This window comes from Halorussus sp. AFM4, assembly GCF_051194995.1.
GTDB lineage: Archaea > Halobacteriota > Halobacteria > Halobacteriales > Haladaptataceae > Halorussus.
In genome coordinates this window covers 1-56,941 of sequence record NZ_JBNTJT010000004.1, presented here as the reverse complement: position 1 = coordinate 56,941, position 56,941 = coordinate 1, and the positions used below count along the sequence as shown (strand labels likewise).

Below are 56,941 nucleotides of genomic sequence, written 5' to 3'. Positions count from 1 at the left end.
ATGCTGGATCTGATGGACGAACTTGATAACGAGAAGGTGCTTGGTGTCTGCCAGCAGCAGTTCCACAGTTTCCTCGAGTTGCACCCCCAGTTCACAACCGCAATAAGCCGACTCTCAGACCTAATCGAGGACAACAATCGGGTCAACGATGCGTTCGTTGGCGATGCGGACACCGACGCTCGCGACTTGGACTTCTGGGAGGACGCGTTCGACCTCCTCTACATCCATCCAGCGATCATTCTCGAACTTGACTACAAGAGCGTCGAGCCAGTAATTCGATCGCATAACCAGTTCGTGAATCGCCTCAAAAAGACACTAGAATCGTCTGCCCCGGCCCTTTGGAGGTATCTCTTCGATTTCTCGTATCTTGAAGATGCAATTGATACTCACACACAGAATCTCCTCGTCCGGTATGCAGATGAAGATCCGTCGGTCGAGATAACGGGGGAGGCGGTTCGAGCAATACTACTGTACATCCTTGTGCAGCGAAGCCGATCCAATTCAGACTTCCTTGAAGAGCTCGCCAACCATCCGCGGTATGGAGACGAGGCTGTCCGTGACCTCGCTCAGTTCGCACTTACTGCCGAGCAGGCCTTGTTCGACTACGAGATCGTAAACAAGCAGCTATGGGGCATTGTTCTCAAGCAAGGACGAGAGTCAGTTGAGGCGTTTGCTAAGGCTGAAAGGTAACCTTCGTAGCTATCAAACAGAGGCTTTGACACACCGCTCCGTAAGGGTGTAGAACGCGTCGTTCGCACAAAATGTGTCTTACTTCACTCCATATTCGTTATCATCACAGGTGGAGTAGAAACGGTGACCATGCCGACGATGGATTACGAAGGCCAAGCAGTTCGTACTCTAACATATATTACGGAGTCAGATTCTGTTCACCCAGCCAATAAGGAACTCATCCAGTCATACTATCGACACATGCTTCTGTCGGGGATTAGTCCGGCACAACGACAGAAGCTAATGGCCCATCTCAAGATTATTGTCGACCATGTCGGTGAGATACCTTTCCACGATTTTGACAGAGATAGTATCGAAGATCTCGTAGCGTGGTTATACACACGTGGTACGAGCGAGTCAACGGTGACAGATTACAAACAAGCGATTAAGCAGTTCTGGAAATGGATGCACGATGGGGAAGAGCCGCCGGAGACGAAATGGATCAAACGTGGCCCTCAGTCGTCCCGACAGTTGCTACCACAGAGCCTACTCACTCCGGCCGACGTAGAAGCGATGATAGATAGTTGTTCCAACGACCGTGATCGAGCATTCATAGCTATACTTTGGGAAACTGGCGCTCGAATCGGCGAACTGATCGATTTACGAGTTGGTGACATCGAAGTGGGTGTACACGGCAAGCATCTTATCGTTACCGGGAAAACCGGGGCACGACGGCTTCTTCTGCTCGAATCAGCCCCGTTTGTCGATGCATGGATTGCTGTCCACCCAACACCGACTTCCACCGCATTCTTGTGGTGTAAAATGGACACAGAACCGGGGAATCTACCCGATCAAATTGGTTATCAGACAATTCGACTCAAAATCTTGGACAAGGCTCGTGAAAGGGCGGGGATCCAGAAGCCGGTGAATCCACACCACTTCAGACACAGCCGTGCGACGTACCTTGCGAACTATCTTACCGAGGCACAGATGTGTGAATGGTTTGGCTGGGTGCGAGGATCACGTGTTCCGGGGCGGTATGTACATCTCTCCGGGCGAGACATTGACTTCGCCTACACAGCGATGCTGAACGATTCCGGCTACCAACAGCTGACACCGCCAGCTGGCGTTTGATTAGTGATCAAGTAGGTTGCTCAAAGGCGTGGTAAAAGACGACGCGTCGAACAGGAAGACAGAGGGGTTCTCCATTCCTGTTTGCCCTTTGGGGTAGCCCCATCCTTAAAGGAATTCGAATCGGTTGTGACGATTGCCGACGATTCCAGAGATACCGGGTCTTCCCTCAACTATATTTTTCCTTATCCGCGTTCGGCGACCGACAGATAGAGCGCGTAGTTCCCGGTTTGTTCGCCAGTCTCCTTGTCCTCCGTCTCTTTAAGATTGATTTCAACACGCCGGCTGTAGTCTTCCATTCCGACGATCCAAGTAAACAGTCCTGCGACGGTTTCGATGAATTGCGGGTCACCGGTTAGTCGAACCGTCGAAATGTCCGTCGGAAACGTACTGCCAGTGAAGTCATTTGGCTTTTCGAGTACTGCTTGACGGAGTTCAGCACTTGATGGTCGCTCGCGGTTCTCCAACCACTCCATCGCGTCTTCTTTCTTGACACTTCCACTACTGGTCGTCGGTAACTCCTCTAACTTTGTTGACGGTGTCGGAGTGGTTGCTCCACCATCTGTCTGTGGCGGCTTTTTATCGGTCAAATCAAGTTCCGCTCCACACTGCTCACACTCACCTATTTCCCTACCAGCGGGCACGAGCGTCCCGCAATTGTCACAGAACTCCATCGTTCGAGATTGGTAAACAGAGGACTACCGTTAATCTTTGGTAACTCTCGGCATCAAGACGGTCAAGAATTATACTACTCATAGACCCGGGAGTTGAATGAGGTAATGGGAGCGGCCAAGTAGCTACCCGGTCTGGCAGTACAGAACATATGTGCATATAAGAGATGAATCCAAACGTCGACAAGGAGTGACGATGGACTGGGATGAGATTTCCGATGGCGATGCGGTCGTGGTTAAGATCGGTGACATCGAAGCACAGGGCAATGTGACCGTCGAAGAGGAAGTCGGAAGCTTCAGGTACGAGATCCCCATATCGCACGAAGAGTTGCCGGACGTGGATGCAATTCGCGTATCGCAGGATGATGGGGATGCTAGTTTGGTTGCGTTCATCGAAGATGACTCAATGAAGTACACGACTCCGGAAGATTTCGAGTTCCGGCGACTGGGTTAGCAGGCGGAGTCGCGGTGGCCCGTGACCGTCATCAAGTCTCCTCTATGAATGGTGATGCTGTATCCCCCGATAGCGGAGCAACGCGTCCGCCTCCTGCAAGGGTCGGGGACTTCCATCCCGCTCATGCTCGATCACCGGGCTGGTAACCCTCCCATTGTACCATCCGCCGGCGGCGCATCTTCCTAGTCTGCACGAATCGACGCTCTTTCTCCGAGACGAACGTTTCGGGCTCGAAGAACGGATTGATCCACACCTCCCGGCGCACGCCATCCGGACAGTCATCGTGATGACGCGTCCAGTCCTGCCGAACAGACTGGTGCGCATGGATCCGGCGGCGTTCGGGCGCACGTTCCCGCCGCCGCTGTCGTCGCTGCTTGGCGGCCCATTCTGAATGATAGGTGACGTCGCGTCTACTCACGTTGCACGTCGGAATCGGCGGGTAGACGGTATAAACCCCCTGACTGCGGGGGCATCACCGTAATGGATCAGGAGGGGCCGTACCGCCGCCGGCGCAAGTCAATCCACCGAAGCAGCGGTGGACGCCACCTCAATCTCGCCGCCCGCGTCAGAAGGGCGGTCGCTGTCGTACTCGCTGAGCGTCGTCTGCGCCGGCGTAAGATGCTTCCGCACGACGCGCATGTCCAGATGCTCCTCCACGTACGACAGTACGTGTCCGGAGTACCACGCCCTCTCGCTGTCAAGCACCCAGACGTCACCGAATCGACGGAACTCGTACTCGAACACGCGCTCGGACTGGCGCGGGCTCGTAACCACCGTGGCTTCTCCCTCGTTAACGGAGAGATGAGTACGTTCTCCTGTCATCACCGGTCATCCGCCTCGTCGGCGGCGAGCGCGTGACTGTACCAGTCGTTCACCGGTGCGATGTAGATCTCGTGGAGCGCCTGAGTGGCGTCGCGGATGTCGTCGGGCTCGGCGGTCGTCCAGTTTACTTCGAACGTGTCCACCGTATTGCCGCCACGACGGCGAATCTCGACGCGGTGGCCCTTGTCCTCATCGTCGCTATAGACGGTGCGGGAGCGAAGGTAATACGTCGCGTACGGCCCACCGAGCCGCATCAGTAGACTCATCTCGAACCGGTCGTCGCTGACCGTCTTCGGGCGGATACGGTAGTCCTCGACGTACGCATCGCCGTTGAGACTGTAGATGCTTCGGATGCTGTTCTCGAACTGTAGCTCGTTCTCGCTCATAGTTTCTGGTTCGTCGTATGTGGCTGTCTCGCGTGCGTTCGTAGCGTCAATCACCTCCATCGCAGCATCCTGTTCGTCTGAGGCCCGCTCCCGGCTACGACGCCGAGTAGGAACGTCCAGCGAGCGAGGGCTGGTTGGCTGGCGGCCGCTGCTCTACTCGTCAGTAAGGACGAGGAGTGGGTATCCGACAGGGTACCGGCTGTCACCCTTGTTGAGCGCATCCATCGCGCTGATGACCGCGTAGCGGAGGTACTCCGTGTAATGCCCGATGAGTTCATCTTCGCCCGGGAGTTCCTCGTCATCTACAGGCGCTAGTTCGCGTTCCGCTCGAATCGCGTGTTCGTCGGTAATCTCGTGGTTGATCTGCTCCTGTACAACGTCGAGGTTGCTCTCGGCGGCGGTGACGGCGTAGCCATCGCCGCGATAGCGCACATCGACATCGCTTTGGATGCCGTGGCTGAGAGTAGCGCCGGTAGTGTAGATGATGCGTCGCACGTCCTCCGCCCGGACATCCTCGCTATCCGCGATGGCCTCGATGTTGGTGGCGTCTTCAACGAGTTCGAGATACTCTTCCCCCGTCTCGTGATCGTAGACGTGTTCGGGGCGCTGGAGTTCGAACTCGATGTCGTTGGCGCGGTTTTCTTCGGCGTTCTGTGCTTCCGTGGTGTTGGACTCGTTCTCGTTCATTTTGGGTCACGTGGTTTGGTTGGCGCCATCGCCTCCGACGGGCGTCCGAGTTCGTCTCATCCTACCGTAGGGATGGGGGATACATAACCGAAACAGTTGAAACGGCTGTTATCGGAGGGTATAGAACTTGCACCGCAATAATTGGTGTTCTAACCCCGCCCAGACGGACACGTGAAACACGTGAAACGGGGTGTGGCGAAAACGGACATATGAAACGAGGTGTCCAGCCTAATCGCCAGACGGCAGAACACGTGAAACACGGTGGGGTATGAGCTTTAAATCAAACAGGACACGTGAAGCGAGGTGTTACTCCAATATCTACGAGACAGTGCCCTTATCCCCGCGCAAACGACAAACCTGAGTGCAGAGGTACTGGACGTGCCCCAACCGGCACCTGAACGAGACCTGCATCGAACTCGACGCTATCAACGACGTGACGCTGGAGTGCGGGACGTGCAACGCCGGAATCCGCGTCCAAGTCGAGGACGTGGTGTGATCCGATTAGAGGCCACCGCGCAGCCCGCCGCGCCGGCATTCAAGTCCAATCCCGTTCGACGAATGAAGTGGGTGGTTATAGACCCGCCCGGTCGGTGGGACGATGACCCCTCCCGCGCTGCGCGGATGGGATACCGCGCGGACTCCCCCAGATTACCTCTCCATCATTCCTCCCGCCAACGCGGATCCGAATAGGGCTGCCACTCCCGCTCGACAGCGGCGAGCGCGTCGCGTGCCCGTCGAAGGTACTCTTCTGCATTCGACTCCGCCGGTGGCTTTACGCCGTTCGGGTAGTCTGGCGAGCTGTCGCGGAGGGCGTCGGCCCGCCGCTGGAACACGGTGTCAACACGGTCGGGATTCCGCGCCGCCCAACACAACGCCGTCCGCACATTGCCCTCACCGACGCCGTACTCCTCGGCGAAGGACTCGACACTATGTGACGAACTTCCGATTTGGGCGACGATGAGCGAGACCGCAATCCGCCGGTCGCGGAGTCGCGGGATGCCGTCCTCGTCAATCACGATGTCGGTCATACGTAGCGAAAGCGAGGATAGCCGCCCCTGCTGTGGGCGGCCAAACTCCACCGTAACCCACCGCCGACTGACCGGCGGCACACGCGTATTGTACGGCCACCGCCAAAACGCTATCTCCGGGGGCATTAACGCCGGTTCCACGCCAGCATTTATACGACAGCACGCGCGTCGAAGCAGGTATGGACGAGCTCGAAGAAGTCCGAGCGAAACTGGCGATGGCATCGAGCGGCCTCGAAAATACCCGACAGAAAGCCGAAGACCTCGAAGAAGTCGACGACGACACCATTGACGACATCAAAACCGCCCGCGACGTCGCCCGCCGCGCCCTCGAACGCGTCAGCGGCGAGGAGTAGCCTACCCGGTCAGTCGTCCATCGACTCCTGACGCTCGGCGGTAACTATGTACTCGTTGTCGCTGTCAGCGGGGCTGACGACGATCCCACCATCAACGCCCTCAACGCCCGCGAGGGCAACAGGCGGGTGATGGTCTCCAGTAGCCTCGTAGATGATCTGGTAGAGTGTGTCCTTGCCACGCGAAATTGTACGCCCTGTGACATAATAAGAGATAGTGAGGGTCAGCCGTCGGCGGCGGTTGGGGGCTCTTCCTCGTCCGGCCAGACGACTTCGAGTTCTTGCCCGAGCTTCGCGCCCTCGGCGACAGCCCGATACTTCTCCTGACGCTCCAAAATCTTCGAGATGGTACTCCGGCTGAATCGGACGGCGTTCTCCATCTCGTCGTACGTCGCGTCGTCTTCGCGCATCTCGATGACCTCCATGGCCTCGTCGAATCCCTCACCACGCGTCAGGTAGTGCTTCTCCCGGTCGTACGCCAGTCCGGCGGGCGGTTCCTTCGAGTAGTACCCCAGCTCGCGACGGCGCTCCTTCTCGGCCTCCAGTCGCTCAACCTCACCGCGTTTGCCGTGGTCATCGCTGAATGCCTTGAACACCTCCATGAGGAAGTCAGAGGGTTTCTCGGGATCGACTTCGCCGCGCTCGACGGTGTGGAACTCGACACCCCAATCGTCGAGATCGAAGAACCGACGGATGCGCTCACGATGGTCACGACCGAGACGGGAACCGTCGCGGACGACGAGGACGTCGAACCCGCCGTCCTCCGCGTCGTCAAGCATCTGCTGGTACTCGTCGCGGGAGTCGTCCCAACCGCTGGCGTTGTAACCCTCGTTGTAGACGTGCGCGAGTTCGAGTCCGTTGCGCTCGCAATAGGCTTCGCAGTCTTCAATCTGCCCTTCGATGCTTCGGTTGGAGTAGTCGGAGAGCCGGACGTAGGCGCGTGCGGTCTTGTCGTCAGTCATCGTTCTCGGTGAAGGAGGGTCGGACGGGATGCTCGTTTTTCAGGTCAAAGTGCCAGATCACTTCGTCGACGCCATCCTCGGCGTCGTGGCGGAGGATGTCGGCGGGGATGGTGGTGGCTCGGGAACCATCCGAACGCTTCTGCATCGTGGTTCGGTAGGCGTACTGCTCGTGTGCGTCGGCGTCACTCGCGCGCCCGAACTCAACGTAGATGTTGCGGTCGGAGTCGTACTTCCAGCGCACCTCAGCGTCGTCTCCATCGGGAGCCTGCGTGATCGTCAGGATTCGGGGTGGGATGGTGGTGGCTCGACTGGAGCCGAGGGGCCAGATGGCCGTTCGATACCGCTCTTCTGACGATTCCATTAGCGTGTCTAATTTCGTGCCTTATCTTTATATACTCATTCCCGTGTTCGGACTCGCCCGTAAGTCCGAACAAAACCACCCCGAATTGCGCACCGATTTGCACTCAATCCAGAGCTAGATCCCTCCTCGCCGAACCCGGTCGGGGACTCCCGACTGCTGGAACAGTCTCGGTGTCCGCGCTCTCGACAGTTCGGCCACCCTCGTTGCAGAACTACAAACTGATTCAAGTTCACTCGTAATCTTGCAACGACTCCGCACCGAACATATCCCGGTTCGCTGGAATCGCGGACACCCCTCGTCCGGACGGTGCATGCCCGACCAGATACGGCGGTCGCTACTCTACATACTTGTTAGGGGCCTTCTCAACCTTCGACTATACGTATATCGTGCGGTACGCCTTCTGCAGGTTCTTTCGAAGTGATGTTGCTTCGTCTTCTGCCTATGTCTGTAGATTTAGCAAATACAGGCGCCCTTAGGGGGCTTCTGAGTTACTTTCTCGCCGGCCATCCAGAGCCATGGACGCATCCTTGGCACACGGACAATGTGGCGAGTCCATAAATTGATGGAGACTGTGAACCCGACCGCAGTCCCCACATCGGAGTTTGACCGAAACGATGATGTCGACTTCACCGATGCTAGCGACATCGTGCCGGCGGAAGCGATTGATAGTCCGCGCAGTCACGCTCTTAACACGCTGAAGAAGAGCTTCAATTGTGTCGAATCCCTCATCGAGGTCAGGAGTGTACTCCTCGCTGGTATCTTTGTCCAGACATTCGTTGAGATGCTTGCGGACGGTTTGATACGACACGAAGTCGCCTAGGACTTCATCGACATCGATTCCAGCGGACTCCAGTTCACGGCGAGCCGCAGCGGTGTTAGCCTTCAACACCTCGTCATCCGAGAGCAGACGATGGTAGTTCGCGGCCTCGCCATCGAGGACGTTCATTCCCTGTTCGACCATCTCTCGTCGGAGAACCCACCGATTAAGATACGTCTCGAGCGCCCGGAGGCTGGCATCCTCCCTTTCTCGTTTCCGGATGATTCGGTCATCAGCGTTCTGGAGATCGTACTTCTCGGTGATGTAATCCACCTTGCAACCTGCGGTCATAGATAGACGGCCGTCGCTGAACCTATTTGAAAGCCGGCTCAGCAGCAGCCAACTATACGGGTAGACAAAGAGACAAGTCTGTCCGGTGTGGGCCAGAGCAATCAAAAACACACGGTGTGAGTTAGAAGCCATAATCGACAACCGCGTATAAATAGTGGTGAGTTCGCCAATTCCGAGGTCAAAAAGCGTCTCGGATTGCGACTGCGCCGGCGAGTAGGAGTCCAACAACTAATGCAGGAATGGCGAGAGTGCTGACGAAATCGTCTATCCAGCTAACATCACCACCGTTGCCACCAAGCCAAACACCGGCGACGATAGCAATTCCTACGACGATGACGAGTGGAAGGGCGATCAATTCCTTCGGTACGGCAGACATACACTACAAGATATTATTCTAGCCTGAATATTTTCCCCCCACTCTTGGGAGAGTTGCGGTGATTTGTCTGTGCGAGCCCCGGTAAGTTCGGATCTCCAACGGCTGTCTTCAGATCGGAATCGAAGGGGTGTACATGGGATAGAAGATGAACAATAGGCCGAGGCCGTACACGATTAGCGACTTCCAATCAAAGTAGTTGAAATCGGGGACGGAGTAATTGAAAGTCGCCATCGTCAGCACGAGAATGCTCCCGAGACGCGTGGCTGACGGGATAGCGTAGACTGCCGACTCGATAGGAGCGCCGAGGAACTGCTCGGCATGCTGGATGAACCAGCCGAAGCAAATGATAGCGAAGAAGAAAGGAAGGGCAGCCAGTTTTCCAGCAAATTCGTTGTTTCCTCCGACCTTTACATACCGCTTTCCGCTCTCGAAGACGATGCCACCGAAAACCACCCCTATCACTCCGAAAATGAGTGCCTTGAGCAGCGTCGCGATTACATCTCCGAACATATCGTCAGCCAATCATTCTGTCGACATAACCGCTACGGTGAGTTCCGACCCTACTCTCCTTTTGACAGCGTTACAGTCGCGTACAGTTGTTATCGAAGGTCACTAAGCCTTCGTTCGGCTCGGTGTTCAAGTACACGTCGGGCGTAGAACGCGTCCTCTCGGTCGCTTTCAGCAACTTGCTCAAATGACTGGCGCGAGATCTGCTTGGTCAGTAGCTCACCGTCTTCAATCTTCCACGCAAACGGTTCGTCCGGATCTAGTCCCTCCGCTCGGAGTATCTCGCCATTCACCCGTAACGACATCACGAGTTCATCTCCATACTCAACAGCTTGCTCGCGAGTCAAAACCAGATTGTCGAGGTAGCCGTCACTGCTTGGCTTCCGTGTAGCCCATTCGACTTTCCATTCTGTACCGACTGTGTTATCCTCCATACTCGCAAATAGGAGGGGACAGAGAAAAATCGGAAGGATGGTGTTTCCTCTATGAGAAGGACGAGTACCGTCGGTGAGTCCGCGTGACGTTCTGATTCCGATAGCCAACAATCGACATTTCGCGTACTGTAGAGGGGTGATCTGTCTATCCCAGAAGTCGGCTTATGAAGCCGCCGCTCGAACCTTCTCCGTCACTCTTCAGGTTATCTATATCCAACCACTCTTCGAAGTCGTCGGGATTCTTGACGACGATGTTGCGTCCACTCTTCTCCGGGCGCATCTTTGTTGGAAGCGTCTTACGGTAACTGTATAGTTCGTGAGGCTCCAGATCGAAATCAGCGATTAGATGATCTTCTCGTCGCTCAAACTCCACATCGCCGCGCTCGCAGGCCTGTCGCCACTTGCGTTTCCCGATGTTATATTGACGGTTCGCAGGCTCTTCGGGGAAGTAGCTAGGGGGCTCCCGATTCACCCGATCGTAGAAGTCAAGGAATATCTGCCGAACGTCGTCGACTGTCCCGCCGGCATCGAGATACATCTCGTTTTCCAGAATCCGTTTCGACACGTAGGAGAAGATTGGGTTCCGAGCATCTAGAATCTCGTTCAAGTCTTCCTGTGCCTTGTAGAATCCCTCATCTTCAGGGTTCGAGGGGAATGCGACATCGAAGTGAAGCATCTTCGCTCGGTTACGGAACCAGTCATTTGGCCGGGAATCGTTGCTGGTGAAGATAACCGTCGGATAGGCGATGTCGTTCGAGGGATGCCACGAGTCTTGCCAGAAGTTTCGTAGCGTGTCGATGCGTTCGATCTTCTGCTTCGAGATGTCCGAGACGACGTAGGGAAAGACGGTATCGAGGCTTCGGAGCGCACGAATCTGGTTCTTGCCGACGTCGTCCGCGTCAGCACCGCCCCTAACTAGATCGTCGGAGATCAGGCGCAGCACGAATTCCGAGAACTTGTCCTTGCCGGCGTCGGATTCGCCGAAGATGTAGAGGTACTGGAGGGCGTTGTCGAGCGTAACGTTTCCATAGAATTGGCGGGCGTAGAGATTCACGAACGGCGCCCACAATCCGTAGAGGATACCCTCGTACATGTGGGCCTTCACAGCACGAGGATTGTTCGTCTCGCCCCATCGATCAATGGTCTCCACGTAGTTCTCGATATTCTCAAGCGCGGCATCGAGAATTTCCGGCGAGGGCTCGTGGTCAGCAGTCAAGATCCGATGGTGTTCACCGTGTTGGAGGTGGACACGTTGGTTCTCCTCGTCGATCCACATCTTCGGAACGTCATAGCGGGTCTGTAGGTAGTTGGTGTATCCTTCCACGGGTGTTGTGATGGCATCTGCTCCCACATCGGCACCACGACGCTTCAGATCGTTCTTCACCTGATCCAGATACCCGTCATCCTCGAATCCCTGTGTCGGAAGTGTAATTGTGTACTCTGGTGTCTTGGCTGCCGTTACTCCCGCCGGCGAACTTTCGCCGTTCTCAGTCTCGCCATCTCCGTTCTCTTCCCCCTCGACCGGTTCCACCTTATCGTGTTGAATTGTAACCACTTCATCGGCCTCGTCAGGGTCGTCACTAACGCTGACAACTTGGTCGACTTCCTCACCGAGTTCTTGCAACTCCTCGCCAACGTTCGAGTGAATCTCGCCTCGTTCCGATAGTTGTGTGTCGCGGTTGTCGATCCAAAGCTCGATACGTCGCTCCTTTTCCTCCTCGTCGTCAAGTTGCTCCAGCTCCTCTGCCAGATCCTCCATGAACACCGTGTCCGCATATTGTTCGCGGTGGTCGTCGATCCACTGTTGAAACTGTTGATCCAGCTGAGAGCCGACCTCCGTCTGGAACACGACGACGCTGTTCGTCTGGTTCTTCCAACTGTTATACGAGAGGTTGGCGCTTCCCGAAATTAGCGTCACCTCGTCATCTTCCTTGACGATCCGGTACAGTTTGGAGTGAACGACCTTCCGATTCTTCAGGCGGACGATTAGCTTGTCCTCACGATAATACCGTTCCAACTGCCGGGCGACGGTCGCGTCGTCGACAGAGGACTGGTACTCTTCGCGATTCCCGACGAGGACGTCCATCGTCTCCAATTTAGCGTTGTCTTGCTCAAACAGATCGAGTAGCAGCTCGGGCGACTCACAGTACGTGACGGCGTCGATATGAACGGCGTTCTCGAAAAAGTCCGTGAACGAGTCCCAGCTCTTGACCGTCACCCACTCCATCTTGGCCGAGTTTCCGAATCCACCTAGATTAATCGTCGTCGCCCAGTTCATACACTAGCGACTGTAATGACATCTAATAATAACTAGTGGAGTGTAGCCAGTAGACTTCAGGCTGAATTCTTCCTACAACGGATCGAACCAGAATTCCCTACGAATCTCGTTTATCGTCTCAATGTTGACGTCGTCCGCGTGCTGTTGGGCGAGAACTTCGCTCAGATGGTACACGTCATTCTCGGCTTTGTGGTCGCCGCAATCAAGCGATTCTAGGTAATCCACTACCTCGTCCGGCGAGAAGAACACCATCTGTTTATCCCCCGGGTTTTGAATCATCAAGTCGTCTATCACCTGTTCGACGTACTCGTCGCGCTTGTAGTCTGAATCCAGATTACCGATGACAGATTCCGCTGCTGCAGCCACGTCATCACGCCGTACGACCGACTCGTGTCGTCGATCCTCGTCGTCCCAGACGCTCCGCTGACGATGCCGCAGTACGCCAAGGATCACGTGGCGCTTCAGTTCACGGTCTTGAGGTAATTCCTCGTCGGTGATGTCGTCGGGGTCAACCTCAACCTCGCCGGCGTAGGTCGGGAGCGCCTCAATAGCTTCCCTCGCCAACGGTCGGCTGTCGTTCGGATCGTATTCGCCCAGAGCCCTAACCGGCGTGCCATCGTCGGCGAAAAGTTCGTTGATAGTGCTGTCTTGACGAATGTACTCCAGCATCAGACGCTCGAGAGCGTCATCGGGGTCGTCTCCACGGGCTTCCGCCGCCTCCTCGAACTCACTCGCGATTATGGGTTGGACGTCGACCATTCGGTCGCATACGCTGGTTAGAGGGAGCCAATATACAGCTTTCCTCCGAGGGGCCGTTCTTCAAGTAGGTCGCGGGGAAGTTTTCGAAGAATATTCTCCGCCGGGTAGTAGCACCGACGGCGACCTCCGCATCACGTGCCACCGAAGCCAGCCGCCTCGCTTGGGGTGTTTCCGGTTTATACGTCGCATCACGAAATATTCGAGAGATCTCCTCCGCTCCTACTCGGGAGGGGGCTCGGCGACCATACCTCGCATCACCGGCACGACCGGGCGAAGGCTGTTTTAGGACACGACGTACTCTAGCGATTGCTTCGGCCATATCACCCACTCCACCAGTTGAAGTGTGATTTGTCCGACCCTCTGACGAGGAAGATTTAAATTCCCTACATTATTATACACTTCCGAGGGCTATCCACCTACCGAGGGAAGGTAACTTCCCGAGGGAGGACGGCGACGCCGAGGAGACCCAACCGATGGCACAACGTCTCGCCGGCGGCACTTTCGACGTTACCCGGACGCCCGGCTTCTTCTGAAATCTCGCGTTGCCATTGAGGAATCTGGCTTGTCCCGCGATTAAACTGATTCGTGGTCACCGTGAAGTCTCACCGCGTCTGTCGCTCGTACAGACCCGGCGTACATTAACGGTACTGGAGATTCTCGGAAAATCCGGCTAGATACTACTTAAGCAATCATTCGATTCTCCGACGCCGCCGGAGCGACAACTCCCCCAGCGGAAACTGTTGAGGGACACCTCCGGCACAGGAAGTTTTCCGAATATCCTCTCGAATACCATTTGAACGATTGGCGGAATTCACACCCAACCATAACTTCCTGTTCACATGAACAGGAGGCGAACAGGGGATAGTGACCCGAATAGACTGGATTCAACACACTCGAACGATTCTTCGGATAAACTTTCCACGATGTGCGAGCCAGAGCCGGCGACCCTTCCGCGCGGTCACTACTACCGCCGACACGCCGTTTCCTTCAGTTATGAGGCGTCGAGGGCCGAGAGGATTCGCTCGACCTCGTCGAGGGCGGTCGTAGCGTCCAGTTCACCACTCGAAACCAACCGTCGGAGCAATTTGACCTGTGCCCGAATACTGTCCATTTCGAGGCCGCCGTCCGGCGCAACCGATTCTTCGGACGGGGTATCCTCACCCATCTCGAGGTCGTCACGCGAGTTGCCGGTGGTGGGCCGTTCGCTGATGTGCTGCATCGTCGCGTCGATTCCCTCTTCAGAGCCGATGTACGTTCCCGTTCCATTTTCTCGCCTGATCGTGGTGCTCTCACCGCCGGCAGAAGTCTGCTCGTTCTCGATCTCGCGTGCGCGTTGTTGGACGATCTCTTCGTGGTTGTTGTAGTACCTGCTCACGTAAGCCGCGCGCTCACCAATCGCTTCGGCGGCTTCTGCTTGGGTATCATACTCACCGAGTTCGTAGCGCGCAGCGGCATCGATTGCTGCCTGCTGGCGGTCGTCGAACTCGTCGTAGGAACGGTGACCGCGTGCGATGGCCGTCGTACCGAAGTAATCTCGAAGCGTGGTGCGGACTTTCTCCACGTGGGGAGCGTCTCCCTTCTCATCGAGGAACTCTGTGATCTCCTGCGCCGTGTAGTCGAGGTTCATCATCTTTGTCGCGATGATCCGGCGCTCAGTGTCGCTCAAGTCATCATCGGGATCACAAGTCTCGTCGAATTCGTCCGGGTTTCGTTTCACCGCCTCGCTGTCCGTGTTCTCGACGAGGTTTCCCTCGTCGTCGACCGCTTCGACAGTAGTAACCGGAGAGAATCCCTCCCGGCCTTTGTGTCCACTGTCCGAGGCCAGTTCGATGTGAACCCGAACTTCCCGTTCTTTCGCACTCGTGTACGGCTCTGCGGGACAGTAAGGACACCTGTAGTGGTCGATTTCGTCGTCAGTCACGAGTCCCCACCTCCGTTTGGCGGTCAGACGCGTCACGCATATCCTGTTCCACCTCGTCGATGATGTCGGCGAGATAGCCGAACCCCGGACGCTGGAAGTAGAAGTCCAGATTAATGCGTTTCCTCTCGAGGTCGGCGAGGTACTGCACATCTTGTGCGCGGATGGCCCCTCCGGTAATGATGATCGTCCAGTCTCCGGGAAGGGCCGTGGTGACGATGGCGCCGGCCTTGACCAACTTCTCTGTGGGACTAGTAGGCGATTCGATGACCCACTCGTCACGAATATAGACGCGTTCATCCGGCGTTTCGATCCAATCGGTGGGGGTTTCGTTGGCGAGCCAGTGCTCAGATTCGTCGTCGGTTTCGCTTGCGGGCATTGCACCCCAGACGTATTCGAGGGTATAGCTTGTGGGTTCGGCCGGGAACCTGCTAAGGCCGCTACCTCGAGTATTCGGCCCTTTGGTGGCTCCCGATGCTACTGCGCCTCAGAAAATTTGGACAAGACGGAAACGTTCCGCTCTCGTCCGGTCAAGGATCAGGGCGGGCGACGCGACCAGCGAGGACTACCTCCGAGCCGAGATCAAGTCTTGAACCGAGTCGGCGTCCTTGGCCTGTTCGAGAAGATCACGGCCTTTCTTGAGTCCGTCTTCGACTGAGATCGGTTTGAGCCCCTCGACGTTGTTGCTCACGTAGAGGGCCGTGTAATCCAGCGAGGAACCGTACGGGCCATCGAGCGTCAGCATCGTGTAGAGGGGGTAGATTTCTCCTCCGACTTCGACCGACTCGATTCCTCCGACGATGGGTTGGCCGTCGGCTGGCACCATCGGAATACGAAGGCGCACCGACGGCTCATCGAAGGTCAGCGGCTCGTGCTCCAACTCGACCGAGACTGCGCCTTCCTCTGCCAGCTCCCGTACCAACTCTTCGAGCGGAACGGTCTCGACGGGATGAGGCTCGAGGTCAGGTTGTTTCTCTACGATCTCGCGGGCGTTGGCGACGCCGTCATCGACCCCGACAGGATCAAGCCCGGTAACTCCCTCATCGACGAACACCGGCGTGCGGTGGTAGAGGTGGAGATCGTTGCTAAGGACGTGACTGACGCACGCCGAGATCGGCTGTTCAGCAATCCGAATAGTACCGGCCTCCCGTTCGTGGGGCCGATGGCCGACTTTCCCGTCGAGGTACGCGTGGACGGTTTCCTTCCGTTCATCTGAGACGCCCGCGGGAATGTGGTAGTAGACCTGTACGGGCTCGTCGACGAGCGACTGCGTGTTCACAGCGACGTAGACGGCACCGTTTTCGACGAGTGTCTCTGCGACGTCGTTGAGTTCTGGAATCGTGCCCATATCGGCGCTCTTCGCTTCCCGGTGTTCACATAAATGGCTCTGGGCGGCAGCCCATGATGTATCAAAATTCTTTCTAAATGGCCGATGCGTCCAGTCTGCTACCGTCTCCTGTCTAGCAAACCCTCAGCGAAAAGATTCCCCGGAGCGACCGAGATAGTCCGAACTAATTCGCTCTTCCAGAGCGCCGCCCCTCGGTTCCAGCGGTCTGCGACGCCTCAGAGAGTTCCACGTACACCCTCCGAAGGCCAGCGTAATCAGCGAGGGACGCCATCCTGTGACCATCGAGGAGTTCGTATCCGTTCGCCGTCTGCTCGGCGGGAAGCGGTTGGATGACGTGCTTGGAGCCGTCTTTCTTCAGGTATTCGCGCGGGCGCTCGTGGAAGTACGCAGCGACTTCGTCCGGATCACTTTGCTCGAACTCGACCTCATACAGCGGAGCAGCCTGAACGGTGTTCTTCTTCGAGTGCTGGACATAGATGTTCATATTGCTGAACGGTTTGAGCTGCTCCGTCGGATACCCGATGGCCTCTGCGAGCTTCTGGCGCCGCTCGTACGCGATCTCACGCCGGTTGTCGACCATGGAGGTCAGGGGATTATTCACGATGAACTCCTCGACGCCGTCCCACGTCAGATTGCCGAGAACCACATCCTCGACAGTCGCGACGTTCGACTGAAGAGCCCGGTAATTCCTGACCACCTGCTCCCAGAAGGCGGGCGAGTGGTCGGTATGTTTGATGTGGGCAAGTTCGTGGATGAGGAGACCAACCCGCTCTCCAGCCGACGCGTCCTCGTACCAACTACTGTTAATCGCGAAGTAGGCCCGCCCGTTCTTTCGGGGGCCACAACGCGCCAAGTTCTTGGTAGTGTAACTGAACTCGACCTCGTTTGCCGTGAGCTCTCTGGAAGCGTCTCCGGCGATTTCCCAGTCCGGATAGCACAGGTTGAAGCACGTGACGAACGATTCGAGGGCTTCGGATCGAACCTCTGTCGTGTTCATTCCGCCTTTCTTCTCCCCCGGGCGATCGGATAAATGTGTAACTGCAGGTTACCATCTGAGTTGGCGCGTAATTTTGTCCAGAACTCGATGACAGCGCCCGGGTAAACGTCATCTGAAAGTGACCATTCGACGGTCTTACCTACAGATTTGAAACGCGTTCGGCAGGCCCCAGATACTCAGTCTTCACGTCTTTCCCGTCCCGATAGACGCGATACTTGTAGGGCCCGTGAGGGCACGACGAACAGTTCTCCTTGCCGCAGGGAACCTTTTTCGCGACTATCGTCCCGCTATGGGTGCGCATCACGCCCTCGATAGACTCCTCATCTTCTACGGAGGGTTCGATCTCCTCACCACGGACGAATTCGCGATGGTTCGCTAGTTCGTGTGCATAGTCGCCAATCGCTCGGAGCGTGGTGGGATCCTGTCTATCGAGCGCATCTTGGATATACTGAGCAATCTCGTCGGAGGGAGACGGCGATGTCCGTTCTAACTCGTCAACGTCGCTAGTCGGAATGCCGAGTCGACGTTTCGCCGTGTCGATGTAGAATTCGTTCTGGTCGATACCGATATAATCTCGCCCCGTCTGCTCGGCGGCAACCGCAGTCGTTCCTGTTCCGACGAAAGGATCAAGCACGAGATCGCCAGCAAACGAATACAGGGCGATAAGTCGACGGGGTAGTTCGATCGGAAACACCGCCGGGTGGTCAGTCTCTACACTCAAACTCGGACGAGGAAGTTCCCAAACGCTCTGAGCATATTCCCGCCATTCCTCACGGGTGAATTTCGAGGCCTCGCGTCGTTCGCTGCCAACTGCCGGCGGATCGCGTCGAGCGTGGTACTCCTCGGAGACGTACTTTCGGAAAACGAGGATGTACTCGTGGCGCTGGTTCACGGGGATGTTGGTCGGGTACGGGTACGAGCCGAGGAGAGCACCGTCACCGTGAGTTGCATACTGATTTTTGATCCAGACGAACTCATCGATGAAGTCGAAACCAGCCTCACGGCAGATTTCCATGATATGGCTCCGAAGCGGAACGCGTCGATAGGGGCCATCTTCGTCAGAGTCGAACGATGCCGCCACGTTGATGCAAACTTTCCCGTCAGGAGTCGTCACACGGAATAATTCTCTGATAACATCGTCCAGTAACTCACGCCACTCCGCGATCGGTCGTCGGTCGTCACCACTCTCTTCGTAGTCCTTGCCGAGATTGTAGGGCGGGCTGGTGACCGTCAACTGTACGCTCTCGTCGGGCAACTCCGACAGCCGATTGTCGGCATCGCCCACAAGGAGGGAGTTGCGATGCGACACTGTATCGTCATCTCTCAGTCGGCGCCTATGAATGTGTCTGACTGGCGAAGCGTCTCAACTACTGCCGACTTTAGAACCTCGGGCCGTCGTACGCTTCCTTGTGGTACGCGAGGACATCTCGAATTTCCTCTTGGGACAGCACAAGCGGGAGCGAGTTATGGGAGTGCCAGTTCTCACCCGTGATGTCGCTCATCACCTTCGTTGCGACCCGTGCGATGTATTCCCGCTTCTCCTCATCGTCGATTGCCTGTCTGATGCACTCGAAGAGGGCGTGCCAGTCTGCTCCGTTGAGTCCGAAGGCGATGTAGTAGTCGCCGTGATCGACAATCGGGCGTCGCTCTGCGCCTTCGAATGCATCGTAACTCTCTTGGACGTGTTCGAGGGCACGATAGACTTCGTCGGAATCGAACTCCATCGCCTCTGCCTCGCGGTGAAGGCGACTTCGGGCACGCTGGTTGTTTGCAATTACCTCTCGGATACTTGGGCAGTACTTCTTCACGCGGGTAGCATCGTGAAGTGTTCTGGTCGGAATCTCATCGCACAGCGAGGTCGTCCTCTCTGGCTCGGAGATACTGATGGCTCCGTCTTGGTCGTCCATTCAGTGCATTCACGCGTCGAGGCGGTCACGATGATAAATACGTTGACCGAGGGGATTATCAGGAACTGGGCTAAATCGAGTAGCAATGAGCGCCGGCAACGACCAACTCCGAACGGAACTTGACCGGAAATTCCAACCGCCAATCGACGTACTGCTAGATCCATCCTTGCTCGTCGCCAACCGCGCTCTCAGACGTCTGGCTGACTCCCCCGTCTTTGCGTCGCAGACGCAGGCCACGCTCGGCCGAACGCCAACTGAACCGCGTCTTGGTGGCCTGTACGTGCCTGCCACCTTTCGTGAGCTAATCTCCAACAAGAACCAGTCCACTGTGCAGAAGACGGACATCTGGGACTTCTATCGGGGACAGGCCGAGGCGGCGTTCCCAGACGATGTTGTCGAGCTTCTTGACGAGAACGGCGTGGACGTGTACTCAAGCGAGACGACAGCGACTACCCTACGCCGGTCGAATGTCGTCGACAATCCTGACCGACAAGAGCAACTATTGACGATTCTCGACGAGGAGTTTTCCTTCCTGCAGTCGGGCGGGCTTGTGTTGTCGAGAACGCCGGCAGCTTTCGAGGCGTTCCGCGATGCGGGGGTTCCAACTGTTGATGTCGGGAAAGCAGAGTTGGCACCCGAGTTGTGGGAAACCTTGACCGACATCGGCTATCAGAATCCAGCTGGCGTCTGTGCCTTCGGCGTTTCGACCGCCGAGTCGACCGCCGATGCGCTGGCGGGAGACGTCCTTGCCCACCCCTCAGACTTCCTCCTCTATCGGCTGGGAGACTAACCCTTCAGTCGTCGCAGCAGACTGCTCCGACCGTGCGACGCGCATCTATAGTGAGGGGATTCTCCGCCGTCAGTTGCTTCCCGCACCGCTCGCAGGTTGCCTCTTCCATTATTCCTGTTCCAACGGCGTATCCATAGGATCTCGAGACTGTGGTCTCGCCGACCCGAAGCGTGAGGTCAAGATCGCCGCGCTCGTACGACACTACGGTTGCGGCCACCGGCTGCAGTCGAACAGTGAGCGCATGCCGTTCCCATATCTCCCGGCGTTTCTCGGGGAAATCAGTCTCGATCTGAGTCGTTAGGTCGTCGAACTCAGTACGGAGATCGTCCAGCTCTGCTTGGAGTTCCTTCCGCTTCCGGAGCGCCTCGACACGCTCCTCCTGTTCAGAGGCAGTATCGATGGTTTCGGTTGCTTCTTCGATTCGGCTCGTTAGATTGTCAATCTCGTCCGTCAACTCGTCACGCCGTTGGCGCACGTACTGTCGATACTCGTCGAGTTCGACTTCGGCCGTACGCGTCGCCCGCTCACGCGTTTTGCGTATCGTTGACGACAGATCGTTCTCAAGGGCAGTCTGTGCAACATTGAGCGCATCTGTTAACTCCTGTTGGTCGATGGCCCTCCCCTCGTCAAGTTCCAGTTGCTCGTCGTCGGTCAGCTCCAGATAGGTTTCTGCGAGCCGCGGACGCTCTTCGTGGTCGTTGAGGTCAATCGCCACGGCGTGAAGCTCTTCCCGCTGATATTCGCTGACGGTCTCGATCCCGACGTGGAAAAGCGCACAGACCGCCCGGCGGTCATAGTACGGAGTGAACGACTCCTCCACGATGCCGACTGGGCCTTCAGTCAGCCACGCTGGAACCCGAGTTTCCACTTGGTCGCCCGTGAGCGACAGTGAGCCGACGGGGGTTCGGTCGGCCGCCTCGTCGAGCATGCGCTCCAAAAATGGACTCTCGGGCGCGATGGCGAGTGCATCTTCGCCCACATTGTCCGGGTTGCCTGCGATTTCCAGCACCGCCCCGTCTAGCTCGAGGTCGGTGGGGGCATCCTCGGGGAGGTCGACCGTCCACCGGCGTCCCTCCTTCGTAATATCGGCCTCCAGCGATATGAGGTAGGCCTCGGCGAACCGTTCGACCGCCCGCTCTGTGACCGGGAGCGTGGCGTCAGTCATCGCTTGCCCCCAAGTCGAATCCCTCGAAGACACCGCTGTTAAAGTCCTCGACCTTGTCCGCGAGATCGCGCTGTTCCTGCAGATCCACCGCCATCGCGTCGAAGTCGTTCTCTAGTTCGACCTCGGAATCCGCCTCGACCAGTCGATCGAACACCTCGTCCTCGAAGTTACTGCCGGTTTCCTCCAGCCGGGTGAGAATCTCGCTCAACTCGCCGACGGACTGCTGGAAGAGGTCGATCTTGTGGTAGAGCCGCTCCAGTACGTACTCCTCGATGGTGTCCTCCAGCGCGACGTTGAACACGTAGACCTCGCGATCCTGCCCGATGCGGTGGATACGTCCGATACGTTGCTCGACTTTCATCGGATTCCATGGCAAGTCGTAATTGACCATCACGTTGCAGAACTGGAGGTTTCGTCCCTCGTTCATCGCGTCGGTCGAGACGAGTACACCGCCCTCTTTCTCGAACCGCTCGACGATTTCCTCCTTCTCGTCGCTGGAGTGGCCGCCGTGGAACGGATGTGTAGTGTAGCCCTTGTCGGCGAGCGTTTCTATCAACTCCTGCTGGGTGGCCCGGAACTGCGTGAAGACGATCACGCGGCCCTTGTCGACACGCTCTCGGGCTTCACGAGTGATCCGCTGGACACGTTCAAGCTTGGTTGGCGTCTTGACGGCATCGATCCGATCTAGTATCTGTTTGAGTGGGCCGACGTGTTCGGGTTGCACATCGTCGCCCTCGAGCTGTCGTTCGACATTCTGTTCGAGCGCCGCGGGGCTGCTGACGACTTCCTTCTGGAGGGTCATCAGGACGAGTTTCTGGCCCTGACTCTCGCGGTACGCCGTCCGGACGTAGTCGGTGACCGCCTCGTAGAGGTTACGCTCTGCCGACGACGGCGTGAAGGTGCGCGTGGTGACGTTACGCGGCGTGAAGTCGATGTCCGTCTCCTCACGACGGTTGCGGATCATCACCTCGCGGAGCCGGTTCTGGAGTTCGTTGCGGTTGACCAGTGTCTCCTGTGAGGAGTTGACGAAGTAGTTGTGGAACGCCTCACGCGTGCCGAACAGGCCCGGTCGGAGCAGCGAGATGATGTTGTAGAGGTCGGTGACGTCGTTCTGGATGGGAGTCGCGGTGAGGAAGAACGCGTAGTCGTAGGAGAGCTTGTCGAGGAGGGCGTAGCGGTCTGTGTCCTCGTTCTTAACGTAGTGGGCCTCGTCCAGCACGAGGACATCCCAGTCGCGAGTGAGGACGGTCGAACGATGGCGATCACTCTTGGCGGTATCGATACTGGCGATGATGTGGTCGTGGACGTCGAACCCGGCGAAGTCATCGTCGTAGTTACAGACGAAGTCAAGTCCGAACTTCTCCAGCATCTCGGCCTGCCACTGCTGGGCGAGTTGCGCCGGCGTGAGAATCAGCACCGCGTCGTCGGTACCGCGGTAGTGCATTTCCTTGAGAATCATGCCGACCTCGATGGTCTTGCCGAGGCCGACCTCGTCGGCGAGCAGTGCTTTTCCATCCATCTCGAAGAGAGCGCGGTGAGCGGCGTCTACCTGATGTTCAAGCAGCTTGACGTTCTCCTCGTCGAGGTGAGAGAGCGAACGAAGCTCCGAGTCCGGCTGGCCGGCCTGCAGTCGGTTGGCCTGTATGGTAAGGAGGTGATCCTCAAATAAGGACGCGTCTCCAGACTCAGCCACAAATTCGGTTCCTTCCTCGTGGTGGAAATCCACGTCCACGAGGTCATCTTTCGTCATCTGCCTCCATCATTTTCTCCGAGGTGTTTTTGTCTTTCCCTCTTTAGGAAATAGCGGCGAACGGGATCGCAGTATAACGAGTTAGTATGATTGCTCCAGCTTTTCGGCGACTCGTAACCTGTTGACTGCAACAGAATCCGTCGTATCAATAATCCTCTCAGCTCTCTCTCGTGCATCCTTGGGATGTTCCACGACTACCGGGATCTGTTCTTCGTCGAAAGTCTCGATGAACCACTTAGCAAGTTCTGATGCAGACATTTCGTCTGGTGATGGCCGTATTTGCTCATCCAAAATCTTGGAAATCGCCGCTCTGAGTGCGACGTTCTTGGTCGTCGGAGTCCCTCGCTTGTACTGCTCCGGGTTTCCGAGGAGCGAATCAGCGATCTCTGGAACGCTTAACGAGGGTTTTGAATCCCACCTCACTCTCGTCGTTTGGCTCCATCCATCGTGCTCCGTAAACGCGTGAAGCGTCGCCTGCGTATCAGTCGACGGCTCCGAGGGATGGCTTTCAAAGAACGAACAGAGCGAATCTCGAACTGCTACAGAATCATTTAATCCGGTGCTTTCGACAAGGCTGTCGGCCATCGGTTCTAGGGACAATCGATGACCTGCTGTATCGTTGATTGGTGCATATTTTGCTAACAGCTGGTAGTGACCATCGGTTGATACCGTGGAGACGAGTCTGTCTATATCTAGAATTTCTACTCCGAGATCGGAGGCAATTTCCTTCGCTTCGCTTGTGAACCTACTTGTGGTGACGATAAGAGCAAGATCGGCGTTCTCTTGTTCCCGTAGAGCAGAGTACTGTTGAACGTCCGGACTACTTACCGAATTCCCTTGGCCATACCGTTTGACTTGGATTACCTCTGTTCGGGGATAAGGGAACTCCCGAGTTGCCCATACGTCAACGCCTCTGTCCTTTCCCGGAGGAGTAACCTTGGTCTGATAGCCATACTGGGCCCAGATGGCAGCAACGAACTGCTCAAACTCATTTGGTGGAATTGACCGAAGCTTTTCCTTCAGAAACTCGGAGGCCATTTCTGTTTTGATTTGGAGATTGGCTGTAGTCAGTAGTCGCTCAACCGCGACTCCAGAATGTTCCGATAGGTGTCGTCTCCGGTTGCATCGGCGAGGCCTTCACACAGCTCGCGCAGGTCGTCAGTAATCTCCCACTTGCGGAGGTACTCGGAGACAGACTTGCCGTGTTCCCAGCGGTATCGAAGGAACTGTGCCATGTCGAGATTGGTGAGTTCCTCGTCGCTGTCTACGCGTGACTGGATGTAGGCGATGCGCTTCTCGTTGTTCCATATACCGAGTTTGAAGCCGTCGTCCATCCGGTAGAGGCGCATATCTTCCATACGTTCGGGGGTGGCGTTCGTCCCACGGCAGAGTTTATTAAGGTCGTTAAAGGATGCATCTGGGGTTTCCAGCAAATCAAGGAAGACGTCGATTTCCCCGATGTCACTCCCGTGTTGGATGACGCCGTAAATCTCATCCACGACCTCTTTGGCAGTCATCGTCTTGCCGGCGCGTTCGACCTTGCCGTGGTGCTTCGAATACTCGTGGAAACACCGGCCCATCTCCACGACACCAATGTCGCCGCGAGAGAGGTCGCGATTCTCTTCGAGGCGCTGCCGCGTCTTTTGGGCAGTTCGATAGATGTTACGCCGGAGGCTGTTCCACGAAATGGGCTGGCGCTCGGATGCCGGGCGAGCGATGATGACGATGTCGAACTCGACCGCTTCGCCTTCGATGAATTTGCTGACGTCGGCAGTAATCGGGTAGGTTGCCGTCACCTCGAATCCGGCCTCACACAGTGATTGGAGCAACTCTCCCCACGATTCCGAGTCACTGTGGTGGTAAGTGAACGCGAGTAGACCGTCCTGTTTCAGTGCCTGCTGAATGGACGAGAACGCCTCACCGAGTTCGTGCTCGAACTCCTCTTCGCCTTTATCGAGGAATGGATTTGCGACAATACTCTCATCGTGTGGTGTCCGTTCGTCCTCGAAGCACTCGTACTCGTCTTCAAGCAAGACCTTCTGCCAGACGTAGAAGAAGTCAGAGATCTCCGAGTAGATGATATTGTCGTAGTACGGCGGGTCAGTGATCACGGCGTCATACTCATCTTCGGCATCAATATCCCGCACATCTCCCTGTTCGACTGTCGTGTTTTGACCAATCGGCTGGGCGAACGGGGAAGTCTCAACCGTGTCGGGTTCATCTAGGTCGCGGTTGATGGGGTGTGATGGATAACCGTTGGTGTCCGGATACTCTATGTACCGTTCGGTTGGTCTATTCGCCCATTTTACTGCTCGAATCGTCTTTTCCCAAGTAGATTGGAATGTGCCAGTGCCATACTCTGCTCCCCAGATGTTTCCTTCTGATGGTTGAGTCGGGGGTGCGAAAGAATTTGTTTTGAATAGGTCATGTTTCTGGTTGTTTGTCTGACTATATCCAGACATCATAGAATTGTAACGTAACGCTCCGCAAAGGGTTATCAAGAAGAATTCTCGGATATTCTTGTCTGGAATGTTTTCTATTTCACTCATCAGTATAGACAGCACCAAAAGCTGTCTGTCTGAAAACATATCTTTCCAATTTTCATATCCGTGGTCGAATAGAGGGTTTCGGTCAGAGGTCATATGCCCCTCTGGTATCGACTCATCTGGGACATAGTCGTGGAGATTGGGACTATTCTCCCACCGAGACTCCGCCTCCTCATACAAGTTGATGTCTTCCTCACGTACCCCACGATAACCCTTTGTGTCGCTCTTATCGTAATCCCGACGGTCATCGCACGTTGAGCAGTAATACTCGATAGCGAAATATTTCAGATCATAACCGTCCTGCTCTTGGATGGCGTCGGTGATTCCGTACTTTTGTCCACACTCCTGACAAGTGTAGCTGCTGCCACTCACCGTTCCTTCCTGTGGCACCCACTCGTGACCGCACTCCGAACAGGTCGTATCGCTTCGCCAGTCGTCAGCGTAGACTACCGACTCGCAACCCGGACAAAAGACGCTATACTTGTCGTCGTTCTCGTATCGCCCTTTTCCGACCCGATAGTCGCCGAATAATGAGACTGCCTCCCCACAAGAGACACAGTCCAGTTGCTTCACCCAGAAGCTAGTCATTACGTCGGCGTCGTGTTCCTCTGGATGATTTGGACAGGGGGTTTTGTAGTACTGCTTCAGTTCGTCTGCAACGCTCGCTTCAATCTTGTCGTACGCTGCTTCCAACTTCTCTGGATCGGTCGAACCGGCGTCGATCTCTTTTTTCGTCACGAACCACGCCACCGGATTGAGATCTTGTCCGTGACATTCCGCTCCGAATCGCGACGCCTCAACAAGTGAAGTACCACCCCCCATGAATGGGTCGAGTATCTTCTTATCAGAAATCCGTACGTCTTTCGGATAGAGCTCCCACAACGCGTCCGGATCTTCGATCGATACGGATGAAATCAGTCGCTCAAGATCGTTTCTTTCTCCTTCGAACGACGACAGCTGCTGATCAGCACCGGGTTCGTAGACATTGATGCTGTCTGGATCGTCAAGGAGCGAATACAGGGAAATCGCCCTAAACGTGCTACCTAAGCGTCGGGCCCACCACTTGTGCATCGTATAAATAGGCCGGTACCACTGTCGCGCTCCGCCGTACCCCTCCTTTTCAGCGATGTCGTTGAGTTGCCGTATCGGAAATCCGTTCTCGATAGGAGCGGTCGTACGCTCGCTTTCCTCAGACTGCCCGATCTCTTGAGACATTGATTACCTCTAAACGTTCCACGGAAGGGTTGTATTATTTCTGGTCTAGTTCCGCTTCAGACCTAAATTGCTATGATCGTCCGAGAGGCGGTGTAACAGACGAGTATAGCGTTTTATAACTAAAGTCGAACTATGGATGGTAAATCACGAGACAGAGAACTCTCTATCGCGTTGTCGCCATTCAGGGACGATATTCTCTAACTCCTCAGATTGAATTTCTCCGGGGCGATTTCCGAACACCCACTCCACGTCGTCAAGGTTCAGGTACGGTTCCTCCAGCCGCATTCGGAGCAACTCCTGCAGCACGTCGGCCTTGAGCAAGACGATGTTGTCGATGTCGGTGTTTGTCCGTAGGTCGCGTAGCGTCGATTCCTCAGTATCGCGGAACGAACTCGAGACGATGGCGAAGTAGATGTGCCGCTTGCCCTGATCCCGGAGTCGACGCGTGTGGGTTTCGATGTACTCTCGGATCGTTCGGTCGTCGCGGCCGATCCGATACCCCTCCTCCCGCTTCTTCGCATCGTAGATGACTGCGTAGTCGTTCCGCACCGCCTCGGCGATTCCGTCGGGATTGCGGCCCGAGCCCTGTCCCAACACCTTGGTGTCGAACCCGAGCATCTCGAACAGAGTGCCGCACTTTCGCTCGAAGATGACCGGGAGCTCCGTATCGACCGGCGCGTACCGGTTCACGGCCTCGTCCGTGCCGGCCGCAACTTCGTCCAAGTCGGCGACGACCGGCGGGAGGTACGGCTTATCGACATCAATGAACGTCGCCGACTCTTCGGTTCCACCACCGGTCTCCTCCTCGTCGATCTCGGACTCGTCCCATTCCTCGTACCAGTAAATCGCGTTGGCTACGTCTCGATACTCAACAGAGTTGTCCAACCATGGATTGGCCTCCTCTCGCAGTTCGTCCAGCGTCTCAACGAAGCTCACGTATCGTGTTCCGTACGGCGCATCGGTGTCGAGTAGGCCCACATCGCCGAGGTATTGCTCCGACGTTGGATAGAAGATCGGACACTCAGTGGGGCGTTGAATGTGCCAGAAGTAGCTGAGGAAGAAGATCGTTGACTTCGGAAACGGGTCGGAATCTATGTCGTTGTTCTTCAACCGTTGCGTGTACTCAGCGAACGAATCTATCTTTTCCCCGGCCTCATCTACTGACTCGGGCGGTTGGATGGCCTCTCGGAGTCGGTCGCCGAAATCGGCCTCGTCTGGGGCGGCGTTGAACAGCTTGTTGAAGTGCATCTGCCCAATGAAGCCATCGAACCCCCAGAGTTGGTTTCGCTTGTTGAGGCCGTCGATTCGACTTTTGAACTCGACGACATCGACGTCACCACTTTGGAAATCGTCGATAAGCGGTTGAAGCTTCTCCTCGGCGACTTCGTCTCGCTTGCTATTGTGTTCTCTGTAGTACTCTTGGGCCTCTTCGCTGTCCGCGAACTCCTGAAAGACCTCCTCTGGAGCGACCATTATCATCTGTAGCGATACGTCGAGTTGCGTTAAATCTTGGTTACACGAAGTGGTCAGAGGCGTCGAAGTATGAGGTAGGCGCGAGTACTTGGTGGCTGCAAGAATCAGCTGTCCCACAAGAGAACTTACGACCGATTCGCAAGCGACACCACGTTTTCAAGCGAAGTCTCCTCCAAAATCAGTTCACGATACCCGTCATCGACCAGATCAGTCGGATTCGTAGTTGCCAACTCCGTCAGATAGTCCGTCACCTCGGCTACATCGTGCGCATCAAGACAGATACGACGATCGTCCCATGGGATTTCCGCAAGCTCGTCGTCAATCTCGGAATACTCCTCGTCTCGCTCCCATACATCTACCTGATCCATAAGATCTTCCCGGTTTTCAATCGCAATTTGCTCGATGTCCCGTGCGAGGTCGCGAAGCCGTCGGGTCAGGTCGTCGAACTGGATGTAGTTCGGCACTTCGTCGCGGTAGAACGAATGAAGCGTTGTCCCGGCTACGTTGTGGCCTGCGATCAGGTTTTGGCGAATCCGGGATGTATCCATCGAATCTAGTTGTCCCTCGAATTCCGAGTCCCGAAGGCGATCAATGTGGTTGAAGATTCCATCTGCGATCTCCTCTGCAAGACTCGGCTCTCGATTCAGGTACTCCGACACCACATGATCGGAGACGAACAACACGAAATCGTTGCTGTCGAGGTACTGCCGGCAGCGATGGTGGTGTGAGTCGTCCCGAAAGCAAAATCCGAGTACGACGCCGGTATCGAGGAACGACGCGTCCGACATCTATTCCTGTGCGAGGAGTTGCTCGATCTGCTCTTCGATGCTCTGTGAATATGCATCCGAGACCCGATCTAATTCCGTACTCCGTGATCGGCCGCGAAGGAGTTCTGTTCGCACGTTCTTGAGATGCGTCGTGAATTCAGCCTGTTCTTCAGCGGCGTCCTCTTCCCAGTCCATGAGTCGCTCGTCGGAGATGTTCTGGTTGTAGGCGAACCGCAGTACGACTTTACTAAGCGTCTGAATGAATTCATCGAGGAACTCGGCGATTCGACTGTATTCAACGGACTGATCCACCATGAGACGAACCGTATCGTCCCACCGAAGATAGAGCGTCTTCATATCCTCGTAACGCTCCTCGTCGTCCGGATACGCGGCCATCATCTCGTCAAGTTGCCGCCTGAGATACTCCTCATTCGACTCTCCACTAGTACCGTAGTTCGGCAGTCGCTCTTGTTTCCCGAGATCTATCGTACTCAGGAGCCACCGAAGTTCGCTATATTGTCGAATGAACTCGTTCTCGGCGTACTCCTCGTATTGGTGCTGTTTGATTTTCTCGACGTTCTGGCGACCGAACTTGCGTACCGTCCAGTCAACCGCATTGGGAATGAATTCGAGTCCCTCTTCGGAAACGTCAAAATCATCAACTTGTAGCTCCTTCGGGATATACTGCTGACCGTCCCAGCCGATGGCGAGCGGAGCGTTGTAAAATCGCTCGGAGAACTCGTGTTCACTTGCGAGTTCTCCGTACATATACCAATAGCGGGGAAGCCCAACCTCATACCCGTGGACATTAATGAGACGGCGGTCAGCAATACAACAGAGCTTCAGGAATTTTGACCGCGAAATCTGGTCATCACTCTGCTCTTTTAGTCGCTTTAGGAGGAGCCACCCCAAGAACTCTGGCTCACCAAACTCCGGTTCGTCTTGGGGCATTGTTCTCTTTAAGACTCCGGGTGAGAGGTTCTTAACTTTTCCCACTTATCAAGGAACGTGTAGGGATCAGCATATGCTTCCTATAGACCGGCAACACAAACGATAATCGAATCGACGGCAGACTCATAATTCCATTGGATGATGTAATCACGCAGGTAATGGGGAAATAGACGGCTTAGGAACCATCGTTGGAAATAATCGCTAACCAGTTTGACGTTGAGATCGGTCAAGGTATCTGAATAAGTGAGTGTCGGGTGAACTCAACTCTACGGTAAGCCTCTAAAGTCGGCAAGCTGGCGGCAGTTACCACAGTACTTAAGCAAGACACCACATACTGCTCAAAATAACAAATGGCTAGTGCGGATTCTCTCACAAGAACAATCGCAGATACGGTTACGATAAGCCAAGAGCTCCGTGAGGAAGGCGAAATCGACGGCCAAGTCAAACTCTACAACGTCGACGCAGAGGACGAATTCGAAGCCGACGCGTCCACGTTCTATGAGCGGACGCTGATGACGCAGGGGCTGCGCGAGGGTTTCGTCGACCTGCGTGACACCCTCCGCGGTGACGCCAACTACGGCACGCACATCCTCTACGGGCCTTACGGGAGTGGAAAGTCCCACCAGATGGTGGCGATGTATCACTGCTTCGCCGATCCCGAAGCGTCCGGTGAGTTCGGCGACCGTCATGTCGACGGCTTCAGCGATGCGTTGCCCGAAGCGGAGGATTCGGAAGCTGTCACCGTCTCCCTCCAACAGAGCCAGCCGGACTATCTCTGGGAGCCGTTCTTCGACGTTCTTGATTACGAACCGACAGAGAGCGACCTTGACCCCTACCCCGATATGGAGACGATCCGGGAGGCGGTCGACGGCCGGACAATCGCATACTTGATGGACGAACTAGAGGATTGGTTCGAGCCGTTGAGCGGCGATCGTAAGAAGCGCAATCGTGGCTTCCTGCAGGCCCTCCTCGAAACTGCCGACCTTGACGACAGCGATGTCTTCGCCATCGTCTCCGTCCTCCGTAAGGGTTCGGAGGTTCACAACATCCTTGACCGTGAAAACGCGTCTGAGGTCAACATGAGTAGCAAAGTGAGCAAGCAGGAGGTCATCCGCCACCGCCTCATCGACGACATCGACGAGAGTGCGGTGAACGAGATCGTCTCGGGATACGTAGATGCGTACGCGGACAACGACCACATCCCTGATTCTGACATCCCGACCGACCTCGCGCAAGAGATGCGCGACACCTACCCGTTCCACCCCGTCCTCCTGAACGCACTTGAGACCCGCTACTACGCCGACGAGGGCAACCAGAACACGCGGGGAATGATCTACCTCTTCTCGAAGATTCTCACGACGGCTGCCGACCCCGAGGCCGACCCGGACGACGAGGATGCGTCTCGCCTCATCGAGGAGACCGACCTCATCACGCACGGCGACATCGACGCTGTCCTCTTCGACGATGAGTTGACCCGAATCAACATCGACCGCCCGGGTGTCTGCATCGACGACATCCGCAACCGCGTCGACCCCGACGCGATCCCCTACGGCCGGCGCATTCTGAACACGATCCTCCTCTACAGTCTCAAGCCCGACGAGGGCGAGGGTGCCGGCAAGGCCGAGATCGTGATGGGTACTTACCAGACGGGTAACCTCGTCTCAGACATTGTACTCAACCTCGAACAGCTCTACGGCGTCGCGTGGTACCTCCACAAGCTCAACGGTAAGTACGCTATCCGCGACCGCCAGAACCCAAACGCGCTCATTCAGAACAAAGCCGAGGATGTCGACGAGAAGGTCGCGCTCAACCAAATCGCCGACACCGTCGAGCAGGTCTTCGGCTCCGACGCGTACCCCGTCGGATTCACCGAGGACGACCTCAAACAGGTGCCTGACAGTCGCGAGGTCAAAGTCGTCGTCAAGTCCGACGACTGGACGCAAGATGAGGTCGAAACCGTCATCAAGAACGCGGACGGCAGCCCCGGGCGCGAGTGGCGCAACACGCTCGTGTTCGTCCAGCCAGCCGGCGATAAAGCGATCGAGTCCGGCACGGGATTCATCGAGAAGGCTCGGTACATCGAGGGTGCTGAATGCGTCCTCGAAGATAACTCGCTGGACGACGAGATCCGCGCCTCAGTCAGACGCCAGCGCGAGGACGAGCAGCGGGAACTTCGCGACCGCGTCGAACTCGCCTACGGCGAGATTCTCGACGGTGACGACCTTCTCAACGAGTTCGAGTTAGCCGCCGAGATGGATCTGGACGTGTTTGTCCCCGGCGGCGAACCGCTCAACGCCGGCGAAATCGCGGACAGCGTCGCCGCGGAGGGACTCGATCTCCAGCAACACGTCTGGAGTATCGTCGACGATCTGCTTGACCGGCGGGGCGAAGCCAGCATCGAGGACGTCTACGAACAGTTCCTCCGCCAGCCCACCTACCCAATTCCGGGCAGTCCGGGCGATGTGCTGGATGCGGCCGTTGATGCCCTCGAAGACAAGCCGGTGATTACGCACGGCTCGAACGGCTTCTCGGAGTCGCTACAGGGTAGCTCCCTCGACACCGTAATCCTCCATGAGGACGACGTCCAGCGGTGGACAGCCGAAGACGTCGAGCAGGAACTCCGCCAGCGGTTCGGCAGCGGCACCAAAGCGGTCGACATCGGGAACTTCGAACTCGAACTTCTCGAAGACACCGAAGTTTGGTTGGAGGGTGACGGCCACGACACGGTAATGACGGCCGCCGCTCGCCTCGCGCAGGACGACCAGTATGTCCTCTATAGTGGCACCGAGATCGTGACGAAGGCCCAGTCCGATGCGACGATTCGTGACATCTCTGAGGCCGAGCGCATCGGCACCTCTGAGGTGCGTGAGCGTATCGGAGAGGCCTTGGAAGGCAGCGGCCGGGCGAACACTCACCGTATTCTCGAAGAGATTCGCCGCGACGAGACAGTCTACCTTCCCGATGACGAGACCGAACGAGCGTTCCGTGAGGCCGTGACGGACTTCCTCGTGGATGACTATGTCGTTGATGTCGACCGCGAATACGATGACTCGCTCGGCAACCGCGACCCGAAGGACGTCACGCTCGTTCCTGTGGTTTCTGACGATGTCGGCGATCAGATCCTCGACTATATCGAAGGGCTCGACGGTGGCGACGAGTTCACGGTCGGCAGCGTCGCCGAGCGATTTGACGCGTCGGTCTCGGAGGATGCCGTTCAGACGTTCCTGCTCCGACATCTCGGGCGCGAGGCAGAGCCCGAATACGTCATCGCTACGGACGGCTCGGGCGACCCGACGCGGTGGTCGCCCGGCTATCAGTTCCGGATACCGAGTGGTGGCTGGCGCTTCCAGTTCGATGGTGACGATGTCGCCGAGCTGCGCCGGGAGTGGCGCCAAGAGGAGGACTCGGGCGAGGTTACCTATGGCGAGGTCAGGTTCCAGCTGACTAACCGGATGGGGATACCCGGGCCGCTCCAAGGTTCCGCGAAAATCAAAGAAACCATGACGAAGCTGACGCTCGAATCCGGCGAGGACTTCACGAAGGTACGCGACCTCTTCGAGCGAATGCCCGACGAAGCAACGAATATCTCCGTTGAAATCAACTTCGAATAACGATGGTCGAACACGGCAAACTCCCCGGCGAATATAACATCGTCGTCGCGGACGAGTACGACCTCTTCGATCACCGAGTTCCGGTCGACGAGTTCGAGGAGATGCTCCGCGAGAACGACGTCCCAGACGAGGTGTGCGTCGTCGGCCTCGACGACCTATTTGAGAACGACGATGCGGTGAGCGAGCTGTCGACGCTGATGGATCGGCGCGCGAACACACTCGAAAATCGCAGTTCTCTCCCAACCGTCCAGTTCGCCGTCGAGGGGTCGTTCCAGCGTCGCCAGCGAGACTTCGAGCTGCAGACCGAAGGGGATCTCTACCGGCTGAGTCGCGTCTTCGGGCCGCAGATCGAGCGGCGGAGTGGTGGCTGGCTCACGGCACCCTTCTGAAACACCTTTTCAGAGCAACCGGAAGTCACCCACGACGGAAACGTCAGTAGGGAGCCCGTCCTCTCCACGTGTTACAAAGTACAGGTCGATTCGTTCTTCGCGGTTCTCGCGACGGAAGACCGGGACACACGTTGTAGACTCAGCCGAGCGTTCCCGGCACTGCGTCTCAATCTGCCGCCGCGTCCACTTGCCGTCCTGCTCAAGGTCAGAACGCGATCGGTACTGTGTTGACAGCGTATCCGCGGCCGCGTTGACCACCCGGAGCGAGAACTCGTGGACGTTGCTAAAGTCGAACGGCCCGTTCAGATCGGTCAGTCGATCCAGCGCGGACGCGTCGTGCTGGTCGAGACAGAGGGCGTGTTCCTCCACGGCCCGATAAACGTCGAGGGTTGGATACACGTCGGCGAGTGCCTCATGCAGGTAGTCACGGACGCATATATGGTATCCATCGAGCGAGAAGTGGTCGCTGTCGGGCGAGACGACCTGCAGTTCCGCCCCCGTTTGGGCGACCGTTCGCGTCCGCGAATCACCGAGTGGGGTCAGGAAGCCCATTCGCGGCGTATCGAGCAGATACGCGTAACTGAACAGCCGCGAGCGCGAGTCGCCGCTCTTCACCGGATCCTTGCCCTCGGCGTAGTACTTCGAGTCGAGGACGGCCAACGTCTCGTCGCCCTCCTCGACGGCGTGATCTGGCTGGTGGAACACCTGTCCCTCGTTCTCGAAGGGCTGAAGCGTCGGCGACCGGACGGCCGAGACGTTCTCGGTCTGGTCAAGATGGTCATACCTCTTGATCGTGTCCAGCTCGTCTTCGATAGCGACCTGCGAGTACTGCTCGAATAGTGACTCCATGTTGAGCACGTAGTCCACGACCAGCTCGCGGTCGCCCTCCATCGCCGGCGTCCCGAGCGACGAGGCCACTACGGCCTTCGCAACCTCGACAGCCTGTCGGTAGTAGTGGCGCTGCTTGGGAAGATCGTGTAGGGAGAACCGCCGGTACTCGGGGATGCGCCGGCGCCCGCTCGTCACGTCCAACCCTTCCAAGTGACGCACCTCCTGATGCACCTGCGAGAAGATGTGGTAGTACGCCTGATGGTCGTACTCGTCCTCGTACTGCCGGAAGAGCCGCAACAGATGCGTGCCCGCGTAGTGGAGTAGCGAGTTGGCCGCGTTGTCGTAGTTAACCTCCTTCAGCAAGCAATGCTGTTGGGCGCGGCCCTCTGCCTGATTGACTAGCGATTGTTCGATGTCGATGACGCCTTGAGGTTGTTCGAGGTCGGCTCGGCGTGTCTCCAGCTGTCGCACGAACCCATTGCGATGGATGGCCTCCAGTCCGTTGAGATAGTTGATCGCCAGAATCAGGAACACGTCCTCCAGATCGACGTCCTCGGTGCGGAACTCGTCGAGAGGGATGCCGTGGTATTCGACCGACCGCTTGCGGCCATGCACCGCTAGCAGCATGTCGAAAATATAGTCCCAGTCGATCTTCGGTTCAATCCGAAGCTTCGACCGGGGTGTAAGGCTGACGACGCCTACGTTGTCCCGCGCCGTGACGTGCAGTACCGGGCCGTCGACCCGTACCCGGACGACCCTATACTCCTTGTCGCGGTCGTCAAGCGACTCCTGCGTCTTCACGAAGACGTTGTCGGCCTCCTGCTCGAAGGAGGCTCGGCGGAGCTGGTCGTCGATCGAGGGCGGACACCCCTCGATGCGGATTTCACCGCGCTCGGGCACGCTGAACGTCCCGGGCTGGTAGGTGTACGATTCGTCCGGATCGGAGACGCTCATTGCTCGTAGGAGCCCATCCGGCGGCGTTCGGCCTCGAGTTCCCGGCTAGCGAGATCGGCCGCGGACGCGAGGTCGAACATCTCGAACGACTTGTTCAGTGCCCGATAGTGTTCCTCGATCTGCTCGATCTGCGGGAAGGCCGCCGAGTTCAGCAGTCGCGGGACAATGAACGTGCGGAACGCCTGTCCGACCGCCTTCTCTGGGGCGTCCATGTACAGGGCTTCGTCTTGGAGGGCCTCGCGCAGGAAGATCGTCACGTCGCGGTAGTGCATTGGCCCGAATCGCATAATCGGGCCGCGCGATGCCTGCTCAGAGCCGTTATTGATACCGTCGTAGTCGGCCTCAAAGAGATCGAGCAGGTCATCGTTCCCGATAAGGGGGATGTCCCCGAGATTGTCTTCGATCCAGCCCTCAAATAGCGCCCGCCGGTCATCGTCCTCGTACTCGTCGAGTTCGACCATCGCGAACCGCCGCGTAATGGCGTTGTCCAGCTCGTTGACCGTCCGGTCGGACATGTTCATCGTGCAGATGATGCTCACGTCCTCGTCAAGCTCGATGGTCTCGCCGTCATCGGTCTCAATGAGCGTCTGATTGCGGTTCTCGATGGCGGTGTACAGCGGGCCGAAGATTTGGGAGATGTCGGCACGCGTAATCTCGTCAAGGATGACCGCATAGGGGATGTCGAAGTTCCGAGCTTTCTTGACGCCCTCTGAGACAGCTCCAAGTTCGGTCTCGTAGTTCAGTGATCGGTAGCCTGAGGAGCCAGTCAGGTTTGGCCCGATGCCGCCGATGATGTCCTTCGCCGTCCACGAGGGAGTGGCCGTGTGTAGCGAGTAGCCGACACAGTGCCGGAGGGCGAGCTGCTGGGCGAACGTCGTCTTCCCCGTGCCGGTCGGCCCGTAGAGGACGACGGGCTTGCCGGTGCGTAGCGCGGTTCGCGCGTTCCGCTCTACATCGTCGGGGACGAGGACGGCCTCCGGCGTGTCGTCGCCGCGAGTGATGACGGTGCGTTTCAAGTCTTGCGAGGCCTTCGAAGATTCAAGTACAGCCTGACGAATTCGGCCAACGCCCTGATCGCCCTCGTGGTGGAGGTCGAGCTGCTGTTCACGGATGAGATACTCCAAGACGTCCGCGCTCTCGGCTCCCTTGATAGCCTCGACGACCCTGTCCTCAACGGCGCGGAGGACATCGAGATCACCCTGTACGTCCTCCAGTGAATAGCTATCTTCCGATGAATTGCTCATTTGTTGACTGGCTTTTCTTACTGAGGGATTAAAAACATACCCTCAACTGAAGAGTGCCAGCCTACCCGCGTCGGCTATCCGTCGACATAGCCACGCTCTCGGAGGAACTCAAATCGGTTGTGGTGGTTACCGACGACGCCATAGATGTCGTACTCTTTCCCGATGTCGTAGTAATGCTGCAACGTGGCCCTATCTGTGATGACGGCGCCGAAGTAGTGATCGAACGTCGTAGTCACGTCCACTAACTTCTCGCCGTCAAGCATAGTCCACGCATGCTCGAAGCCTCCAACGTCGAACTCGGAGAGGGAGGCGTATCCCTCGGTGTATTTGAACCGCTCGTCGTACTTCCACAACTCAAGTGAGTTGGCGAAGCAGGCCTTTATCGCTGGCTCAGTCGATCGAATGGCGTCGGCGACCAGTTCACGCTCGGTTTCAGTCAAGTCTTCGGCGACCGCAATAGATCGGCCAGCAATCGTGACGTGTTCGATGTCGCTGCGGTCAATCGGGCGACCGTGATCTGCAACGAATTCGCGGACGGGCGACTGCTCTTTTGTCGCTTGAACGTGGTAGGCGGCTTGATTCACGCTCCACCTATGCGTGTGGGAATTCTCGGTTTAACCCTGTTGTCCCGGGGGGTTTCAGCAGCCTCATCCTGCAGGTACCGTCCTATAGGCAGCGGTTTTACATCCTGAGGACAGTATTTGATTACTCTCGCATCGCGGTCGGTGATGGCCGAGACAGGGATAACCGAGATCGAATCCTACGGCGTGGTTGAGCCGTCTTGGTTAATCCACAACCGGAAGCAGGCAGTCTAACGAACGTCCAACCATCATCTCCGACCACCCACGCGTCGAGATTACCAAGAAAATCGGTTTGGAGCAAGTCCCAGTACGACCGGTTTGACTGAACTCCGACCTCAAGCGACTACTCCCAACTACCGGAGATGGGATAAGTCGTTCAGCCAGAAAATCCGCGAGGCTGGAGGATTAGAGCAGATCGAACGCAAGCGGGCACGACGTCAGCAGGGCACGCGCACACCTCGATAGCGGCGATTGCACAATCGATATATTGGCCTTACGTAATGACTCGATTGATGGCTAGCGACGTGGAGGAAATCGAGCGACGGCGTCCAGAATCTCTCGAGCCGCATCCGAAAAACGAAGAGATCTATGGCGACCGCGAGCTCGAGTCTGACGAGGACTCTCCGTTTCTAGAATCTATTCGCGAGAATGGCGTGTTAACACCGATAATCGTCGATCAGAACGACCAGATAATTTCCGGACATAGACGCGTGGAGGCGGCCAAACAGGTGGGGCTGGAAACCGTCCCGGTCAAGGTTCGTGAGTTCGAGTCCGATTTGACTCGGCTCGAACTGCTTATCCACTCCAACAGACAGCGTTCGAAAACAGTCTCGCAGAAATTACGTGAGGCCGAGACGCTCGAACAGGTCGAACGCCGGCGGGCAAAGGAGCGGCAGGGAACGCGAACAGACACTTCCCGTTCATCTGAACAGGAAGATGAGGGCGGCCTCACGCGAGACAAGGTGGCCGAGAAGGTGGGATTCGGTTCCGGCACGACGTACCATCGGGCGAAGACTGTCTGGGACGCGCGCGAGTCTGACGATCCGACGGTATCGACTGTCGCAGAACAACAACTGGAGAAGTTAGACGCGGAGGAACAATCGATCAGCGCCGCATACGCCGAAGTGAAGGAGGCCGAACGCCGCGCACAAGATGAATCGGACGAATCGGATGAGAACTCCGAGAAGACCGAATCAGCCAGCACGAGTGCAGACCCTCGAGTAACGCTATTGCAGGGTGACGCCGGCGCACTTCCGCTTCCTGACGAGTCGGTCGACATCATCGTTACATCACCGCCCTACAACCTCGGTCACGAACGATGGGCGATGGGCTGGCGTTCTCTGCGAGAGGAAGGCGTGGGATACTACGACGACCGTCCGGAAGACGAATATCAGGAGTGGCAGCAAGAACTCCTGTCCGAATGGCATAGAGTCGCCGTCGACGGTGCATCGCTCTTCTACGTCCACAAGGTGAGAATCGATGGTGGCGAGGTGATTCATCCTGTAGAGTGGCTCCGCTCGCCGGCGAATCCGTGGGCCGTACGACAGGAGATTATCTGGAATCGAAAGGCTACGCATAACCACGAGCCCACGCTCTTCCGACCGCACGACGCGCGAATCTACTGGATGACCAAGGGGACACCCGACGTTCCCGAAGATGGAATCGATTTGGCCTCCATCTGGGACGTGTACGGCCCACGGCCAGATACGGAGCATCCAGCGCCGTTCCCTGAAGAGATACCGAGATGCTGTATCGAAGCGGTCGGAACTGACGGTGACCTTGTGCTGGATCCGATGGGCGGATCGATGACGACCTGCCGAGCTGCGTCAGAATTGGGTTACGATAGCATCGGGATCGATCTCGATAGGGAATACATCCTCAGCTCCTGCATCGGAGAAGAGTAACCCGGTATCGTATCGCCCGTCGATAACTATTGCATCGCGTTGAGGTAGGATATGTATAGCTAGACGAGATGTGATGGCCAGTCGTCTCGATCGAATGTGAAGTCGTTCATAAAGACCGCAAGATCGCTTAATGTGTCTCCGCTCATTCCGTCAATGCGGCAGAGTTGAACTGAGTCTTCGTCTACTTCAACCTCCACGATTCCGTCTCCAAACTTCCACGCCGTATCCTCGACAGTCGGGTCGTTTCCATTGAGCGTGTATCCGTCTGCAGCGAGGAAGGAGAGAAGGCCTTGTGATTGATAATATTCGAACCGTTCGGTGATTTCGGTTTTAATGCGGGGATAGGTTTTGACTCCGCTTTCGACCTCGATTGCTAAGGGTGATTGTTGCTCAGTGTCGAGGAATTCAACGAAGTTGTCGGCCTTTCGTTGCGAATGTTTCTCGACCGTCTCCTCAGTAGCTACTCGCGCTTCGATACCTTGATCTTCGGCAAATTCCCGCAAACACTCGTCGAGAGCTAACTTGACCAGTTCGTGCCACCATCCTTCGTGGGTCATAGTCCCCTCCCACGCAGAGATGCCAACGCGGATAAGCAAGTAAATTACGCCCATTTAAAGCGTGAGGAAAAATGCCCCCAATAATCCATATCCCCTATACAGGGTGCGATGCGGAACTACCGGGCAAAGAAGTTAACACCATAACAAAACTCAGAGAGTTCTGTCGGAATCTCTATTCCGCATATGAGTCCCGTGCCGCACGACAGTCCTCGGTATCAAATGGAATGTCATCACTGTCGACTATGCCAATAACACGAGGCAACTCTGGAACATCAGCTTCAGCAAGCACCTCATCGACTGCTTCACTGTCACCCTGTGTCTCGTAGATGCACGGATACGTAGCGGTCGGTACGCAGACCTGCGTCGTCAAAGCGGACGGGTGCTTCGCCGTTGGTAAACCCCGGCGGGTGTGGGGTCAGTCGCTGTCGAACCCGTCAGGAGCGATACGAGGCGCGATGAGGACGGCGCCGACTCCCTCGCGGACGAGGGGGCACGGCAACGGCAGGCAGTCGTGCAGCGTGTGTTCGTCGGCGGGGTAGCGGCCTTTGCCGTTCAGCACGCGGATGGCGAGGCGGACGAGGCGTGGGTGGATGGCGCTGTCGCCGTCGTCGCTCTCCAGTCCGGGGCCGATAGCGAGGTACTCATCAAGGCTGGGCAAGCGGTTAGCCTCGATCTCGGGGAAACGGCTGTAGTACTGCGGTACGTCGATGGTACAGCGACCGTGCTCGGCGACGTAGTTGGCAAGCGTCTCAGGCTGGCTGATGACCCAGCCGACAGTGCCCGTTGCGGGATTGGCTGTGATGGGGGAGTCGTGTCTGACGTGGATGAGGGGGTGTGCATCGACGCCGTTGACGGTCTCGACGCGCGGGTGCCATTCGACCACGTCGTGCGGCGGGATAGGGTCGTCTGGATAGTCGATTCTCGGGGTTTGCTGGGCATATGAGTTGCTCATAGATGTGTCTGAGGGGACTGCAGATCGGTTGGCGAGCAGTGCTGCAGCTGGGTAGCCTTTACTACGACCGAGCGTCGAGAATCAGGTGGATTTCCCTACCTAGGGAATCCGGCTTCATCCTGACCTCGACTTCCCCCGGGCGCCGTTTGGGGCGGCGACCGTGGGGGCGCCCTACTCGTCGTCAGCGACGCGGTACTCCTCGGCCCACTCTGCACGGCCGGAGACGGCTGTGTCAGGCAGGTCGAGGATGGTCTGTGCAACCTCGGCAATACCACCGTCTGCGCGGAGCTGGGGGATGGGGACGGTGTGTCTGTCGCCGCGGTGATGGCCGTTGAGGGCGTCTTTGTGCTCGACGGCGGTGGTGTCGTCGTCGTATTCGTCGTTGTGGTAGCGGACAGTAACCGTGCCGTCGTCAAGATTGGCGCTGAGGATAACGGCCCTGCGTCCGTCAAGATAGACCGTCACGCCTGACCACCCCGGATGCGGGTGTCGAGTTCGGCGATGACGTCGCGGAGGTGTTCGCGGCGTTCGGGGTCGTCGATGGCGTCCATCTGGTCGTGGAGGTCGTCCGCGATACCGCGGAGAAGGTCGTCCACAGCGTCGACGTAGTGGTTGACGTCCAGCTGCTCACGCGGGTCAATGTGCTTGGGCGGCGCGGACGCACCGGGTTTGCGGGTTTCGAGTTCGACGGTGAGGACGAGGGCGCGCAACCCTTTGTCGGTGTTGTCACCACGACTGTCAATAGCTCTGTGCATCAGGTCGTCGGTGATGGTGTTGATGATTTCGTCTGCAGTTGCTTCTGCGCGATCTTTGGCTTGGTTTGTATCGGTGGCCATAGATTTGACTGATGGATGTTCTGTATTCTGTCGTTTTCGTATCTATTCACCGGTTATTCGTCGGTTCTTGGTTTGCCTGTGTGCTCTGGGTAGCTGACACCTCCTTGCAGCACCCCCTTACCCGGAGTATAAAAAATGGGTTTGGGTCAGTAGGCCCTAGCAGGCGTAATTAAAGATGATTATGGATATTGCGCATAGGCTGCCGTTGTGAACGTTTTAAGTGATGACCACATATCCTCAGACGTGACTCAGATGCCGAGAACAGGACGGAGACAGCGTGAGAGTGCGATTAGTTGGAAGCGCGTGATGTGTGGCCGCGCCCGCGTGGGCGTGGGTGTGCCCTGCCTCGCGGGTAGTATGCGCGCGTGGCTGCACTGCGCTAGCGTTGTGCAGCGCCCACACCCCGAGTCTGGAATGTAAGCTCGAGGCGCACCCCTAGGGTTCGCGTGGAGCCTCGCAGGGGTCACACCCCCTTCGGTTCCGATGAAACCGCTTCGGATCGACGTCGCCGGGGCACCTACTGCGCGTAGTCGTTGGTAAGCATCCTTGCCGCAGAACACGGGGAGCCCTGCTTTGGCATCGACGCCGGAAATCCTGTCCCCGTAGTGATGCTCGGAATCCGCTCCTCGAGGAGAGACAGGGAATCCAGCCCGGTGGCGGAGAGAGGGGCTGTGGGGGAGACGTCGCCGCAGAGAGTCTCCCCCTCTCCCTCGGTGCGGGCCTGTGCCCCGGGATTCCACGCGCGTGGATGCTCAGATCTCTCCGTGGAACTCCACAATCACCCTACACGTTGGAACCGGGGTCTCGGGGGAGCGGCGCTTGAGCGCCCAATCTCCTCAGTAGGGCATGCGCCCCGGGAGCTCTCATCCGCTGCCTCACCCCCGGAGGGGGCCTCTCATGGAGTAACCAAACGCCGCCCCGTTTAGACGGAAATACCCCGGAAATTACCCTCTATATTTCCGCCTGTAGCCGGCACATTCCCCCTCTGTTCCGAGGGGTTCATACCGCTAAAATGGCAACTGTATTATAATAATGGCACCCAGCTACAACCAACCCGAGAAGATGGATACCCTCACTGAGAAGACACTTTCCGCGCTGTACAAACGAACCCGCGCCGGCACCGGCGACCTCCGCAAGATGACCGGCGGCAAGTCCCGCTCGATACGCCACAGGATCGATAAGTATCTGATTCCGAACGATCTCGTCCGGGAGATCGACCGCCGCGAACACGCCGGCAACAACGAACGCGTCTTCGAACTGACCGGCGACGGCCAGCGGCTTGTTGAAGATAAGTGGTCGCAGCTCACCCACTACGCACAGCGCGATGAGGTACTTGACGCATCCCGAGAGACTCGCAAGCACGTTGACCGGCTTCACGACCACATCGACCAGTTCGACAAGCGCCTTGACCGCGCCGAGGACGCGATAGATCGTCGTCTCAACGACGCTGAAGAGGAGAGGAACCAGTTGAAGAGCAACCTGAAGGGCGATTTCAGCCAGTTGCGCGAGGAAGTCAAGGAGTTGGAGGAGGAAAACGAGGAGCTCCGCGAAGAAGTCAAGGAGTTGAGTGAGAAGGTGGACGCGAACGAGAAGCGGTCGAAGAAGACGAAGGTGGTCGCAGAAGAAGCGTGGGCGTGGACGGTCGGCAATTGGATTGAACGCGTACGGAATCCTGATAACGGGCAGCAGATGCCGTGGATGGACGTAAGGGGCAAGATCCGGGGTGCGGTGGCGAGGAACGGCCCGGAAGAGAAGCGACACAAGAAGGTCAGTCGGGAGTTTCGTGAGTGGATGTGGGGAGACGACTCGCGCACCAGCGCGGGGGATGGGTCTGAGGATGTCGGGTAATCTTCTGTTCATTTGCCGCCGAGGAGTGCCTTGCGGCGGTTTACATCGGAACCGAGGGGTGTGTATCCCTAAGGCTGAGAACCCGTCCCTTGTGGTAGTTTTTCATCGGAACCGACGGGGGTGTTGAGATGAGGATGCTCGTCGATATGGGTACAACGGATTTGTGGGAACTCGTGAAAACTGGGGTGGCCCGGCGGTGGCGCGGCCTACTCCTCGTCGTCATCCCCGACCAGTTCGCCCGGGTCTGGATTGATCTCGGCTGCGTCTTCGGGGTCGTACCGTCCAATTCCGTCGTCGCCGGCGAGCGCGTCGCCGGTCGCTTCGAGGCATTGCTTGATGGTATCGACGTCGGCGCTCGTCGCCTCAGCGATCTCAGCAGCGTCCATCGTGTCGTCGCGTCGTCGATCCGCCCACAGCCGGCCACCGTAATCCGCGCGATGAGCGTGGCGCGACAGGGCGCGGGCCACGTTCTCCGGATTCACGTCGCGGCGCTCGGCGGCCTCGGGTAGAGACTCCCAGCCGCAGGCGACCATCCCGACTGCGAGCGCGAAGCGTTCGCGGTGTCCGTCGTCACTCATCGTCCCAGCGCGTGTCGCTATATTCACAGTCTGTGAGCCACTCATCGCCGGCAAGGGACTCGACCTCAACCGTGCCGCGGTCGATCATCTCGCCGAGTACGCCGCGTGTCGTCTCTAGATCCGCGTCCGCTGCTTCGGCGATCTCGTCGGACGAGAACCGAGATTTTGGCCCCAACATGTGCTTGCCAGCAATGACGGTCTCGACGCGCTCGCGCACCGTCTATTCCGACGGCCAGTCCGTCCCATGGCCGTGGATGACGCCGTCCTCGTCGGTGATTGGCTCCCAATTAATATCGTCGTCGTTCATACACGTCCATAGCTTGCGCACCGTGGTAGTAATTACGGCGAGAAAGTTAGTTAGGGGCGTTTTCGCGGCGTCTGCGTTGGTTTTATGGTGGCTATGAACACATTGGTAAATTGGCGGGGCGGAACCCGCCGGTCAGGTGCCCAGCATTATGCTGGGCGGTGGTTCTGGGGGAGTCATCCCCCTTTCGACCAACTATGAGTGCGAGAATTCGAACAAGCCCGATGAACTAGTGCTTCAGCATGGGGACGCGATGACCGTACTGTCGTTGCGTGAAATCGTGGATGCAGTTCCCCGCTTCGACCAACCGCGTCACTCTGTGGCCTCAGTTGCCGATGACCTCGGCCGCCCCGAAGACTACGTGCGTCAGCAACTCCAGCAACTCGCAGAAGAAAATGTGATAGACTTCACAGAAGATGGAGTACGGCTGGCACATCGCAGCATCGTTGTGGAGCCGTTGGTAAGTGATGAGTAGGCTGCCCCATGCCGGCAGTTATCCGACCATAGTGTCGAGAGTGCTGGCGCGATGGAGGATGAAGAACAGTTGAAGGCGCAACTGGCGATGTTCATAACCGCCGCCATCACTCATTCACCTCCTCATACCACGCCCGAAGATCGTCAAGCATCGCCTTGCGCTCGGCTTCGGTCTTCTCCTCGTGGCGGAAGGCCTCCTCCGTGTCTGAGGAGATGATATGCCGAGTCCTACAGTTCGAACATCGGTCGTGCTGCAAATGGCGGTCAATGTGCCACGTGTCTTCTTCTCCGCACAGGTCGCAGTTGTCGGCGACTTCCGGCATAGTTGATCGACATACAGGTTGTCGGATAAAAGCCGGCCAGCGGGCTGCAAAGAGCAGCCAGTCGAGAGATCCTTTTCAACTCGGCTACTCGACCGCGGAGGTGGTGACGCCCAATATCTCCTAGGTCGATCGCGAGAGATTGGATGACGGGGAGTACGTTGAATTGACCGACGACAATCTCTGCGCCAATACCCCTAACTAACATTACATTTTACTTTCGCTGTATGGCGAGGTGCTAACTCACTGACCTACGAACAGAATACTATGGATTTGGTTGACTACTTCCCCGATTACATCAGCCAACCCTGTAAATACGTACGCGCCAGCGTAGCTATCCAAGGAATCATCGATGACGAGGGAGTATTCCCACGGGACTTGCCGGGAACAGAGTATACCGCCTACCTCACCGACGAAGACGATCCTCCCACACTCGGCGCCCGAAGTATCGCCAATAGCATCAAGTTTTACGATCTCCCCTCTGACCATTCGTTTCATCCCAATAACCTGCACCGGAGGTTGGCGAACGACGAACTCAAGGAGGATGACAAACTCAACGGCCGTGATTCGAACCTCATCAAGGAATATTCACGTATTCGTGGCGCTGCTGCCCACTCCCTCTACACCGCCTCTGTCCCCGAATCAGACAACGAGGACTTCCTCAACGATCTTAACGACATCTACGACGTCAACAACCCCCTTGAGATGTACGAGTCGGTCTATGAATGGCCGGGGTCAAACCCTCTTATGACTCGACCGGACTTACTCCAAGTCATCGACGATTCCCCTACAGAAGCACTCTACCAGTCGTGTAAGGACGGAGCGTGGATGGCCTCCGACAACTGGGATGCCGCGAGACGGGAACACAAGTGGCGCGTACTTGTTACTGAGGGACACATCATTGTCGAAATCGACGGCATCAGATACTGTGCACGCCCTGACCAGATTGTATATATCGACGGTTCTCCCACACTACCACCCGGACTCTACACCATCGATGCTAAAGCCGTGACGCGCCTCAAGCCTGATCACATCTTACAGGCAGAGGCGCAACGCCGCGCCATCTCCTCACGCGTCGCCGACAACGCCGATGTCCATGCCATCATCCTGAAACTCAGCGGCGCAGAACGAGGTGAGTGGAAGATTTTCTCCAGCCTCAACGATGATGATTGGCTCCCTGATCAGGCGTGGGATATGTTCTACCGCCGCGCAAAAACGATGTATGAAGACGCCTATATCCGTACCAAACTCCGCCAGCTCGCCCACGACGCCCGATAACCGTCTCAGGTGCCGAGCTTCAACTCGCAGGCCAACCGTCACCCGCAGGCTACAGACCGGGTTAATTAAATGGGTTCAACCGACTCTCGCCGTTGCTATCGCCCTGCTCCTCAGGAAACCTCGACGTTCACTGGTACAAAACCGAACGTTCTGCCAGAGAGCAGGAACGAGAGATCGAATACACTCCAAGGACGGTTCCTACGCCTACTCGGAGTAGGTCACAATTCAACTGCGTAGATGCACTCTCACGGAGAAACCTATACGGCTGCAAACCGATGATTTAGGTGGTCGAGTGCATCATAACCGGGCAGTAGTATCAGTCTCCTCGACTAACTACAGAACGTCGTCCCATACGCCTGAAGTCGGCGTAGTAAGGCGTTGCACGGTTTGGAGATCGTCGTCCTCGACCCGCCTGAAGTTGAACCCTTCCTGTCCGCACCGGCCCATGCCATCGCTGAACTCGCCGTCGTCGATCTTGGATTGAATGGTAGGGTAATCGATAGTTGGCTCCAGTTCAATCGTTTTGTCGAACTCGAGCCACGCGCCCTCCCCGTCGACGATGCGCTTCTCGGCGATTGGCAGAGCATGACTCAAGCTGCTCGAATAACCGTCGACGCTCCCCGTGCAATAGAGCAGGGCAATGTCGTCCTTGGCTGCCGTCTGCCACGCTCGTCGTCGGGCGAATCCCTGTTGCCAGTAGGGCTCGGCATTGAAGTAGCGGTTGTGTTGCAGCGGCTCGTCGCAGAACCGCGGGCCCTCAGCACCGCTGATGTAAGCTGGTTTGGCTTCACTCGTGATGTCCGCACCGCTCGTTTGAATCAAGTAGACGCCCATCTCTCTGTTCGACCTTCCAAATGAATGGAATATTAATCTGTGTGAAACTGCATCAAAGGGGAGGCCGCGGTCAGTTGTCGTGGCGGGTCAGGCAGTACGGAAGCCCTACGACCTCGACCGCCTCGACATCGGGTGCCTTGACGACCGCCTGTCCCTTGCCGAACTTCGAAATGTCTCGCTTGTACCCCCGCGGGACGGAGGCCACGTCCTCGACGACCTCCTCGCGCAAGTGGAGGAAGACGTTGGTGTTAGTCTGCTTCAGGATGTCGCCGTCGATGTCCTCGGGATTCTGCGTGATCATCATCAGACCAAGCTTGTCCTTGCGGCCCTGCTTGACCGCCTCGCGCGCCCGTCCCACGATGTAGGCCTCTCGGATGTTGTCCGGACTCGAGAAGTAGTTGTGGGCCTCGTCGACTGCCACCAGCATCGGCGTCCGCTTGACCGCCTCGTCGACGTCGAAGTCGTCGATCTTGTTCTCAATGATGTACGACAGAATCGAGAGGACGACGAGATACTCCTTCTCACCGCGCACGTGGCTCGTGGGGATGACCGTGACCTGCCCCTCGCGGAATAGCTGGTCGGTGATCTCCGGGAAGGGGTTGATGCCGCCGTCGAACACGTCGAAGTACTCGGGCTGGATGACGCGTCGGCAGACCGCCGACCACGTCCCGCTGCCGATGTCGTGACGCTCGCGCAGGCGGCTCTCGTCGTGCTCGTGTTCGCGGAGGAAGGCCACGAAATCCTCGTATTTCGGATCGTCCACGTCGCGCGCCGGCCAGTCGGTGCTCCCGTCGAAGCAGTCGAAGTACGTGTCGATGCAGCTCTCGATGGCACCTCGGGTGACGTCGGACGTCTGGTCGAAGGGCATAACGAGGCGTGGCTCGCGCTCAACGAGCGAGAACGGGATGGTGAGCTTCTGGCTCTCTCCGGTTGAGGGGGCGCGCGTGTTGTCGATCTCGGGCACGAACACCTCCAAGTCGTCGACGCCGTCGTACTCGATGCCCTGTCGGCGGAGGCGTCGCCGCTGTTCGTCGGTCAGCTCCGGATTGTCCTCCCGCATCTCCCAATACTCGTTCTCCGGGTCGAAGATGACGACGTTGAGGCGACTGCGCTCTCGCTCGCCGTCCGGGCCTGTGTCGACCGGGTAGCGCTTGTCGGTGACGAACTGTCGCAGCAGGTTCTTGGTGAAGTGCGTCTTGCCCGTCCCGGTCGAACCGGCGACGAGAGCGTGTCGGAAGATTGCCGGCTCGCCGGACTCCACCTCGCCCGTGTCCGGGTCGATTCCCGGATTCTGGATATAGTAGGGGAACGGGTCGCCGTCGATCTGCATCGGGTCGCCACCGACCGAGAGGTGGCCCGCAAAGATGCCCTCCCGCGGGATGTTGAGTCCGGTGCGGAGGTGGGCATCGTCGCGCGAGAGCCTGACCGGCGTATTCGGCTTCGGGATGCGGTTGACGATGCCGCGCTCGAGGCCGTCGCTCTCCTCCTGTTGGCGGAGGATGGCGATGGGGTCAAGTTCAGCGACGAGGACGAACTCCGACTCATCGAGCCCGCGGTGCTTGCTGATTTGGTTGTGTGTGTCCGACTTGTCGTCGAGTTCCGTGTACGGCTCGTAGCGCAGGCCGTCAATGACCGAGAAGAGGTCGTCCTCGCCGTCGGGGTAGGGAATCTCCACGTAGTCGCCAACCCGGACGTCGTCGCGCCGGTCAGTCGTCACGAACGCGTTGACGTTGTACTCATCACGTGTGACGCGGATTTCCTCACTCGCAAGTACGTGGCCCACCTCGGCGTCCGGGGGATCCGCTGTTGAGTTCGGCACGGACGTCTCCGGAATCGTGGCCGTCGCGCCCGCGGCTTCGTCCGAGTCGTCCTCGTCGCTCGGGGCTGCCTCGGAGTCGTCGGTGTCAGTTCGCGTGGATTGCTCTGTTGGCTGGTCGTCGTCGAACGGGTCGTTGTCGAGGATGTCGTCTACGTTGTCGGTCATAGGTCGAGGGTGTCGTCGAGGTCGCTCCAGCGACCGTCCCAATTGTGGTCGTAGGAGTACTCGGTGCACTCAATCATATCGCGAATCGTCTCGCGATTCTCCCGGCTGATGCGGGCGATGCGGTCGGCCCGGTGTACGGCCCGGGGCACGCCGCGCCGCTGGGCGATCTCTTTCAGCGCCTTCAGCCGGACTTGCTCACGTGACTCCGCGTCCTGCACCATCAGGTACGGGGCCTCGATGCGGAGGAGGTCGCCCGTCTTGGGCAGGCGGACGTAGCAGAAGGCGCGGCGGTAATCACTCGGGTCGCCGTGTGCCAGTCGGTCTGCGACCGGCTCTAACACGTCGTGCAGCCGGCCATTGACCGCTTGTCCGCGCTGCACGAACCACGAGGTGTAGGTGAGGTACTCCAGATCATCGAACCGAAGCACCTCGGACATGAACTGGTGGTCGCGCACCCACGGTACGTCGAGTTGCCGGCCGTTGTCGTCTCGGATGTCGTGGTCTTCAATCTTAGTGCGGAGCGCCGCAAGCACCTGCGACATCGACGACGTCTTCACGATACCGACGACGGGCCGGTCGCGCTCGTACTGCCGGTCGATTACCTCGATGTAGTTGCCGAGAATGTCGGCGGGCAGTTCCCACGACCCCGCAGGTGATCGGCCACCAGCGTGGTCGAGCAAGACCCAGTACACGAGGCCCAGTGGGAGGATGGCCCCATCAAGGAAGAGTGCCCCGTCGATCGCGTCGAGGGAATTGAGGGCTTGCTTACTCTCGCTCAGATGCTGGGCGACCGCTGCGACCGACGTGGCGACGTTGCGGGGTTCCTCCTCCAGTTGGGGAAAGCGCACCAGTTCGGCCGACACGTGGTCACCCTCGATGGTCTGGGAGTGAAGGGTGCTGTCACCGTCGTCGTAGTACGCGACGCCGGCGATGTGTCCTGTTCGCTCGACGCCGCGATTGGCGTCGTCGCCCGCCGCTGCGGTCTTGGCGTAGGCCGTGTCGACCACGAGGCCGTTGTTGTATTCGAGAGGTCGCGTCGTGCTGGCGTCGACACCGTAGGTCGCCCCGGCCCACGGGTCGGCCGTCCACGTCCCTAGCTCGTCGATGCGCGTGCGGTAGTAGTCGGGTGACTCGATGGCTTCCACCTGACCACCGTCGCGGCCCAGCAACTCGAAGAGCCGCCGGGCGTGGGCGGCCTGCGAGGCCTGCTCGCGGGGGACGGCGGCGTCGATCTCGGCGAACAGCTCGCGGACGATGCCGATGGCCTCCGAGTCCATTGTCAGTCAGCTCCCGCGGAGCGCATGGTCACGTGGCTGGTACTCGTTGCCTCATCGATCTCCACCCGGCACTCATGGTCGGCGCCGTGAATGAGCGCGTCATCGTGCGAGACGACGATGACCTGCGGGACATCCCAGTCGCGGATCCGGTCAAGCATGTCCTCCAGTTGACCGACGTGGCCGTCGTCGAGGAACGTCGTGGGTTCGTCGAGGATGAACGGCGGGAGCCGCCCCCGGTCGCCACCTTCGAGTTCGGCGATGAGCTTGTAGATGCCGGCCCGGAGCGCGAGGTTGACGATGGCCCGCTCGCCGCCGCTGGCGTTGCTCGGATGCTCGGTTGTTCCGTCGTCACACTGCAACCGGATGTCGTAGTCGTACCGGTCGCCGCGCTCATCGTAGGTCTCGCTGATGACAACCCGCTGGTAGCTGCTGTTGAGGTAGATGTCTTGGAAGATGTCGTTGGTGTACTCGTTGATGTACGCGAGGTACTTCTCGCGCAGTTCCGACTTGACGCTCTCGTAGGTGTCGAGAATCGCGTCCAGTTCGTCGTGGACGGCCTTCGCCCACTCGGCCTTGCGCTCGTACTCGTCGATGCGCGCCTTGAGGTCACGCAGATTCGAGAGTTCGTTCTCTAACTTCGTGTACTCGTCACGGAGACGCTGGGCTTTCCCTTGCAAATCGTTCCGCGTCTCCTTGCGCTGGTCGATTTTGGCCTTGACCTCCTCAAGTTTATCCTCCAATTCGTCAACATCGGTGTCGCCCAGTTGCTCCTCGAGGTCATCTCGTTCGGCGCGCAGGTCACTGAGATGTTCGTTGAGATTCTCGATGGTCTGATGGTGATGGTCGATGTCCTGCTGTACCTCCGCGATCTCCGACTCCCGGTTGTCGATGTCGTCGTAGAGGTCGTTGATTTGCTCGACCGTTTCCTTTCGATCTTCGAGATCGACCACGCGTTCCTCGGCCGCCTCGAGCTTCGCCTCACGCTCGGCCACCGTTGCCTCCTGTTCGGCGATTTCGTCGTCCAACGACTCGATTCGGTTGCGCGTCTCTTCGATTTCTGCTTGTACGTCGTTGAGGTCGTCCCGCAGGTCGTCCACCTCGACTTCGAGATCTTCTACGCGTTCTCGCTCCACTTCGACGGTCTCGAACTGCTCGATGACCTCTTCTCCGGTCTGTATAGTGTCGTTTAGCTCGTCACGCTCTGTTTCGAGTTCTTGAACCTCAGCTTCGAGATCTGAGATTTCCGATTCGAGGCTATCGATGGTTTCCGTGTGGGCCTCGACCTCTTCTTCAAGGTCGTCGATTTCTGCATTCAGATCTTCTGCGCTGTTCTGAAGGTCAGTAAGGTCATCCTCCGCCTCCGTCACGGTTTCCCGCCTGAACTCAATTAGGTCGCGGACGTCATCGCGAAGGGCATTGATTTCGGTCTTCGTCTCCTTCAGTTGGTCGCGCTCCTCCTCTCGTTCGCTCAGTTGGTCACGCGTCTCCGCGAGTTCGGACTCGACCTCCGTGAGTTCGTCCTCGATGTGCGTTTCGTCGACCGGTTGCTTGCAGCGCGGGCACTTGCTCTCTGCCTCCAGCTCTTGGAGTTCATCAATGTCGGCGAGCAGGGTCTTCTCCCGCTCCTCGAGCGTAGAAATTCGATTCCCAACTTCGTCGAGGTTGGCATTCACCTCCTGTAATCGGTCGGGCAAGTGCTCGTTTGCTACCGTCTCCAGTTCCTCAGCAGACAGAGATAGATCGTACTTGTTTGCGCGTTCTGCGAGCGACGATAGCCGGGTTTCGAACTCGGCGGTGACCTCCTCCACCCTCGCTTCGACGTCATCGATGTCCGACTGCAGTGCCTTAAGTTCCGCCTGCTTTTCGTCGAGTGAGGTCTGAGTCTCCTCTAGTTCCTCGCGTTCTGTAGAGAGATCGGTCTCACGCTCGTTGAGCGTGGTCTTTCGCTTCGCCAACGCCGTCTCGGTCTCGCCATGCTCGTCATCGAGAGTGTCGAGGCGCTCCTCGACGCGGTCGAGCGTCTCGGCATCGACGGCCTCCTCGGAGTCGACGTCCGGGAGGAACACGACCGTCATCTCGTCGCGGTCTTCAATCGCGTCCTCGAGCGTCTCTTTCGCCCCCTCGAGTTCTGCCTGTTGGTCGTCGAGTCGGCTCTGGATGTCGTCACGCCGGTCTCGGAGGTCGTCCACGTCGGCGCGGGCCTCGTCGTGTTCGTCCTCAAGCTTTGTGAGTTCGTCTTCCGCCCGTTCGAGTTCGTTGTCGCGGTCAGCCCGTTCAACGGACGCCGATTGAAGTTCCTCCTGCACCGTGGCGAGCGCCTTCTCGGCTGCCTCGGCAGTCCCGACATCGTCGTCCACCTCGTCGGCGTGCGTGTCGATTTCGGCCTCCAGTTCCTCGATGTCGTCCTCGAGGTCTTCGATTGTCGCCTCGCACTCCTCGATTTGTCGCTGTCTATCGGAGCGTTTCTCCTTCGTCTCCTCGATCTGGCGCTCCTTCTCGTGCTTCTGTTCACGGACGTCCTCGTAGTTCTCGATGTCCCTCTCTAGGTCGGCCCGGGTGTCCCGCAAGTCGTCCAAGTAGCCCTCGACGGTGTCAATCTGCGACTCGGCGTCCCGAATGTCGTTGTCCAGCTCCGCGAGCTCGTCCTCGAAGTCGTCCTCGTCGCGGTCGAAGTCCTTGCGGAGTTCCTGCCGGCGGCTGTCGGCGTTGTTACTGTTTTGGTCGCGAACGCGGCCGGCGCCCCGGCGAGCCATCTTCATCGTCTCGATGTAGTCGTCGATCTCGTCCAGTCCGAGGAGGCCGTCAATCATCTCTGCACGGTCGTTCGCCTCGATGAGTCGGTCGATCTCCCCCTGCTTGACGTAGACCGAGTTGGCGAAGTCGTCCTCGTCCATACCCAGAATACCGGTAATCTCGTCGCGCACCTTACCGATTCCCGAGATGGGCTCGGAGAGCGCGGGCGAGGTCAGCGTCGCGGAGTTGGGCGTGCTGGTCGTGTACAGTTCCCACTCGACGGTGTAATCGACGCCGTCGACCTCGAAGACCAGTTCCACGACGCCTTTGGTCTCGCCGCGGCGGACGAACTCTTCGAGCGTGAAGGAGTTGTTCCCCACGTTGCGAATCTCAGAAAGGAAGAGACCCCCGAACACGCCCATCAGGAGTGATGTCTTGCCCGCGCCGTTTTCCCCGTGGACGAGTATTGTTCCCTCGGGGAACTCAACTGTCTGGTCGGCGTAGCTTCGGATGTTCTGCAGGCGGAGTCGCTGTATCTTCATTCGTCTCCCCCCGTGTTGGGCGCCGCCTCGCCGTCGAAGGCCTCGGCTTGCGCCTCCGTTAGCTGCTCTGTCACCTCGTCGGCGAATCCGGACGGGGCGACCTTCTCCGTGCGTACGCGTTTCTCGATGTCGACGGCGATGTCGCTAAGGTTCCGTTCGGCGAGCTTTTCCTCGATGAGCCGATCCACACTCTCGATTTCACCGGTGGGCCCCTCGGAGATGTCAATCTCCGGGCCACCGCGTTCGTCGTTGACGCGGCAAACCGCGGCATCGCGCTCCATCACGGCCTCGCGGACATCCCGCGCGGTGACCGTCGACGACTCGCCGGTCAGCGTGACGATGACGACCCTGCCGGCCACCTCGTGGCGGTCGAGGACATCTTCTGCGTGCGCGTGGCCGTCACCCTCGGCGAACTCGATACTCACCTGCAGGAATGACCGTGTGTCGAGTTCGGACTCCCGGCGGGTCAACGACTCCCCGTCGATCTCAAGCAGAGACGCACATCGCTCGGCCGTCTCGTCGACGGCACACCGCTCGGTCGAACCCGCATACCAGACCTTCGTCCCCTGCTCCACGGTGCCCACGGACTCGTGATAGTCACCCAACGCAAGCGCATCGAGATCGATGTTCACCCGGTCAAGGACGTCCGACAGTGGGTGCTCGGCGAAGAGTTCCGGTACCGGTGGTTCGAGGAGTTGATGCATGCAGAGGATGGTGAAGGTGTCCGCCGGCGGTTCTTCGAGGGTGAAGTCCTTGGCGTGCCATGCAGGCTTGGTTACGGCGTCGATTCCGTAGACAGCCACCTCGTCGTTGATGAGTCGGGGCGTCCGGTCGAGTCGCTCGGCCGTGCCCGTGCGTCCGATGAGGTCGAGATACTGGTCGTCCATCTTCCGCTCGTGGTTGCCGACGATACCGTAGAAGGGGATGTCCGCATCAACCAGCTTCTGGAGGATGTCGATGCACCGATTCAGGTCGGGGAGGCGTGGGTCACGCGTGTCGAATAGGTCGCCGGTGTGGATGACTGCGTGGACGTCCTCCTCGATGCCGTAGTCGATGGCTTCCTCGAACGCGTCGGCGAAGTCCTCGCGCCGAACGTCGCTCCCATACTGTCTGTTCCCAAGGTGAGTGTCGCTCACGTGGAGGATGCGAGTTGTCATCGCGGTGTATGATGGAGTCATTTCGATGGGTGGGTCATAAATGTAGTTTAACCGGGGTCAAAGTAGAATCGCGTTATTTGACTAGCCGAATTCATTTGGCAGGAGAAGTCGGCGTGACGCAGTCCTCTGCGCGCATCCATCGGCTTTGCACAGAACGCGTGGGCAACGTCGCCCGACTGATTACTTGCTGTTTGTGCGTGGTAGAGTATCGTCTGGCTGGACATCGTCTCGAACCCACACGCCATCTCTATTATAGGCTACCCTCGAGAGAACGCGTGAACGAACAATGGATCTAGAGGAGCGTAAGGAAAACCGCAATACGTCTAGAACGGCAGACAGAAACGGGCGCACCCCGGAATGGGAGCACTAGCCAGACCCGCCGATGGACGCGACCAAGTGTTGGTCATCCCGTGAGAGGGGTAGCTCGTGCAGTACATCCAGCGTGGTTACATCCTGTCGAGAGCGTCTCTGCGTTCTTCGGGAGGTGCTTGATCGTATTTGAGTGTGGTCTGTGACGACTTGTGTCTGAGTTGTTGCTGCGTCGCTCCGAGTCCCGCCTCGGCCGACATGTACGTCCCGACGGAGTGGCGGATGGAATACCACGTCACGTCCCTGTCGATGTCGGTGTATTCCAGCACACGGCGGAGAAGGCCATTGCACGAACTAGACGAGTAAGGATTGCCGCGGCGGGTCAGCCAGAGTTCGTCACGCCCGTCGTATCGAGTGTACGTACTACGCTCGGTGAGCCACCGATCAAGAATATCGGCAGTCTGCTCGCTTAGGGCAACTGTCCAGTTCTCTCGGTTCTTCGAAGACTCGTTTTTGGGAATGCGGAGGACGGCGTTGTCTATATCCACCCAGTCTGTCGTCGCCCGACCGACTTCGATGGGCCGGAGCCCAGCATCCAGCGCAGAAAAAATCATTGAGGGATACTTCCACGACCGTTCTTCATCCCAGTCGTCTTTCCCAATCGCGTTGACGGGCTTCGACAGACGAATGGCGAGAAGCTTCTTGATACGCTGGCGTTCTTCAGGGGTGACTGACTTGTAGCTCGGAATCTCGTCGCCGAGTTCAAGAACGGCTTCCCGGAGTTGTTTACGCTCGTCTCGGGAAAGGTAGTCTCGTGGCTGGCTGCTGGTATCGTTCGTCGAGAACGTGAGAGCAGGTTCCCAATCGTGATCTTCGCCGAGATCGTGCGACCGCCACTTGAAGAGCATCTGGAGGGCTTTCTTGTACTTGTTCGCGGCCGACCGCGATAGGTCATCTCGGTAGGCCAACTCCTTGAGATACTGGTCTGCCTGTTCCTCGGTGACTTGCGTGGTGTACCCGTCCGACGCGTGGTTCCAGACCCATCGATAGAAGCGGTCGATGTGACCCGCACGGACGCGGATAGTTTCCTCGGAGTACCCGACCGCCTCATCGGGGTCTTTCCCGATGTTGAGGCACCAGCGGAGCATCCGCTTGCGGTGGTGCTGGTAGTCGGCGATTTGCTTCTTGTTCAACTGAACCTTGGACGGCTCTGTGGCCGTGGGGATACCTTGGACTACCCCTTCGCCGTCTTGCGATTTATCGCGGCTCATAGTGGTCAATCCTACCGTGAACGGCCCCTTTCGGGAGTTTGTGACCACAACTACCGTTGCCGTAAAATGCCTCTAGAAGCCTTGAGCGGCGCAAAACTAAGCCAAGGGCCGGATTTGAACCGGCGGTAGGCGGCTCTGCAGGCCGCTGCGTTCGGCCGGACTCTGCCACCTTGGCGCTACTTGCGGGTATTCGTTCCGCGCGCTTAAACATAGCGGTCGCCGATCGTCGCGTTCGAAATGAAAAGACCCGCCCCGGCGCGGTGCCGAAGCGGGTCTATGGTATGAGTGGGAGGCGGCGAACCGGGGTTTCCAGAGGCTCGCGCACTCCAGTACTTGCCGGAACGCAGGCGGGCTTAACTTCCG

Annotated in this window: 55 protein-coding genes and 1 tRNA gene (1 of these 56 cut by a window edge); 12 read left to right on the top strand and 44 right to left on the bottom strand. The window is 57.7% G+C overall.

From position 1 onward, the window contains the following. Positions 1-690: the final stretch of a hypothetical protein gene (locus ACQUQF_RS17780; RefSeq protein WP_435180469.1), read on the top strand. Its footprint begins 1,794 nt before the window's first position; 690 of the gene's 2,484 nt are visible here — the last part of the coding sequence; the start codon falls outside the window, past its left edge; the stop codon is at positions 688-690. A 129-nt stretch (positions 691-819) separates the two neighbouring features. Then, entirely contained in the window at positions 820-1,803 is a 984-nt protein-coding gene (locus ACQUQF_RS17775) for a tyrosine-type recombinase/integrase (RefSeq protein WP_435180946.1), read from the top strand. A gap of 182 nt (positions 1,804-1,985) precedes the next feature. Here the strand turns inward: ACQUQF_RS17775 and ACQUQF_RS17770 are convergent, their stop codons facing one another. Then, the gene (locus tag ACQUQF_RS17770) at positions 1,986-2,474 is read right to left on the bottom strand and encodes a hypothetical protein (RefSeq protein WP_435180468.1); all 489 of its coding nucleotides are present in this window, start codon (positions 2,472-2,474) and stop codon (positions 1,986-1,988) included. A gap of 193 nt (positions 2,475-2,667) precedes the next feature. On the opposite strand from ACQUQF_RS17770, the gene ACQUQF_RS17765 reads away from it, so the two are divergent. Further along, positions 2,668-2,925, top strand: coding sequence for a hypothetical protein (locus tag ACQUQF_RS17765; RefSeq protein ID WP_435180466.1), 258 nt, complete (start codon positions 2,668-2,670; stop codon positions 2,923-2,925). A gap of 121 nt (positions 2,926-3,046) precedes the next feature. On the opposite strand, the gene ACQUQF_RS17760 is transcribed toward ACQUQF_RS17765, so the two are convergent. The 4 genes from ACQUQF_RS17760 to ACQUQF_RS17745 form a co-directional block, all read right to left on the bottom strand. After that, the gene (locus tag ACQUQF_RS17760; RefSeq protein ID WP_435180465.1) at positions 3,047-3,343 is read right to left on the bottom strand and encodes a hypothetical protein; all 297 of its coding nucleotides are present in this window, start codon (positions 3,341-3,343) and stop codon (positions 3,047-3,049) included. Positions 3,344-3,441: 98 nt separating this feature from the next. Then, on the bottom strand, positions 3,442-3,747 hold the full coding sequence (locus ACQUQF_RS17755; protein WP_435180464.1) for a hypothetical protein: 306 nt from the start codon (positions 3,745-3,747) through the stop codon (positions 3,442-3,444). Next, complete coding sequence (locus ACQUQF_RS17750) at positions 3,747-4,133, bottom strand: hypothetical protein (RefSeq protein ID WP_435180463.1); 387 nt, start codon at positions 4,131-4,133, stop codon at positions 3,747-3,749. Before ACQUQF_RS17750 ends, ACQUQF_RS17755 begins: the two co-directional genes overlap by 1 nt. Positions 4,134-4,286: 153 nt before the next feature. Continuing rightward, positions 4,287-4,820: a hypothetical protein gene (locus tag ACQUQF_RS17745; protein ID WP_435180462.1), complete on the bottom strand. Its 534-nt coding sequence runs from the start codon at positions 4,818-4,820 to the stop codon at positions 4,287-4,289. A 361-nt stretch (positions 4,821-5,181) separates the two neighbouring features. Here ACQUQF_RS17745 and ACQUQF_RS17740 point away from each other — a divergent pair, with 361 nt between their 5' ends. Continuing rightward, a complete protein-coding gene (locus tag ACQUQF_RS17740) occupies positions 5,182-5,316 on the top strand; it encodes a hypothetical protein (protein ID WP_435180461.1) in 135 nt (44 codons plus the stop codon). Between the two features lie 163 nt (positions 5,317-5,479). Here ACQUQF_RS17740 and ACQUQF_RS17735 read toward each other — a convergent pair whose 3' ends face one another. Further along, positions 5,480-5,848 (bottom strand): hypothetical protein, encoded by a 369-nt coding sequence (locus ACQUQF_RS17735; RefSeq protein ID WP_435180460.1) that lies wholly within the window; start codon positions 5,846-5,848, stop codon positions 5,480-5,482. Between the two features lie 179 nt (positions 5,849-6,027). Here ACQUQF_RS17735 and ACQUQF_RS17730 point away from each other — a divergent pair, with 179 nt between their 5' ends. Then, complete coding sequence (locus ACQUQF_RS17730) at positions 6,028-6,201, top strand: hypothetical protein (RefSeq protein ID WP_435180459.1); 174 nt, start codon at positions 6,028-6,030, stop codon at positions 6,199-6,201. Between the two features lie 221 nt (positions 6,202-6,422). On the opposite strand, the gene ACQUQF_RS17725 is transcribed toward ACQUQF_RS17730, so the two are convergent. From ACQUQF_RS17725 to ACQUQF_RS17660, 14 genes are all read right to left on the bottom strand, one after another. Next, positions 6,423-7,160 carry a recombinase family protein gene (locus ACQUQF_RS17725; RefSeq protein ID WP_435180458.1) on the bottom strand — a complete coding sequence of 246 codons (738 nt, stop codon included), beginning with the start codon at positions 7,158-7,160 and terminating at the stop codon, positions 6,423-6,425. Next, positions 7,153-7,521 carry a hypothetical protein gene (locus ACQUQF_RS17720; RefSeq protein WP_435180457.1) on the bottom strand — a complete coding sequence of 123 codons (369 nt, stop codon included), beginning with the start codon at positions 7,519-7,521 and terminating at the stop codon, positions 7,153-7,155. The genes ACQUQF_RS17725 and ACQUQF_RS17720 overlap by 8 nt, the downstream gene beginning before the upstream one ends. A 472-nt stretch (positions 7,522-7,993) precedes the next feature. After that, positions 7,994-8,611, bottom strand: a complete 618-nt coding sequence (gene rdfA / locus ACQUQF_RS17715) for a rod-determining factor RdfA (RefSeq protein WP_435180456.1) — start codon at positions 8,609-8,611, stop codon at positions 7,994-7,996. A 196-nt stretch (positions 8,612-8,807) separates the two neighbouring features. Next, complete coding sequence (locus ACQUQF_RS17710) at positions 8,808-9,005, bottom strand: hypothetical protein (RefSeq protein ID WP_435180455.1); 198 nt, start codon at positions 9,003-9,005, stop codon at positions 8,808-8,810. 108 nt (positions 9,006-9,113) lie between these two features. Further along, the gene (locus ACQUQF_RS17705) at positions 9,114-9,515 is read right to left on the bottom strand and encodes a hypothetical protein (RefSeq protein WP_435180454.1); all 402 of its coding nucleotides are present in this window, start codon (positions 9,513-9,515) and stop codon (positions 9,114-9,116) included. Between the two features lie 89 nt (positions 9,516-9,604). Continuing rightward, positions 9,605-9,946, bottom strand: a complete 342-nt coding sequence (locus ACQUQF_RS17700; RefSeq protein WP_435180453.1) for a hypothetical protein — start codon at positions 9,944-9,946, stop codon at positions 9,605-9,607. A 145-nt stretch (positions 9,947-10,091) separates the two neighbouring features. After that, positions 10,092-12,224, bottom strand: a complete 2,133-nt coding sequence (locus tag ACQUQF_RS17695; protein WP_435180452.1) for a phospholipase D family protein — start codon at positions 12,222-12,224, stop codon at positions 10,092-10,094. Positions 12,225-12,296: 72 nt separating this feature from the next. Further along, positions 12,297-12,983 carry a hypothetical protein gene (locus tag ACQUQF_RS17690; protein ID WP_435180451.1) on the bottom strand — a complete coding sequence of 229 codons (687 nt, stop codon included), beginning with the start codon at positions 12,981-12,983 and terminating at the stop codon, positions 12,297-12,299. Between the two features lie 991 nt (positions 12,984-13,974). Beyond that, positions 13,975-14,904 carry a hypothetical protein gene (locus ACQUQF_RS17685; protein ID WP_435180450.1) on the bottom strand — a complete coding sequence of 310 codons (930 nt, stop codon included), beginning with the start codon at positions 14,902-14,904 and terminating at the stop codon, positions 13,975-13,977. Further along, positions 14,897-15,280 (bottom strand): hypothetical protein, encoded by a 384-nt coding sequence (locus tag ACQUQF_RS17680; protein WP_435180449.1) that lies wholly within the window; start codon positions 15,278-15,280, stop codon positions 14,897-14,899. Before ACQUQF_RS17680 ends, ACQUQF_RS17685 begins: the two co-directional genes overlap by 8 nt. 186 nt (positions 15,281-15,466) lie before the next feature. Continuing rightward, positions 15,467-16,249, bottom strand: coding sequence for a hypothetical protein (locus ACQUQF_RS17675; RefSeq protein WP_435180448.1), 783 nt, complete (start codon positions 16,247-16,249; stop codon positions 15,467-15,469). Between the two features lie 163 nt (positions 16,250-16,412). Next, positions 16,413-17,246, bottom strand: a complete 834-nt coding sequence (locus ACQUQF_RS17670) for a hypothetical protein (RefSeq protein WP_435180447.1) — start codon at positions 17,244-17,246, stop codon at positions 16,413-16,415. A gap of 139 nt (positions 17,247-17,385) precedes the next feature. After that, positions 17,386-18,555 (bottom strand): DNA-methyltransferase, encoded by a 1,170-nt coding sequence (locus tag ACQUQF_RS17665; protein WP_435180446.1) that lies wholly within the window; start codon positions 18,553-18,555, stop codon positions 17,386-17,388. Between the two features lie 70 nt (positions 18,556-18,625). Then, entirely contained in the window at positions 18,626-19,153 is a 528-nt protein-coding gene (locus ACQUQF_RS17660; protein WP_435180445.1) for a hypothetical protein, read from the bottom strand. A gap of 85 nt (positions 19,154-19,238) precedes the next feature. Between ACQUQF_RS17660 and ACQUQF_RS17655 the strand changes: the two genes are divergently transcribed. Next, entirely contained in the window at positions 19,239-19,943 is a 705-nt protein-coding gene (locus ACQUQF_RS17655) for a hypothetical protein (protein WP_435180444.1), read from the top strand. Positions 19,944-19,947: 4 nt separating this feature from the next. Here the strand turns inward: ACQUQF_RS17655 and ACQUQF_RS17650 are convergent, their stop codons facing one another. The 7 genes from ACQUQF_RS17650 to ACQUQF_RS17620 form a co-directional block, all read right to left on the bottom strand. Further along, the gene (locus tag ACQUQF_RS17650; protein ID WP_435180443.1) at positions 19,948-21,108 is read right to left on the bottom strand and encodes a hypothetical protein; all 1,161 of its coding nucleotides are present in this window, start codon (positions 21,106-21,108) and stop codon (positions 19,948-19,950) included. Next, a complete protein-coding gene (locus tag ACQUQF_RS17645) occupies positions 21,101-22,858 on the bottom strand; it encodes a DEAD/DEAH box helicase (RefSeq protein WP_435180442.1) in 1,758 nt (585 codons plus the stop codon). The genes ACQUQF_RS17650 and ACQUQF_RS17645 overlap by 8 nt, the downstream gene beginning before the upstream one ends. Positions 22,859-22,939: 81 nt before the next feature. Continuing rightward, entirely contained in the window at positions 22,940-23,896 is a 957-nt protein-coding gene (locus tag ACQUQF_RS17640) for a restriction endonuclease (RefSeq protein ID WP_435180441.1), read from the bottom strand. A 29-nt stretch (positions 23,897-23,925) separates the two neighbouring features. Further along, complete coding sequence (locus tag ACQUQF_RS17635) at positions 23,926-26,619, bottom strand: DUF1156 domain-containing protein (protein WP_435180439.1); 2,694 nt, start codon at positions 26,617-26,619, stop codon at positions 23,926-23,928. A gap of 144 nt (positions 26,620-26,763) precedes the next feature. Then, positions 26,764-28,092: a hypothetical protein gene (locus ACQUQF_RS17630; RefSeq protein ID WP_435180438.1), complete on the bottom strand. Its 1,329-nt coding sequence runs from the start codon at positions 28,090-28,092 to the stop codon at positions 26,764-26,766. A 125-nt stretch (positions 28,093-28,217) separates the two neighbouring features. Continuing rightward, positions 28,218-28,880, bottom strand: coding sequence for a hypothetical protein (locus ACQUQF_RS17625; RefSeq protein WP_435180436.1), 663 nt, complete (start codon positions 28,878-28,880; stop codon positions 28,218-28,220). Then, entirely contained in the window at positions 28,881-29,810 is a 930-nt protein-coding gene (locus ACQUQF_RS17620) for a hypothetical protein (RefSeq protein ID WP_435180435.1), read from the bottom strand. A 350-nt stretch (positions 29,811-30,160) separates the two neighbouring features. Here ACQUQF_RS17620 and ACQUQF_RS17615 point away from each other — a divergent pair, with 350 nt between their 5' ends. Continuing rightward, positions 30,161-33,421: a DUF499 domain-containing protein gene (locus tag ACQUQF_RS17615; RefSeq protein ID WP_435180434.1), complete on the top strand. Its 3,261-nt coding sequence runs from the start codon at positions 30,161-30,163 to the stop codon at positions 33,419-33,421. 2 nt (positions 33,422-33,423) lie between these two features. Continuing rightward, entirely contained in the window at positions 33,424-33,810 is a 387-nt protein-coding gene (locus tag ACQUQF_RS17610) for a hypothetical protein (RefSeq protein WP_435180433.1), read from the top strand. Between the two features lie 9 nt (positions 33,811-33,819). Here the strand turns inward: ACQUQF_RS17610 and ACQUQF_RS17605 are convergent, their stop codons facing one another. The 3 genes from ACQUQF_RS17605 to ACQUQF_RS17595 form a co-directional block, all read right to left on the bottom strand. Further along, the gene (locus ACQUQF_RS17605) at positions 33,820-35,595 is read right to left on the bottom strand and encodes a 5-methylcytosine restriction system specificity protein McrC (protein ID WP_435180432.1); all 1,776 of its coding nucleotides are present in this window, start codon (positions 35,593-35,595) and stop codon (positions 33,820-33,822) included. After that, positions 35,592-36,839, bottom strand: coding sequence for an AAA family ATPase (locus ACQUQF_RS17600; RefSeq protein WP_435180431.1), 1,248 nt, complete (start codon positions 36,837-36,839; stop codon positions 35,592-35,594). The genes ACQUQF_RS17605 and ACQUQF_RS17600 overlap by 4 nt, the downstream gene beginning before the upstream one ends. A gap of 74 nt (positions 36,840-36,913) precedes the next feature. After that, complete coding sequence (locus ACQUQF_RS17595) at positions 36,914-37,423, bottom strand: hypothetical protein (RefSeq protein ID WP_435180430.1); 510 nt, start codon at positions 37,421-37,423, stop codon at positions 36,914-36,916. A 509-nt stretch (positions 37,424-37,932) separates the two neighbouring features. On the opposite strand from ACQUQF_RS17595, the gene ACQUQF_RS17590 reads away from it, so the two are divergent. Continuing rightward, positions 37,933-39,324: a DNA methyltransferase gene (locus tag ACQUQF_RS17590; protein ID WP_435180429.1), complete on the top strand. Its 1,392-nt coding sequence runs from the start codon at positions 37,933-37,935 to the stop codon at positions 39,322-39,324. A gap of 59 nt (positions 39,325-39,383) precedes the next feature. Here ACQUQF_RS17590 and ACQUQF_RS17585 read toward each other — a convergent pair whose 3' ends face one another. From ACQUQF_RS17585 to ACQUQF_RS17570, 4 genes are all read right to left on the bottom strand, one after another. Continuing rightward, positions 39,384-39,881: a hypothetical protein gene (locus tag ACQUQF_RS17585; protein ID WP_435180428.1), complete on the bottom strand. Its 498-nt coding sequence runs from the start codon at positions 39,879-39,881 to the stop codon at positions 39,384-39,386. Between the two features lie 415 nt (positions 39,882-40,296). Then, a complete protein-coding gene (locus ACQUQF_RS17580) occupies positions 40,297-40,833 on the bottom strand; it encodes a hypothetical protein (protein ID WP_435180427.1) in 537 nt (178 codons plus the stop codon). Between the two features lie 171 nt (positions 40,834-41,004). Beyond that, complete coding sequence (locus ACQUQF_RS17575; protein ID WP_435180426.1) at positions 41,005-41,298, bottom strand: hypothetical protein; 294 nt, start codon at positions 41,296-41,298, stop codon at positions 41,005-41,007. Continuing rightward, positions 41,295-41,669: a hypothetical protein gene (locus ACQUQF_RS17570; protein WP_435180425.1), complete on the bottom strand. Its 375-nt coding sequence runs from the start codon at positions 41,667-41,669 to the stop codon at positions 41,295-41,297. Before ACQUQF_RS17570 ends, ACQUQF_RS17575 begins: the two co-directional genes overlap by 4 nt. Before the next feature lie 1,032 nt (positions 41,670-42,701). On the opposite strand from ACQUQF_RS17570, the gene ACQUQF_RS17565 reads away from it, so the two are divergent. Then, the gene (locus ACQUQF_RS17565; RefSeq protein ID WP_435180424.1) at positions 42,702-43,517 is read left to right on the top strand and encodes a hypothetical protein; all 816 of its coding nucleotides are present in this window, start codon (positions 42,702-42,704) and stop codon (positions 43,515-43,517) included. A 206-nt stretch (positions 43,518-43,723) separates the two neighbouring features. On the opposite strand, the gene ACQUQF_RS17560 is transcribed toward ACQUQF_RS17565, so the two are convergent. Together ACQUQF_RS17560 and ACQUQF_RS17555 are read right to left on the bottom strand one after the other, a co-directional pair. Beyond that, positions 43,724-44,095, bottom strand: a complete 372-nt coding sequence (locus ACQUQF_RS17560; protein ID WP_435180423.1) for a hypothetical protein — start codon at positions 44,093-44,095, stop codon at positions 43,724-43,726. Then, on the bottom strand, positions 44,088-44,312 hold the full coding sequence (locus ACQUQF_RS17555; protein WP_435180422.1) for a hypothetical protein: 225 nt from the start codon (positions 44,310-44,312) through the stop codon (positions 44,088-44,090). The genes ACQUQF_RS17560 and ACQUQF_RS17555 overlap by 8 nt, the downstream gene beginning before the upstream one ends. Before the next feature lie 340 nt (positions 44,313-44,652). Between ACQUQF_RS17555 and ACQUQF_RS17550 the strand changes: the two genes are divergently transcribed. Next, positions 44,653-44,874, top strand: a complete 222-nt coding sequence (locus ACQUQF_RS17550) for a hypothetical protein (RefSeq protein ID WP_435180421.1) — start codon at positions 44,653-44,655, stop codon at positions 44,872-44,874. Between the two features lie 106 nt (positions 44,875-44,980). Here ACQUQF_RS17550 and ACQUQF_RS17545 read toward each other — a convergent pair whose 3' ends face one another. Beyond that, entirely contained in the window at positions 44,981-45,196 is a 216-nt protein-coding gene (locus ACQUQF_RS17545; protein ID WP_435180420.1) for a hypothetical protein, read from the bottom strand. 264 nt (positions 45,197-45,460) lie between these two features. On the opposite strand from ACQUQF_RS17545, the gene ACQUQF_RS17540 reads away from it, so the two are divergent. Further along, on the top strand, positions 45,461-46,471 hold the full coding sequence (locus tag ACQUQF_RS17540) for a hypothetical protein (RefSeq protein ID WP_435180419.1): 1,011 nt from the start codon (positions 45,461-45,463) through the stop codon (positions 46,469-46,471). Positions 46,472-46,804: 333 nt separating this feature from the next. Here the strand turns inward: ACQUQF_RS17540 and ACQUQF_RS17535 are convergent, their stop codons facing one another. From ACQUQF_RS17535 to ACQUQF_RS17505, 7 genes are all read right to left on the bottom strand, one after another. Further along, positions 46,805-47,305 carry a hypothetical protein gene (locus tag ACQUQF_RS17535; protein WP_435180418.1) on the bottom strand — a complete coding sequence of 167 codons (501 nt, stop codon included), beginning with the start codon at positions 47,303-47,305 and terminating at the stop codon, positions 46,805-46,807. A gap of 70 nt (positions 47,306-47,375) precedes the next feature. Then, on the bottom strand, positions 47,376-49,289 hold the full coding sequence (locus tag ACQUQF_RS17530) for an ATP-binding protein (protein WP_435180417.1): 1,914 nt from the start codon (positions 49,287-49,289) through the stop codon (positions 47,376-47,378). Continuing rightward, positions 49,286-50,566: a DNA double-strand break repair nuclease NurA gene (locus ACQUQF_RS17525; protein ID WP_435180416.1), complete on the bottom strand. Its 1,281-nt coding sequence runs from the start codon at positions 50,564-50,566 to the stop codon at positions 49,286-49,288. Before ACQUQF_RS17525 ends, ACQUQF_RS17530 begins: the two co-directional genes overlap by 4 nt. A gap of 2 nt (positions 50,567-50,568) precedes the next feature. Next, complete coding sequence (locus tag ACQUQF_RS17520; RefSeq protein ID WP_435180415.1) at positions 50,569-53,841, bottom strand: AAA family ATPase; 3,273 nt, start codon at positions 53,839-53,841, stop codon at positions 50,569-50,571. Continuing rightward, positions 53,838-54,977 (bottom strand): metallophosphoesterase family protein, encoded by a 1,140-nt coding sequence (locus ACQUQF_RS17515; RefSeq protein ID WP_435180414.1) that lies wholly within the window; start codon positions 54,975-54,977, stop codon positions 53,838-53,840. The genes ACQUQF_RS17520 and ACQUQF_RS17515 overlap by 4 nt, the downstream gene beginning before the upstream one ends. A 467-nt stretch (positions 54,978-55,444) precedes the next feature. Further along, entirely contained in the window at positions 55,445-56,578 is a 1,134-nt protein-coding gene (locus ACQUQF_RS17510) for a tyrosine-type recombinase/integrase (RefSeq protein WP_435180413.1), read from the bottom strand. A 99-nt stretch (positions 56,579-56,677) separates the two neighbouring features. After that, positions 56,678-56,753 (bottom strand) — tRNA-Cys (locus ACQUQF_RS17505). Positions 56,754-56,941: the final 188 nt, after the last annotated feature.

Excerpts from the sequence above, each read along its gene's own strand:
- ACQUQF_RS17545 (WP_435180420.1), bottom strand. The coding sequence starts at position 45,196 with ATGCCGGAAGTCGCCGACAACTGCGACCTGTGCGGAGAAGAAGACACG.
- ACQUQF_RS17585 (WP_435180428.1), bottom strand. The coding sequence starts at position 39,881 with ATGACCCACGAAGGATGGTGGCACGAACTGGTCAAGTTAGCTCTCGAC.
- ACQUQF_RS17540 (WP_435180419.1), top strand. The coding sequence starts at position 45,461 with ATGGATTTGGTTGACTACTTCCCCGATTACATCAGCCAACCCTGTAAA.
- ACQUQF_RS17580 (WP_435180427.1), bottom strand. The coding sequence starts at position 40,833 with ATGAGCAACTCATATGCCCAGCAAACCCCGAGAATCGACTATCCAGAC.
- ACQUQF_RS17520 (WP_435180415.1), bottom strand. The coding sequence starts at position 53,841 with ATGAAGATACAGCGACTCCGCCTGCAGAACATCCGAAGCTACGCCGAC.
- ACQUQF_RS17680 (WP_435180449.1), bottom strand. The coding sequence starts at position 15,280 with ATGCCCGCAAGCGAAACCGACGACGAATCTGAGCACTGGCTCGCCAAC.
- ACQUQF_RS17565 (WP_435180424.1), top strand. The coding sequence starts at position 42,702 with ATGGCACCCAGCTACAACCAACCCGAGAAGATGGATACCCTCACTGAG.
- ACQUQF_RS17560 (WP_435180423.1), bottom strand. The coding sequence starts at position 44,095 with ATGAGTGACGACGGACACCGCGAACGCTTCGCGCTCGCAGTCGGGATG.
- ACQUQF_RS17730 (WP_435180459.1), top strand. The coding sequence starts at position 6,028 with ATGGACGAGCTCGAAGAAGTCCGAGCGAAACTGGCGATGGCATCGAGC.
- ACQUQF_RS17670 (WP_435180447.1), bottom strand. The coding sequence starts at position 17,246 with ATGAACACGACAGAGGTTCGATCCGAAGCCCTCGAATCGTTCGTCACG.
- ACQUQF_RS17690 (WP_435180451.1), bottom strand. The coding sequence starts at position 12,983 with ATGGTCGACGTCCAACCCATAATCGCGAGTGAGTTCGAGGAGGCGGCG.
- ACQUQF_RS17640 (WP_435180441.1), bottom strand. The coding sequence starts at position 23,896 with ATGGCCTCCGAGTTTCTGAAGGAAAAGCTTCGGTCAATTCCACCAAAT.
- ACQUQF_RS17600 (WP_435180431.1), bottom strand. The coding sequence starts at position 36,839 with ATGAGCAATTCATCGGAAGATAGCTATTCACTGGAGGACGTACAGGGT.
- ACQUQF_RS17720 (WP_435180457.1), bottom strand. The coding sequence starts at position 7,521 with ATGGAATCGTCAGAAGAGCGGTATCGAACGGCCATCTGGCCCCTCGGC.
- ACQUQF_RS17750 (WP_435180463.1), bottom strand. The coding sequence starts at position 4,133 with ATGAGCGAGAACGAGCTACAGTTCGAGAACAGCATCCGAAGCATCTAC.
- ACQUQF_RS17535 (WP_435180418.1), bottom strand. The coding sequence starts at position 47,305 with ATGGGCGTCTACTTGATTCAAACGAGCGGTGCGGACATCACGAGTGAA.
- ACQUQF_RS17630 (WP_435180438.1), bottom strand. The coding sequence starts at position 28,092 with ATGGTCGCTCCAGAGGAGGTCTTTCAGGAGTTCGCGGACAGCGAAGAG.
- ACQUQF_RS17660 (WP_435180445.1), bottom strand. The coding sequence starts at position 19,153 with ATGGACGACCAAGACGGAGCCATCAGTATCTCCGAGCCAGAGAGGACG.
- ACQUQF_RS17635 (WP_435180439.1), bottom strand. The coding sequence starts at position 26,619 with ATGTCTCAAGAGATCGGGCAGTCTGAGGAAAGCGAGCGTACGACCGCT.
- ACQUQF_RS17625 (WP_435180436.1), bottom strand. The coding sequence starts at position 28,880 with ATGTCGGACGCGTCGTTCCTCGATACCGGCGTCGTACTCGGATTTTGC.
- ACQUQF_RS17655 (WP_435180444.1), top strand. The coding sequence starts at position 19,239 with ATGAGCGCCGGCAACGACCAACTCCGAACGGAACTTGACCGGAAATTC.
- ACQUQF_RS17525 (WP_435180416.1), bottom strand. The coding sequence starts at position 50,566 with ATGGACTCGGAGGCCATCGGCATCGTCCGCGAGCTGTTCGCCGAGATC.
- ACQUQF_RS17705 (WP_435180454.1), bottom strand. The coding sequence starts at position 9,515 with ATGTTCGGAGATGTAATCGCGACGCTGCTCAAGGCACTCATTTTCGGA.
- ACQUQF_RS17765 (WP_435180466.1), top strand. The coding sequence starts at position 2,668 with ATGGACTGGGATGAGATTTCCGATGGCGATGCGGTCGTGGTTAAGATC.
- ACQUQF_RS17775 (WP_435180946.1), top strand. The coding sequence starts at position 820 with ATGCCGACGATGGATTACGAAGGCCAAGCAGTTCGTACTCTAACATAT.
- ACQUQF_RS17710 (WP_435180455.1), bottom strand. The coding sequence starts at position 9,005 with ATGTCTGCCGTACCGAAGGAATTGATCGCCCTTCCACTCGTCATCGTC.
- ACQUQF_RS17650 (WP_435180443.1), bottom strand. The coding sequence starts at position 21,108 with ATGACTGACGCCACGCTCCCGGTCACAGAGCGGGCGGTCGAACGGTTC.
- ACQUQF_RS17510 (WP_435180413.1), bottom strand. The coding sequence starts at position 56,578 with ATGAGCCGCGATAAATCGCAAGACGGCGAAGGGGTAGTCCAAGGTATC.
- ACQUQF_RS17610 (WP_435180433.1), top strand. The coding sequence starts at position 33,424 with ATGGTCGAACACGGCAAACTCCCCGGCGAATATAACATCGTCGTCGCG.
- ACQUQF_RS17530 (WP_435180417.1), bottom strand. The coding sequence starts at position 49,289 with ATGACCGACAACGTAGACGACATCCTCGACAACGACCCGTTCGACGAC.
- ACQUQF_RS17590 (WP_435180429.1), top strand. The coding sequence starts at position 37,933 with ATGGCTAGCGACGTGGAGGAAATCGAGCGACGGCGTCCAGAATCTCTC.
- ACQUQF_RS17725 (WP_435180458.1), bottom strand. The coding sequence starts at position 7,160 with ATGACTGACGACAAGACCGCACGCGCCTACGTCCGGCTCTCCGACTAC.
- ACQUQF_RS17615 (WP_435180434.1), top strand. The coding sequence starts at position 30,161 with ATGGCTAGTGCGGATTCTCTCACAAGAACAATCGCAGATACGGTTACG.
- ACQUQF_RS17570 (WP_435180425.1), bottom strand. The coding sequence starts at position 41,669 with ATGGCCACCGATACAAACCAAGCCAAAGATCGCGCAGAAGCAACTGCA.
- ACQUQF_RS17620 (WP_435180435.1), bottom strand. The coding sequence starts at position 29,810 with ATGCCCCAAGACGAACCGGAGTTTGGTGAGCCAGAGTTCTTGGGGTGG.
- ACQUQF_RS17605 (WP_435180432.1), bottom strand. The coding sequence starts at position 35,595 with ATGAGCGTCTCCGATCCGGACGAATCGTACACCTACCAGCCCGGGACG.
- ACQUQF_RS17675 (WP_435180448.1), bottom strand. The coding sequence starts at position 16,249 with ATGGGCACGATTCCAGAACTCAACGACGTCGCAGAGACACTCGTCGAA.
- ACQUQF_RS17645 (WP_435180442.1), bottom strand. The coding sequence starts at position 22,858 with ATGACGAAAGATGACCTCGTGGACGTGGATTTCCACCACGAGGAAGGA.
- ACQUQF_RS17695 (WP_435180452.1), bottom strand. The coding sequence starts at position 12,224 with ATGAACTGGGCGACGACGATTAATCTAGGTGGATTCGGAAACTCGGCC.
- ACQUQF_RS17755 (WP_435180464.1), bottom strand. The coding sequence starts at position 3,747 with ATGACAGGAGAACGTACTCATCTCTCCGTTAACGAGGGAGAAGCCACG.
- ACQUQF_RS17550 (WP_435180421.1), top strand. The coding sequence starts at position 44,653 with ATGACCGTACTGTCGTTGCGTGAAATCGTGGATGCAGTTCCCCGCTTC.
- ACQUQF_RS17770 (WP_435180468.1), bottom strand. The coding sequence starts at position 2,474 with ATGGAGTTCTGTGACAATTGCGGGACGCTCGTGCCCGCTGGTAGGGAA.
- ACQUQF_RS17735 (WP_435180460.1), bottom strand. The coding sequence starts at position 5,848 with ATGACCGACATCGTGATTGACGAGGACGGCATCCCGCGACTCCGCGAC.
- ACQUQF_RS17745 (WP_435180462.1), bottom strand. The coding sequence starts at position 4,820 with ATGAACGAGAACGAGTCCAACACCACGGAAGCACAGAACGCCGAAGAA.
- ACQUQF_RS17700 (WP_435180453.1), bottom strand. The coding sequence starts at position 9,946 with ATGGAGGATAACACAGTCGGTACAGAATGGAAAGTCGAATGGGCTACA.